This is a genomic window from Sphingobium sp. KCTC 72723, assembly GCF_014280435.1.
Taxonomy (GTDB): domain Bacteria; phylum Pseudomonadota; class Alphaproteobacteria; order Sphingomonadales; family Sphingomonadaceae; genus Sphingobium.
Window position 1 is genome coordinate 3801813 of sequence record NZ_CP060388.1, and the last position, 56956, is coordinate 3858768.

General features: G+C 63.5%; 51 protein-coding genes, 1 tRNA gene, 3 pseudogenes and 1 CRISPR repeat array (2 of these 56 only partly in view). Of the genes and pseudogenes, 26 read left to right on the plus strand and 29 right to left on the minus strand.

The features are described 5' to 3' along the window. The 3 genes in view from smc to SPBM01_RS18355 are tightly spaced (at most 54 nt apart) and all read left to right on the plus strand, a layout consistent with a single transcriptional unit that may run on beyond the window. A protein-coding gene (smc, locus tag SPBM01_RS18345) for a chromosome segregation protein SMC (RefSeq protein ID WP_188062947.1) crosses the window boundary here: on the plus strand, positions 1–1560 show its 3' end. Its footprint begins 1878 nt before the window's first position; the window shows 1560 of its 3438 coding nt (coding positions 1879–3438); its start codon lies beyond the left edge, outside the window; the stop codon is at positions 1558–1560. A gap of 54 nt (positions 1561–1614) precedes the next feature. Continuing rightward, positions 1615–1938: a BrnT family toxin gene (locus SPBM01_RS18350; RefSeq protein WP_262504254.1), complete on the plus strand. Its 324-nt coding sequence runs from the start codon at positions 1615–1617 to the stop codon at positions 1936–1938. Beyond that, positions 1898–2185 (plus strand): BrnA antitoxin family protein, encoded by a 288-nt coding sequence (locus SPBM01_RS18355; RefSeq protein ID WP_410483009.1) that lies wholly within the window; start codon positions 1898–1900, stop codon positions 2183–2185. Before SPBM01_RS18350 ends, SPBM01_RS18355 begins: the two co-directional genes overlap by 41 nt. Here the strand turns inward: SPBM01_RS18355 and SPBM01_RS18360 are convergent. Beyond that, complete coding sequence (locus SPBM01_RS18360) at positions 2182–3657, minus strand: phospholipase D-like domain-containing protein (protein ID WP_188062948.1); 1476 nt, start codon at positions 3655–3657, stop codon at positions 2182–2184. The two genes, SPBM01_RS18355 and SPBM01_RS18360, sit on opposite strands and share 4 nt — an antisense overlap. After that, entirely contained in the window at positions 3654–4556 is a 903-nt protein-coding gene (ubiA, locus tag SPBM01_RS18365; RefSeq protein ID WP_188062949.1) for a 4-hydroxybenzoate octaprenyltransferase, read from the minus strand. Before ubiA ends, SPBM01_RS18360 begins: the two co-directional genes overlap by 4 nt. Before the next feature lie 95 nt (positions 4557–4651). Here ubiA and SPBM01_RS18370 point away from each other — a divergent pair, with 95 nt between their 5' ends. Together SPBM01_RS18370 and SPBM01_RS18375 are read left to right on the plus strand one after the other, a co-directional pair. Continuing rightward, positions 4652–5401: a 16S rRNA (uracil(1498)-N(3))-methyltransferase gene (locus tag SPBM01_RS18370; protein WP_188065817.1), complete on the plus strand. Its 750-nt coding sequence runs from the start codon at positions 4652–4654 to the stop codon at positions 5399–5401. 110 nt (positions 5402–5511) lie between these two features. Continuing rightward, on the plus strand, positions 5512–6885 hold the full coding sequence (locus tag SPBM01_RS18375; protein ID WP_188062950.1) for a glutamate--cysteine ligase: 1374 nt from the start codon (positions 5512–5514) through the stop codon (positions 6883–6885). An 18-nt stretch (positions 6886–6903) separates the two neighbouring features. On the opposite strand, the gene SPBM01_RS18380 is transcribed toward SPBM01_RS18375, so the two are convergent. Beyond that, the gene (locus SPBM01_RS18380; RefSeq protein ID WP_188062951.1) at positions 6904–8205 is read right to left on the minus strand and encodes a methyltransferase family protein; all 1302 of its coding nucleotides are present in this window, start codon (positions 8203–8205) and stop codon (positions 6904–6906) included. Positions 8206–8360: 155 nt separating this feature from the next. Here SPBM01_RS18380 and SPBM01_RS18385 point away from each other — a divergent pair, with 155 nt between their 5' ends. Continuing rightward, positions 8361–8666 carry a hypothetical protein gene (locus SPBM01_RS18385; protein ID WP_188062952.1) on the plus strand — a complete coding sequence of 102 codons (306 nt, stop codon included), beginning with the start codon at positions 8361–8363 and terminating at the stop codon, positions 8664–8666. Positions 8667–8803: 137 nt separating this feature from the next. Here the strand turns inward: SPBM01_RS18385 and SPBM01_RS18390 are convergent, their stop codons facing one another. After that, a complete protein-coding gene (locus SPBM01_RS18390) occupies positions 8804–9427 on the minus strand; it encodes a DUF1345 domain-containing protein (protein WP_188062953.1) in 624 nt (207 codons plus the stop codon). Between the two features lie 43 nt (positions 9428–9470). Further along, positions 9471–10046, minus strand: coding sequence for a peptidase S14 (locus tag SPBM01_RS18395; protein WP_188062954.1), 576 nt, complete (start codon positions 10044–10046; stop codon positions 9471–9473). Between the two features lie 154 nt (positions 10047–10200). On the opposite strand from SPBM01_RS18395, the gene ruvA reads away from it, so the two are divergent. From ruvA to bla, 5 genes are all read left to right on the plus strand, one after another. Continuing rightward, positions 10201–10809: a Holliday junction branch migration protein RuvA gene (gene ruvA / locus SPBM01_RS18400; protein WP_188062955.1), complete on the plus strand. Its 609-nt coding sequence runs from the start codon at positions 10201–10203 to the stop codon at positions 10807–10809. Beyond that, on the plus strand, positions 10806–11330 hold the full coding sequence (locus SPBM01_RS18405) for a hypothetical protein (RefSeq protein WP_188062956.1): 525 nt from the start codon (positions 10806–10808) through the stop codon (positions 11328–11330). Before ruvA ends, SPBM01_RS18405 begins: the two co-directional genes overlap by 4 nt. Continuing rightward, the gene (gene ruvB / locus SPBM01_RS18410; protein ID WP_188062957.1) at positions 11323–12342 is read left to right on the plus strand and encodes a Holliday junction branch migration DNA helicase RuvB; all 1020 of its coding nucleotides are present in this window, start codon (positions 11323–11325) and stop codon (positions 12340–12342) included. Before SPBM01_RS18405 ends, ruvB begins: the two co-directional genes overlap by 8 nt. A gap of 134 nt (positions 12343–12476) precedes the next feature. Continuing rightward, positions 12477–14219: an AMP-dependent synthetase/ligase gene (locus SPBM01_RS18415; protein ID WP_188065818.1), complete on the plus strand. Its 1743-nt coding sequence runs from the start codon at positions 12477–12479 to the stop codon at positions 14217–14219. A gap of 5 nt (positions 14220–14224) precedes the next feature. Next, positions 14225–15136: a subclass B3 metallo-beta-lactamase gene (bla, locus tag SPBM01_RS18420; protein ID WP_262504255.1), complete on the plus strand. Its 912-nt coding sequence runs from the start codon at positions 14225–14227 to the stop codon at positions 15134–15136. 326 nt (positions 15137–15462) lie between these two features. On the opposite strand, the gene SPBM01_RS18425 is transcribed toward bla, so the two are convergent. Next, a complete protein-coding gene (locus SPBM01_RS18425; protein WP_188062959.1) occupies positions 15463–16857 on the minus strand; it encodes an ISNCY family transposase in 1395 nt (464 codons plus the stop codon). Here SPBM01_RS18425 and SPBM01_RS18430 point away from each other — a divergent pair. Further along, positions 16841–17089, plus strand: a complete 249-nt coding sequence (locus tag SPBM01_RS18430; protein WP_188062960.1) for a hypothetical protein — start codon at positions 16841–16843, stop codon at positions 17087–17089. The two genes, SPBM01_RS18425 and SPBM01_RS18430, sit on opposite strands and share 17 nt — an antisense overlap. Positions 17090–17233: 144 nt before the next feature. Here SPBM01_RS18430 and SPBM01_RS18435 read toward each other — a convergent pair whose 3' ends face one another. Genes SPBM01_RS18435 through SPBM01_RS18445 form a run of 3 tightly spaced genes read right to left on the minus strand, consistent with a single transcriptional unit; the run spans position 17234 to position 18862 of the window. Then, complete coding sequence (locus tag SPBM01_RS18435) at positions 17234–17635, minus strand: hypothetical protein (RefSeq protein ID WP_188062961.1); 402 nt, start codon at positions 17633–17635, stop codon at positions 17234–17236. A gap of 52 nt (positions 17636–17687) precedes the next feature. Beyond that, entirely contained in the window at positions 17688–18422 is a 735-nt protein-coding gene (gloB, locus tag SPBM01_RS18440; protein WP_188062962.1) for a hydroxyacylglutathione hydrolase, read from the minus strand. A gap of 5 nt (positions 18423–18427) precedes the next feature. Continuing rightward, positions 18428–18862, minus strand: a complete 435-nt coding sequence (locus SPBM01_RS18445) for a VOC family protein (protein ID WP_188062963.1) — start codon at positions 18860–18862, stop codon at positions 18428–18430. 103 nt (positions 18863–18965) lie between these two features. Here SPBM01_RS18445 and SPBM01_RS18450 point away from each other — a divergent pair. After that, positions 18966–19672: pseudogene (locus SPBM01_RS18450) on the plus strand (SIMPL domain-containing protein). A gap of 115 nt (positions 19673–19787) precedes the next feature. Here the strand turns inward: SPBM01_RS18450 and SPBM01_RS18455 are convergent. The 3 genes from SPBM01_RS18455 to SPBM01_RS18465 all read right to left on the minus strand — a co-directional run bounded on the left by SPBM01_RS18455 (position 19788) and on the right by SPBM01_RS18465 (position 21753). Then, positions 19788–20033, minus strand: a complete 246-nt coding sequence (locus SPBM01_RS18455; RefSeq protein WP_188062964.1) for a hypothetical protein — start codon at positions 20031–20033, stop codon at positions 19788–19790. An 89-nt stretch (positions 20034–20122) separates the two neighbouring features. Beyond that, positions 20123–20998 (minus strand): tetratricopeptide repeat protein, encoded by an 876-nt coding sequence (locus tag SPBM01_RS18460; protein WP_188062965.1) that lies wholly within the window; start codon positions 20996–20998, stop codon positions 20123–20125. Then, entirely contained in the window at positions 20998–21753 is a 756-nt protein-coding gene (locus tag SPBM01_RS18465; protein ID WP_188062966.1) for an alpha/beta fold hydrolase, read from the minus strand. Before SPBM01_RS18465 ends, SPBM01_RS18460 begins: the two co-directional genes overlap by 1 nt. A 129-nt stretch (positions 21754–21882) precedes the next feature. Between SPBM01_RS18465 and SPBM01_RS18470 the strand changes: the two genes are divergently transcribed. From SPBM01_RS18470 to SPBM01_RS18490, 5 genes and pseudogenes are all read left to right on the plus strand, one after another. Next, a tRNA-Leu gene (locus tag SPBM01_RS18470) sits at positions 21883–21969 on the plus strand. 177 nt (positions 21970–22146) lie between these two features. Continuing rightward, a complete protein-coding gene (locus tag SPBM01_RS18475; protein ID WP_188062967.1) occupies positions 22147–23376 on the plus strand; it encodes a tyrosine-type recombinase/integrase in 1230 nt (409 codons plus the stop codon). Positions 23377–23596: 220 nt separating this feature from the next. Then, a pseudogene (locus SPBM01_RS22255) lies at positions 23597–23704 on the plus strand (3'-5' exonuclease); the annotation flags it as partial. 268 nt (positions 23705–23972) lie between these two features. Continuing rightward, positions 23973–25061, plus strand: a pseudogene (locus tag SPBM01_RS18485) (winged helix-turn-helix domain-containing protein). 128 nt (positions 25062–25189) lie between these two features. After that, positions 25190–25456 carry a DksA/TraR family C4-type zinc finger protein gene (locus SPBM01_RS18490; protein ID WP_188062968.1) on the plus strand — a complete coding sequence of 89 codons (267 nt, stop codon included), beginning with the start codon at positions 25190–25192 and terminating at the stop codon, positions 25454–25456. A 425-nt stretch (positions 25457–25881) separates the two neighbouring features. Here SPBM01_RS18490 and istB (SPBM01_RS18495) read toward each other — a convergent pair whose 3' ends face one another. From istB (SPBM01_RS18495) to cas9, 8 genes are all read right to left on the minus strand, one after another. Continuing rightward, a complete protein-coding gene (gene istB, locus SPBM01_RS18495; protein ID WP_007686496.1) occupies positions 25882–26691 on the minus strand; it encodes an IS21-like element helper ATPase IstB in 810 nt (269 codons plus the stop codon). Beyond that, complete coding sequence (gene istA, locus SPBM01_RS18500) at positions 26691–28154, minus strand: IS21 family transposase (protein ID WP_164522016.1); 1464 nt, start codon at positions 28152–28154, stop codon at positions 26691–26693. The genes istB (SPBM01_RS18495) and istA (SPBM01_RS18500) overlap by 1 nt, the downstream gene beginning before the upstream one ends. 571 nt (positions 28155–28725) lie before the next feature. Next, complete coding sequence (istB, locus tag SPBM01_RS18505) at positions 28726–29454, minus strand: IS21-like element helper ATPase IstB (RefSeq protein WP_188061983.1); 729 nt, start codon at positions 29452–29454, stop codon at positions 28726–28728. Continuing rightward, positions 29441–30955, minus strand: coding sequence for an IS21 family transposase (gene istA / locus SPBM01_RS18510; RefSeq protein WP_188061984.1), 1515 nt, complete (start codon positions 30953–30955; stop codon positions 29441–29443). The genes istB (SPBM01_RS18505) and istA (SPBM01_RS18510) overlap by 14 nt, the downstream gene beginning before the upstream one ends. Positions 30956–31027: 72 nt before the next feature. After that, positions 31028–31123: a DUF4172 domain-containing protein gene (locus SPBM01_RS22260; RefSeq protein WP_188062969.1), complete on the minus strand. Its 96-nt coding sequence runs from the start codon at positions 31121–31123 to the stop codon at positions 31028–31030. A 117-nt stretch (positions 31124–31240) separates the two neighbouring features. Further along, positions 31241–31723: a hypothetical protein gene (locus SPBM01_RS18520; protein ID WP_188062970.1), complete on the minus strand. Its 483-nt coding sequence runs from the start codon at positions 31721–31723 to the stop codon at positions 31241–31243. Positions 31724–32013: 290 nt separating this feature from the next. Beyond that, a complete protein-coding gene (locus SPBM01_RS18525; RefSeq protein WP_188062971.1) occupies positions 32014–32277 on the minus strand; it encodes a hypothetical protein in 264 nt (87 codons plus the stop codon). A 24-nt stretch (positions 32278–32301) separates the two neighbouring features. Then, positions 32302–35592 (minus strand): type II CRISPR RNA-guided endonuclease Cas9, encoded by a 3291-nt coding sequence (gene cas9, locus SPBM01_RS18530; protein ID WP_188062972.1) that lies wholly within the window; start codon positions 35590–35592, stop codon positions 32302–32304. A gap of 283 nt (positions 35593–35875) precedes the next feature. Here cas9 and SPBM01_RS18535 point away from each other — a divergent pair, with 283 nt between their 5' ends. Further along, a complete protein-coding gene (locus tag SPBM01_RS18535) occupies positions 35876–36703 on the plus strand; it encodes a hypothetical protein (protein WP_188062973.1) in 828 nt (275 codons plus the stop codon). Between the two features lie 475 nt (positions 36704–37178). After that, a CRISPR array of direct repeats spans positions 37179–37675; the repeat unit is 36 nt; unit sequence GTTGCCGCTGGACCGTGATCTCTGAACGGCTATGAT. Positions 37676–37747: 72 nt separating this feature from the next. Here SPBM01_RS18535 and cas2 read toward each other — a convergent pair. The 5 genes from cas2 to purD form a co-directional block, all read right to left on the minus strand. Continuing rightward, positions 37748–38086: a CRISPR-associated endonuclease Cas2 gene (cas2, locus tag SPBM01_RS18545; RefSeq protein ID WP_188062974.1), complete on the minus strand. Its 339-nt coding sequence runs from the start codon at positions 38084–38086 to the stop codon at positions 37748–37750. Next, positions 38083–39006: a type II CRISPR-associated endonuclease Cas1 gene (gene cas1, locus SPBM01_RS18550; protein WP_188062975.1), complete on the minus strand. Its 924-nt coding sequence runs from the start codon at positions 39004–39006 to the stop codon at positions 38083–38085. Before cas1 ends, cas2 begins: the two co-directional genes overlap by 4 nt. 22 nt (positions 39007–39028) lie before the next feature. Then, positions 39029–39541, minus strand: a complete 513-nt coding sequence (locus SPBM01_RS21800) for a hypothetical protein (RefSeq protein ID WP_223177737.1) — start codon at positions 39539–39541, stop codon at positions 39029–39031. 362 nt (positions 39542–39903) lie between these two features. After that, positions 39904–40467: a hypothetical protein gene (locus SPBM01_RS18560; RefSeq protein WP_188062977.1), complete on the minus strand. Its 564-nt coding sequence runs from the start codon at positions 40465–40467 to the stop codon at positions 39904–39906. 82 nt (positions 40468–40549) lie between these two features. Continuing rightward, positions 40550–41827 carry a phosphoribosylamine--glycine ligase gene (gene purD, locus SPBM01_RS18565; protein WP_188062978.1) on the minus strand — a complete coding sequence of 426 codons (1278 nt, stop codon included), beginning with the start codon at positions 41825–41827 and terminating at the stop codon, positions 40550–40552. 7 nt (positions 41828–41834) lie between these two features. On the opposite strand from purD, the gene xseA reads away from it, so the two are divergent. The 3 genes from xseA to SPBM01_RS18580 are packed head-to-tail and all read left to right on the plus strand — an operon-like array spanning position 41835 to position 44394. Further along, complete coding sequence (xseA, locus tag SPBM01_RS18570; RefSeq protein ID WP_188065820.1) at positions 41835–43331, plus strand: exodeoxyribonuclease VII large subunit; 1497 nt, start codon at positions 41835–41837, stop codon at positions 43329–43331. A 20-nt stretch (positions 43332–43351) separates the two neighbouring features. After that, the gene (locus tag SPBM01_RS18575) at positions 43352–43555 is read left to right on the plus strand and encodes a DUF2093 domain-containing protein (RefSeq protein ID WP_188062979.1); all 204 of its coding nucleotides are present in this window, start codon (positions 43352–43354) and stop codon (positions 43553–43555) included. Then, complete coding sequence (locus tag SPBM01_RS18580; RefSeq protein WP_188062980.1) at positions 43552–44394, plus strand: M23 family metallopeptidase; 843 nt, start codon at positions 43552–43554, stop codon at positions 44392–44394. Before SPBM01_RS18575 ends, SPBM01_RS18580 begins: the two co-directional genes overlap by 4 nt. Position 44395: 1 nt before the next feature. Here the strand turns inward: SPBM01_RS18580 and SPBM01_RS18585 are convergent, their stop codons facing one another. Beyond that, a complete protein-coding gene (locus SPBM01_RS18585; protein ID WP_410483010.1) occupies positions 44396–44956 on the minus strand; it encodes a hypothetical protein in 561 nt (186 codons plus the stop codon). 396 nt (positions 44957–45352) lie between these two features. Between SPBM01_RS18585 and SPBM01_RS18590 the strand changes: the two genes are divergently transcribed. After that, positions 45353–48367: a TonB-dependent receptor domain-containing protein gene (locus SPBM01_RS18590; protein ID WP_188065822.1), complete on the plus strand. Its 3015-nt coding sequence runs from the start codon at positions 45353–45355 to the stop codon at positions 48365–48367. A 117-nt stretch (positions 48368–48484) separates the two neighbouring features. Here SPBM01_RS18590 and SPBM01_RS18595 read toward each other — a convergent pair whose 3' ends face one another. Beyond that, positions 48485–49537 carry a hypothetical protein gene (locus SPBM01_RS18595; protein WP_262504256.1) on the minus strand — a complete coding sequence of 351 codons (1053 nt, stop codon included), beginning with the start codon at positions 49535–49537 and terminating at the stop codon, positions 48485–48487. A gap of 92 nt (positions 49538–49629) precedes the next feature. Here SPBM01_RS18595 and SPBM01_RS18600 point away from each other — a divergent pair, with 92 nt between their 5' ends. Together SPBM01_RS18600 and SPBM01_RS18605 are read left to right on the plus strand one after the other, a co-directional pair. Then, positions 49630–50910: an aspartyl/asparaginyl beta-hydroxylase domain-containing protein gene (locus tag SPBM01_RS18600; RefSeq protein ID WP_262504257.1), complete on the plus strand. Its 1281-nt coding sequence runs from the start codon at positions 49630–49632 to the stop codon at positions 50908–50910. Positions 50911–50994: 84 nt separating this feature from the next. Beyond that, entirely contained in the window at positions 50995–51231 is a 237-nt protein-coding gene (locus SPBM01_RS18605; protein ID WP_188065824.1) for a hypothetical protein, read from the plus strand. An 82-nt stretch (positions 51232–51313) separates the two neighbouring features. Here SPBM01_RS18605 and clpB read toward each other — a convergent pair whose 3' ends face one another. Both clpB and SPBM01_RS18615 read right to left on the minus strand, forming a co-directional pair. Continuing rightward, a complete protein-coding gene (gene clpB, locus SPBM01_RS18610; protein WP_188062982.1) occupies positions 51314–53893 on the minus strand; it encodes an ATP-dependent chaperone ClpB in 2580 nt (859 codons plus the stop codon). 87 nt (positions 53894–53980) lie between these two features. After that, positions 53981–55603 carry a M28 family metallopeptidase gene (locus SPBM01_RS18615; protein WP_188062983.1) on the minus strand — a complete coding sequence of 541 codons (1623 nt, stop codon included), beginning with the start codon at positions 55601–55603 and terminating at the stop codon, positions 53981–53983. Between the two features lie 149 nt (positions 55604–55752). Here SPBM01_RS18615 and SPBM01_RS18620 point away from each other — a divergent pair, with 149 nt between their 5' ends. Then, positions 55753–56956, plus strand: partial view of a M16 family metallopeptidase gene (locus SPBM01_RS18620; RefSeq protein WP_188062984.1) — the 5' portion only. Its footprint extends 1664 nt past the window's final position; only the first 1204 of its 2868 coding nucleotides appear in the window; its start codon is at positions 55753–55755; the stop codon falls past the right edge of the window.

Here is a 56956-nt window from a genome sequence, read left to right on the forward strand (position 1 = left end):
CGCCTCAACCGGCTGGACGCCATCGCCGCCGCCCGCCCCGCCATCGCCGAACAAGTGGACACCGCCAGCAGCGCGCAGAATCAGGCCAGCGCCCGTGAAACCGATGCCACCACCGCGCTGGCATCGGGCCGCACCGCCCTGACCCAGGCCGACCAGCGCCTCCGCGCCGCCCAACGCGCCGCCGACGAAGCCACCACCGCGCTCGAACGGCTGGCCGGTCGGCGCGAGGGGCTGGAAGAACGACTGACCGACCTGCGCCGGGACCGGGACGTGGCCCAGGCCGATCATGACCGCGCCCGGTCCACCCGCGCCACCATGCCCGATGGCGCGGACACGCGCGCGCTCGTCGCCTCCCTGTCCCAGACCAGCGAGAAGGCGCGCTTCGCCGTCAGCCAGTTGCAGGCCGATCAGGCATTGGCCGACCGCGCTTTGTCCAGCGATCGCGACCGGCAGGCCGCCGCCGAAGCCGAAATCAAGGGCTGGCGCGCCCGCGCCGGGGAAGCGGCCAAGCGCATCGCCGCCATGGTCGCCCGCGCCGACGCCATCGCCACCGAACGCAGCGCCATCGCCACCCAGCCGGACACGTTGGCCCACGCCATCGCCAGCCTGAACGATCAGGGCGCGGCACTGGCGCAGGCGGCCGATGCCGCGCGCGCCGCCGAACAGGCCGCCGACACTGCCCTGCGCACTGCCGAATCCCGCGCCGCACAGGTCGGCGAAACGCTTGCCGCCGCCCGCGAATCCCGCGCCACAGCCGCAGCCCGCGCCGAATCCGCCGACGAACGGCGCATCGAAACCAACCGCCTGTCGGGCGAACGCTTCGCATGTCCGCCCCCGCTCCTGCCCGAAAGACTGGGTTTTGCCAGCGTCGACATCCGGCTCGCCCAGACCGAACAGGCCGACCATGACCGTTTCGTCACGGATCGCGAGCGGATCGGCCCGGTCAACCTCGTCGCGGCGCAGGAACTGGCGGAACTGGAAGCCACGCAGGCGACCATGCGTGCCGAAAGCGAGGAACTGACCCAAGCCATCCACCGCCTGCGCGGCTCGATCGGCAGCCTGAACCGCGAAGGCCGCCAGCGCCTGCTCGCCGCGTTCGAAGCCGTCGACGGCCATTTCCGCCGCCTGTTCACGACCCTGTTCAATGGCGGACAGGCGCATCTGGAACTGATCGACAGTGACGATCCGCTGGAGGCTGGCCTTGAAATCATGGCCCAGCCACCCGGCAAGAAACTCGCCGCGCTCACTCTGTTGTCGGGCGGGGAACAGGCGCTGACCGCGGTGGCGCTGATCTTCGGCCTGTTCCTCACCAACCCCGCGCCCATATGCGTGCTGGACGAAGTCGACGCCCCGCTGGACGACGCCAATGTCGAACGCTTCTGCGACCTGCTCGACGCCATGGTCGCACAAACCGACACCCGCTACCTCATCGTCACCCACAATGCCGTCAGCATGGCGCGGATGCACCGCCTGTTCGGCGTCACCATGGTCGAACGCGGCGTCAGCCGCCTCGTCTCGGTCAACCTGCAAAGCGCCGAAGCCCTGCTGGCCGCAGAGTGATTATCGTAGTTACGAAAATGCTTGACGAATTTCTGTAGTTATGAAAAATAGGCGATGGCGTTTCCAATCCCGCCGGTAAAAAATGGAACTCATGAGGGATTGGAAATGGAATTAAGTTTCGATCCGGCAAAGCGCCTGAAAACCTTGCAGGAGCGGGGTTTGGATTTCGCCGATGCCGGCCAGGTTTTTGCCGGGCGCACCCTCACCGCGCTCGATGATCGGATGGGTTATGGTGAGGACCGCTACATCACCTACGGCTATCTGAACGAGCGGGCGGTGATATTGGTGTGGACCCCTCGCGATGAGGGACGTCGCATCATTTCGATGAGATGTGCCAATGACCGTGAAAGACATTCTTACGAAGCAGCCCTGGATTGACCCGGATGACGCGCCGGAACTGGACGAACATTTTTTCCGCCATGCCGAATTTCGCATCGGCGATCAGGTCATTCGTCCTGCCACCGGCACGCTCACCCGTCCCGGCCGCCCCAAATCCACTGATCCCAAGCAGCAGGTGACGCTCCGCCTGGACGCTGCCGTACTGGATGCGTTCCGTGCGGGCGGTCCCGGCTGGCAAAGCCGGATCAACGCCGAATTGCGCAAGGCATTGGGCCTTCAGCCCTAACTCCGCCCGAACCAGCCCTTCATCCGGCGGAACAGCCCGCGCTCGCTCACGGCCTCGAACATTTCCTCCGGGCCTTCGGGGTCCAGCACCTCATTGTCGGCCAGCCACGCCTGCACATCGTTCAGGTCCGGCGTCACATAAGCGCGCAGCGTGCGCCCCGGCTTCTGGCGCATTTCCTCGATCCCCGCGACCAGCCCGCGCTGGGCGATCACGCTGGCGACTCGCTCGACCGGCATGTCCAGATGCTCAGCGATCAATTCGTCGCGGATCGCCAAAATCGTCGCCTGTCGTCCGGCATTGGCGGGCAGCACCGTGTCGATCGTCACGTCGCACTCAGTGTCCAGCCGCATCGATCGGTTGTTCATGTTCGACGAACCCACCCGGATCAGCCGGTCGTCCACGATCAATATCTTGGCATGGACGTAAATCGGCGCCCCGCGCTGAGTGAAGGGGTGGTAAATATGGAACCGGCCATGCGTGTCGATGGCCTTCAGCGCCTCATACAGGCGCGCGCGCGCCGTATCCATCGCCTGCTGCTCCAGCCATCCGTCCGCCTGTTCGGGATTGACGATGACGATGTCCGGCCCGTCCGGTTCGGCCAGCCGTTTTGCGATCGCCTCGGCAATCCGGCGCGACGCGAAATATTGGCTCTCGGCATAGATGCAGCGCCTGGCCGCCGCGATCTGGTGGCAATATAGCCGCTCGATCTCGATCGTTTCGTCCTGATCGTCCATCTTGGGCGCGGACCGGGCGATGGCAACGTCCACATCCTCGAAAAAAACCGGCAACTTATCAGGCCAGCAATCAAATTCGCCCACCACCGGCTCCAAAGGATCGCCCCCCGCGCCGGTCCAGCGATTGCGCGCATGTTCGCCCAGCGCCGCCGCGATCGGTCCCATCAGCGCCGTGGTCGCGTCATGCCACGGGCCATAGGGCGTGCCGTCCGGGTGCCTGCGCCCCGGATCTTCGTCGCGGTGATGGCGCGTGTCCCATCGGTCGCCAGTCATGTCGATGCCCCCGCAAAAGGCGAAGCAATCGTCGATCACCACGATCTTCTGGTGATGCGAAGCGGCGGGGGGATGATGGCTGTCCAGCTTCACCGTGACGCGCGGATGCGCCATCCATTTCAGGGTGGTGTAAAGGTTGGTCGGCCGCACCATCGACTTCATGGCGCCCACGTCCCAGCGCAGCAGGAAAATCTCCAGCTCCGGCCGGTTGTCGACCAGCCAGCTGATGAAATCGCCAATCACCACCGGCGCGCCGTCATTGGCCTCATCCTCACGGATCAGGCTGATCGCTGCGTCGAAATCCCACCCGATCAGCATGATCCGCCGCTTGGCCTTCAACATCGCGGCGCGAGCGTGGCGGAAATAGGCGTCGGCGTCGATGATCGTGCTGGCCCGCGTCGCGCGCGCAATCCGCCAGCAATCCTCGCCCGGCGTCGGCCCGCTCTCATCATATGCCACGTTCATGCGCTCCCAATGACGAGACAGCCAAGGAACATCAGCAGCCCGGAAAAACGGTTGGATCGAAATTTGGCGAGCGGATCAAGCCCATCCTCGCGCAGCGTAGCCACCTGCCACGACAGATGCGCGGCAATCGGCAACAGCGCGGCGAGCGCCAGCAATTGCGGCCTTATCTGCCATATCGCGCCCGCCCACAGGCACAACGCCAGCAGATAGCAGACGCTCACGCCCAAACGAACGTGACGCCCCATCGAAAGCGCGCTGGAACCAATGCCGATCAGCGCGTCGTCCTCCCGGTCCTGCAACGCATAGATGGTGTCATAGCCCACAACCCAGAAAATGGTTCCGGCATAGAGCAAAATCCCCGGCACAGTCAGCGCGCCGGCAACCTCGCTCCACCCCACCAGCGCCGCCCAGGAAAAGACGAGGCCCAGCCAGACCTGCGGCCATCCGGTAATCCGCTTCATGAAGGGATAGGCCGCCACCAGCGCCAGCGACCCCAGCGCCACGACCTGCGCATAGCGCCCCAGTTGCAGCAGCACGACCAGCCCGATCAGGCACAGCGCCAGCAGCCACAGCCACGCCACCTTCACCGACATCGTCCCGCTGGCCAGCGGGCGCGCCGCCGTGCGCGCGACTTTCGCGTCCAGATCGCGGTCGACAATGTCGTTGAACACGCATCCCGCGCCGCGCATGACGATGCTGCCCAGCAACAGCCAGCCGATCAGCGGCCAGCGGGCAAAGCCCCCGCCCGCCAGCGCGACGGCCCATGCCCCCGGCCAAAACAGCAACCACCAGCCGATCGGCCGGTCGAACCGCGCCATCTGCACCAGCGCGCGCGGCGTTTCCGGCAGCCGCGCCAGAATTCCATGCGCCTCGCTGTCAGGGACGATCGTCTGGCTCACACTAAACTCCGTTCGCCCCGCGCTTGTCGAAGGACCATAGTTGTTCTTTAGAGACAATTAGGGCTTGGACAAGCAGCCCGCATGGAGTGACGATGATGACCGCAACCCCCGCCTGGCCGCCGCAAAGCGCCCCGCGCCTGCATGTCGAAACCCAGTTGGGGGATGGCGTATCGGTGCCGATCGACGGCAACCCGGCCCATTATCTGATCAGCGTCATGCGCGTGAAGCCCGACGACATCGTCCTGCTGTTCGACGGCCGGTCTGGCGAATGGGCCGCCCGCGCCCGCGACATCCGCAAACGGGATCTGGTGCTGGAATGTGTCGGCCAGACGAAACCGCCCGAATCGGTCCCCGATTTCTGGCTCTGCTGCGCCCCGATCAAAAAGGGCCGCATCGACCTGATCGCTGAAAAAGCGTGCGAACTGGGCGTGGCAAAGCTCCAGCCCGTCCTCACCCGCCGCGCGGTGGTGGACAAACTCAATCTCGACCGGCTCCACGCCCATCTGGTCGAGGCCGCCGAACAATGCGGCCGCACTGCCCTGCCGGACCTGGCGGCGATGGTGAAACTCGACGCGCTGCTGCGCGACTGGCCGCAGGACCGCCATTTGTTCTTCGCCGACGAAACCGGCGGCGCACCGCTGGTTCAGGCCTTTGCCGACCATCCCGGTCCCGCCGCCTTCCTGATCGGGCCGGAGGGCGGCTTTGATCCAACCGAACGCGAAACGATCCGCGCCCATCCGCGCGCCGTGCCGGTATCGCTCGGCCCGCGCATCCTGCGCGCGGAAACTGCCGCCATCGCCGCTACGGCGGCATGGATGACGCTGAATGGCGACTGGCAACGGTGACTGGCACTAAGTTTCATTTCGCCATTGGATTGAACCGTTTATAGACAAGCCCTATCTGCGGATCGCCCGCTACTGTTTGACGGGCAGAGGGGAAGCATTAAGGGCGGGGCATGAGCACCAGAACCGACTCAGGGGATCATGATCCCGTCATCGAAAGCCGCGACCAGTTGATCGCGGCCTTTGCCAAGGGCGAAAAGCCCAAGGACCGCTGGCGCATCGGCACCGAGCATGAGAAATTCGTCTACAACCGCAAGGATCACCACGCCCCCTCCTATGAGGAAAAGGGTGGCATCCACACGCTGTTGATCGGCCTGACCCGCTATGGCTGGAACCCGGTGTTCGAGGGGGAAAATATCATCGCCCTGTCCGGCGCCGATGGTACGATCAGCCTGGAACCGGCGGGGCAGCTTGAACTGTCGGGCGCGCCGCTCGACAATATTCATCAGACCTGCGCCGAAACCGGCCGCCATCTGGAACAGGTGAAATATGTCGGCGACATGCTGGGCCTTGGCTTTCTGGGCCTTGGCATGTGGCCTGACAAGACGCGCGCTGAACTGCCGATCATGCCCAAGGGCCGCTATGACATCATGCTGCGGCACATGCCGCGCGTGGGGTCGATGGGGCTGGACATGATGCTGCGCACCTGCACCATCCAGACCAATCTGGACTATGGCAGCGAAGCCGACATGGTGCAGAAATTCCGCACCTCGCTGGCCCTGCAACCGCTCGGCACGGCATTGTTCGCCAATTCCCCCTTCACCGAAGGCAAGCCCAACGGCTTCCTCTCCTACCGCAGCCATATCTGGTCGGACACCGATCCGGGCCGCACCGGCATGTTGCCCTTCGTGTTCGAAGACGGCTTTGGCTATGAACGCTATGCCGACTATGCGCTCGATGTGCCGATGTATTTCGTCTATCGCAACGGCGGCTATATCGACGCTTCGGGGCTCAGTTTCCGCGATTTCCTCGAAGGCAAACTTTCGGTCCTGCCGGGCGAAAAGCCGACGGAGAAGGATTGGGAGGATCATCTCTCCACCGCCTTCCCCGAAGTGCGGCTCAAAAGCTTCCTTGAAATGCGCGGGTCGGACGGCGGGCCATGGGGCCGCATCTGCGCGCTGCCTGCGCTCTGGGTTGGCCTGCTCTATGACCAGAATGCGCTGGATGCCGCATGGGATCTGGTCAAGGACTGGAGCATGGAGGATCGCCAGATCCTGCGCGATTCCGTGCCGAAACTCGGCCTCGACGCACCGATCGGCAAGGGCCGCACCCTGCGCGACATTGCGCGCCCGGTCCTCGACATCGCGCGGTCAGGGCTGGCCGCGCGCGGTCGCCTCAACGCGGCGGGCGACAATGAAACCGGCTATCTTTCGGAACTGGAAGAAGTCGTCTCCTCCGGCAAGACCCACGCCGAACGCCTGCTCGAACGCTATCATGGGGAATGGGGCGGCGACGTCAGCAAAGCCTATGCGGAAGAAAGCTTCTGATCGGCGGATGCGGGCGGCCTACTCGGCCGCCTGCATCACCGCCGCCGTCTCGCGCTTCTTCCCCGTCACCCACGCAAACAGGCGCGGCACCGGGCCATTGCGCTCCATCCAGTCGCTATAGGCGCGATAGTCCGGGTCGGCGGACAGATGCTGCTCCTCGGTCCGCGCGCGCCAGTAATAGACGGCGTTGGTGATCCCCAGCATCGCGCAATTGCGCACGATATCGGTCATCGACCCGCTCACGCTCAGGAACGGCAGCGCCGAAAACCACCAGAACAGATTCTTGGCCAGATAGGCCGGGTGCCGGGTCCACCGATACGGCCCATGCGTCAATATCCCCCGATGCGTCAGGTTGGAAAAGCGCAACCCGAACGCCACCGTCGCCCAGGCATAGATGCCGGTCAGCAGCACCAGCCACCCGCCCAGCGCCCATTGCAGCGCGCCCGAACCCTGCGTCCAGTAATCCCATTCCGCCCCGCCCGCATGATAATCGAGCGGCCCGCCACCCCCCATCAGCACGAAGGGCGGATAGCACATCAATGCCGCGACCCAGCCCGCCAGATAGGGGTTGGCGGCGCGGATATGCGAATCCAGCGGCTTGAAGGTCAGCATATAACCCACCGTCGCCAGGCACACGTCGATCATGAACATGACCGCGATCAGGAACCCCGCCAGTGCCACCGGATTGGCAAAAGCATCCTCGATCCGCCACTCCACCACGCTGGCGAAATTGCCCGGCACGATGGAGACCATGAACGCGAGGAAAAAGCCCTTCACCGCCCAGGCGCGGGCATGATGGGCCACCTGTCGCATATCGGGCGCACCCGCCGCGCCGCCGATCACCCATTGGCCAAAATGATAGCTGGCGTCCTTCGGCGCCACCAGCCGCCGGTCGATCCAGACGATATAAGGGACTGACAGCACCAGCAGCCAGGGCGCGGCATAAGTGAACAGGTCCATCGAAAATCGATAATTCCCGCTCCAGTACCAGCGCGCCACGCAATAGAAGATCGCGATGCCCAGCCATGTCGCCCACAGCCCGGCAATCTTGACGATGCTGATGTCCAGCACGTCGCGTAACGGCCGCGCCGGGCCACGCCAATCGATCCCGGTCGATGCGTTGCGATGCACCTTGTCCACCATCAGCGACCAAAGCACCATCGGCACCCCGCACGCGACCACGGCGGCCAGCCCCGCATTCGGCCCGTTCATGCCATAATGGCGCGCCACCAGCGTCCACAGGCACAGGCCGACAAGGCCAGCGATGCCCACGCCATGGCTGACGGCGGATTTGGGGCAGGGGTCAGCAGAATCGCGCATGATCGCGGCTTTAGCGCAAAAGGGTAAGCAAGGCGTGAAAGCGTCACGCGACCAACCGCCCGTCGCAAATCCTCTTAACCTGCCGCAAGGCGGTGAACCCGTTTCATCTCAGGGCGTTATGCCCCGATAGATCGAAAGAATAATGGAGGCAGGAGATGACGATCGCGGTGCAGTTTCCCGATGGCAGCGTCCGCAACGTCCCTGCCCAGTTGCGCGAAATCGGCGATCCCCTCCACCCGCACGCGCTGCCGACGTTCGAGCGGGTGCCGCTCAATTGCGATTCCCGCTGGACCTTCCACCGCCGGGGCGACCGCTGGTTCGCCCGGCCCCGCAGCGGCAGCCTGACCGCGCTGCGTCCGGCAAAGCCGGAATGGTGGCGCTCCGTCCCGCAAATGGACGATGAAACGCCCGGTGACGGACCCACTCAGCAACAAAGCCAGCGCTTCGGCAGCGCAGCCTGAGCGTCTGTTTTGGAGAGCCGCACCGGCCCACACCCCCACCCGACCGCCCATCAAGTATATCCTGAATGGGCGGTCGGGTGGGGGTGTGCCGGTGGGGTAACCGAAATGCGCTCTCCCGCGCATGTCGACAGAGACGCTCATCCGCCCAGCACGTTGATGGTGAACGCCAATATGCCAAGGTTGAACAGGAACGCCGCCAGACTCTGAAACAACACGGTGCGTCGCATCCCGCTGTCCGTCACCGACACGTCGGACGTCTGGAACGTCATCCCCAGCGTGAAGGCGAAATAGAGGAAATCCCAATAGCCCGGCTCGCGCGTGTCGGGGAAATCCAGCCCGCCGCTATCGCCTCCACCCTGCTTCGCGCGATAGAAGATATGCGCATAATGCATCGCATAGACCAGGTTGGAAAACAGCCAGGCCATTAGCAATGTCACCAGCAGCAGCGCCACCGTCGCGCCCTTGTGCGCGTTGTGCTGGCCCACCGCCACGCCGACCGCGACCAGCACTACCAGGCTGACGATCGCGGTAATCAGCAGCATCAGTTCGCGATTGGCATCGTTCGCCGCTGCCTTGGCGCGCATGTCCTGCGGCCGCGAATCCAGCAACGGCGCAGTCGACAGCAGGAAAGCGATGGCGGCAAAATCGAACCCCGCCATCACTGCCTCATGCCATGGCAGCCACAGCGCCAGCGGCACCATGCCCGCCAGCAGCGCCAGAAACATGCCATAGCGCCACGGAAAGATGCGGGTTTTCGTCATGCTCGCCATAAAGCGCGCCGCCACCCGTCCGCGCAAGCCGGGATTACAGCACCGCCGCGACCAGCCCGCGCGCCTGCGCTTCATTGGCCTCCAGATACCAGTTTTCCGGCGCTTTCTGGAGCAGTTCCTCCATCGTCACGTCCGAACCCAGGATCAAATTCTGGAACCCTTCATTCTGGATCGCGATCGACGACTGGATCTCGTTCAACGTCGCCTTCAACGTCGCGATGCAGGTCGACAATGGCCCGGCCAGCTGGATATTCTTGGTGATCAGCCGCTCATGGATCATCAGCCGCGTGCCGCGCGTCAGATAGCGGTTTTCCGCCGCAAAGAAGCTCATGAAGGTCGCCCCTGCCGAATAGACCGCCGTGCGGCCCAGAAACACCATGCGCCGCTGCGGATAGAGGTCCGAATGGAACCGAATATCCTCCCCCATCAGCCGCGCAATTTCCGGGTCGCCGCCCAGCGTGGAAATTTCCACGACCACCAGTCCCTGCTGCGGCGCATTGGCCAGACAATTCTTGAAATGCAGATACATGCCATGGTCGACCACGCCCGACAGCATGATCGTGGGATATTCGAAATCCTTGGGGCCAAGCATCGGCGCAGTCATCAACATCGAAACGTCCTTGAAATGGGAAACAATCGGCCTGCACTACGCATGGCGCGGCAAAAGGGTGCCGGGCAGGGTCATTCTTTTGACTGGCGCGCGCCGCGACAGGCTGTAAAGAACAGATCATGACCAAAGGGCGTGGCCCCAGGGGGCAGGACGGATGATCGCGAAACTTAAAGGGCGATTGGACAGCACGGGGCTGGACCATGCCATCATCGACGTGGGCGGCGTGGGCTATCTGGTCGGCGCATCGTCCCGCACGCTCGCCGCGCTGGGGACGGTGGGCGAAGCCGTGACGATCCACACCGAAATGCTGGTCGCGGCAGACTCCATCCGCCTCGTCGGCTTTGCCCGCGCCGAAGAACGCGACTGGTATCGCCTGCTCACTCATGTGCAGGGCGTGGGATCGCGCGTCGCACTGGCCATCCTCTCCGCCCTCGAACCGCTCGAACTCCACCGTGCCGTCGCCATGGGGGACAAGGCGATGATCGCCCGCGCCAATGGTGTCGGCCCCAAACTCGCCCAGCGCATCGTCAATGAACTCAAGGACAAGATCGGCACTGCGCCTGCGGGCAGCCCGCTCGACACCGGCGGCATCGCCATCCTCCCCACCGGCAGCTTCGCCGCCGACGCCCTCTCCGCCCTGCAAAATCTCGGCTTCAAACCCCACGAAGCCAGCGTCGCGGTAAGCGCCGCGCAAGCGGATCTCGGCGACGACGCCACCCTGGACGCGCTGGTGCGCCTCGCCCTGCGAAAGGCAGCGAAGTGAGCGAGAATTTGGATTTAGACCCTGCCTTCGTTCAGCGATTGGCCGAAACGGAAATCGCCAATGTGTTGGAGAGCAAGAAGGCATTGCTTGAAGAGCATTCTGCTTCTTTCCGTTGGCTTGTGGCTTCCTTTCTCGCCATAAATGGCGGTGGCGTGCTTGCTTTGGCAGGCCAACAGAATATTCCCCGTGGGTATGCCGTTACCTCTGGTTTGCTATTCTGCATGGGCATACTATCTGCGTTGCTTTGTGCTTGGCTGAGTCAACGAGCAAACAGAGCAATGATGCGGTCGACTAGTGAAACTTTAGGCTTCTGGCTGTCGGTTGCACACACCGGAGAACTCGATCAAGAACACATCAACGCGATCGAGCGAAAGATGCACGGGACAATGAAAGCTGCGCGTCCTACGCAATTTTCGGGTTGGTTATCAGTTCTTGCATTCGCATTTGGTATGCTTGTAGCAGGAAATGGCTACTGGATCGCCCATTCGCCTGAAATGGTGAAGGTGTGCGTCCATGACTGACGACCGCCTCGTCACCCCCGCCCGCCGCATCGAGGATGTGGACGCCGCGCTGCGCCCCAAATCGCTCGACGAATTCATCGGGCAGGAAGCCGCGCGCGGCAATCTGCGCGTCTTTATCGAGGCCGCCAAGCAACGCGGCGAAGCGCTTGACCATGTCCTCTTCTTCGGTCCGCCGGGCCTTGGCAAGACCACGCTGGCGCAGATCGTGGCCAAGGAAATGGGCGTCGGCTTCCGCGCCACATCCGGCCCGGTCATCGCCAAATCGGGCGATCTTGCTGCCTTGCTCACCAATCTGGATGAAGGCGACGTCCTGTTCGTGGACGAAATCCATCGCCTCAACCCGGCTGTCGAAGAAGTCCTCTATCCCGCGATGGAGGACCGCGCGCTCGACCTGATGATCGGCGAAGGCCCGTCGGCCCGCTCGGTCCGCATCGACCTGCCGCCCTTCACGCTGGTTGGCGCGACCACGCGGCAGGGCTTGCTCACGACCCCGCTACGCGACCGTTTCGGCATCCCGGTGCGGCTGCAATTCTACACCGTGGACGAACTGGAACTGGTCGTGCGCCGCGCCGCGCGCCTGCTCGACCTGGCCATCACCCCCGACGGCGCGATGGAAATTGCCCGCCGGTCGCGCGGCACCCCGCGCATCGCCGGGCGGCTGCTGCGCCGGGTGCGCGATTTCGCCAATGTCGCGGGCGTCGCGGCGGTCGATGCCAAGGTCGCCGATGCTTCGCTCCGGCGGCTGGAGGTCGACGAACTGGGCCTCGACCTGATGGATCGCCGCTATCTGATGATGATCGCCGATATTTATCGCGGCGGCCCGGTCGGCGTCGAAACGCTCGCTGCGGGCCTTTCCGAAGCGCGCGACACGATCGAGGAAGTGATCGAACCTTACCTCATCCAGCTCGGCCTCATCGCCCGCACCGCGCGCGGCCGCTGCCTCAATGGTCCCGGCTGGAAGCATCTGGGCCTCAATCCGCCGCAGGACGGGCAGGACGGCCTGTTCGACTGAAGTTCCAGAAAAGCATGGCCGCTACGGCATGGCGCGGCTATAGCTGGCCCATGAGCCAGGCGCACGACAGATGCGCCAGAACACGCAGGAGTCGAGCCTTGAGGGCCATCGAGACATTTCCCAACCTCGTCACCATGTTCTTCACCCGCGCGGGTGAAAAGGGCGACGCGCCCTTCCTCTGGCGCAAGAGCGACGGCGCATGGCATTCGCTTAGCTGGGCGCAGGTCGCGCAACAGGTCGCCTCCCTCTCCAAGGCGCTAAAGGCGCAGGGGCTGAAACCGGGCGATCCGGTCATGCTGGTCAGCGAAAACCGCCCGGAATTCTGCATCGCCGACCTTGCCATCATGGCGGCGGGCTGCATCACCGTGCCGACCTACACGACCAACACCACGCGCGATCATCAGCATATCCTGACCGACAGCGGCGCGCGCGCCGTCATCGTCTCGACCGCGAAACTGGCGACTGCGCTGATGCCTGCGGTCGTCCGCTCGCAGGCCGCCTTCGTCATCGGCATGGAGCCGTTGCGCGGCACGCAGGGGCAGATCGCCTGCCATCTGTGGGACAACATCATCGCCGCCCATCCCGCCGATCCCGCCGCCTGCGCCGCCGCGCAGACCGCGACCCGCAACGATCAGGCCTGCATCATCTACACCAGCGGCACCGGCGGCGCCCCGCGCGGCGTGATGCAGCATCATGGCGCGATCCTGATCAACGCGCAGGGCGCAGGCACCATCGTGGCGGAGGATTTCGGCTGGGATGACGAAGTGTTCCTCTCCTTCCTCCCCCTCTCCCACGCCTATGAACATAGCGGCGGGCAATTCCTGCCGATGCTGCTCGGCGGGCAGATCTATTATTCGGAAGGGCTGGAAAAACTCGCCAGCAATATCGAGGAGACGCGCCCCACCATCATGGTGGTCGTCCCCCGCCTGTTCGAAGTGCTGCGCGCCCGCATCATGAAGTCGATCGAAAAGCAGGGCAAATTCCCGACCTGGCTGATGGGGCAGGCGCTGCGCATCGCCGCGAAGGAACAGCAGGGCAGGGGATCGGTCCTCGATCGCCCCTTGAAGGTGCTCCTCGCCCGCACCCTCATCCCCAAAATCCGCGCCCGCTTCGGTGGCCGGTTGAAGGCGCTGGTGTCAGGCGGCGCGCCGCTCAACCCCGATGTCGGCCTGTTCTTCGACGCGATGGGCCTGACCCTGTTGCAAGGCTATGGCCAGACGGAGGCCGGACCCGTGGTCAGTTGCAACCGCCCCCGCGCGGGCATCGCCATGGACACGGTCGGCCCGCCGCTCGACGGGGTGGAGGTCAAAATCGCCGAAGATGGCGAAATCCTCGTGCGCGGCGAACTGGTCATGCACGGCTATTGGCGCAATCCGGCCGAAACCGAAAAGGTGCTGAAAGGCGGCTGGCTCCACACCGGCGACATCGGCGAATTCGATGCAAAGGGCCGCATCCGCATCACCGACCGCAAGAAAGACCTGATCGTCAATGACAAGGGCGACAATGTCTCGCCGCAAAAGGTCGAAGGGATGCTGACGCTCCAGAATGAGATCGGCCAGGCCATGGTCCATGGCGACCGCCGCCCCTATCTGGTCGGCCTGATCGTCCCCGATGCCGAATGGACCCGCGAATGGGCGCAGGACAAGGGCATCGCGGTGGCCGACGCGCCCGCTGATCCCGCCTATATGGGGGCGCTGCGTGCGGCGGTCGACCGGGTCAATGCCGACCTGTCAGTGATCGAACGGGTCCGCCGCTTCATCCTGGCCGACGAACCCTTCGCCATCGACAATGAGGAAATGACCCCGTCGATGAAGATCCGACGCCATGTCATCCGCAAACGCTATGCCGACCGGATGGACGCGCTCTACAAGGGATGAGGGGATTGATTCTGCGACATATCATACTGGCCCTGACGGCGCTCGCCGCTGCCACCACGTCGCCCGCTGCCGCGCGGACAAGCGGCCCGGCCAGCATCGCGGATCATCAGCGCCAGTGCGCGGGCAAGGATGGCTGGAGCGATCCCGCCCCGCCGGTCCGCATCTTCGCCAATGTCTATGACGTGGGCAGTTGCGGCATCGCCGTTTTGCTGGTCGCCGGTCCCAAAGGGCATGTCCTGATCGACGGGGCGACGGCGCAGGCCGTGCCGTCGATCCTGCGCAATATCGAACGACTGGGCCTGGCGCTGTCCGACGTCAAATATCTGCTCTCCACGCATGAGCATATCGACCATGCCGGTGGCCTGCACGCCCTTCAGCAGCGCGCTGGCGCGACCCTGATCGCATCGGCCGCCGCCCGCCCCCTGCTGGAAAGCGGCGTCCCGGCCAGCGACGATCCACAGCGCGGCGGCATCCCCGGTTTCACCGGCGCGCGCGTCGGCCGCGTCGTCAAGGATGGCGAAATCGTCACGCTGGGTTCGCTGCGCCTGACCGCCCATCTGACGCCCGGCCATTCGCCCGGCGGCACCAGCTGGTCATGGACATCCTGCGCGGGCCGCTCCTGCCACGCCATCGTCTATGCCGACAGCCTCAGCGCCGTATCGGCGGACGGCTACCGCTTTACCGATCATCCCGCCTATGTCGCCCGCCTGCGCGCCAGCATCGCCAAGGTCGCAGGCCTACGCTGCGATCTGGTCATCAGCCCGCACCCGTCCGCCAGCAACCTCTACGAACGCCTTGCGGGCAAAGCCCCGCTGGTCGACGCCAAAGGCTGCGCCACCTACGCCGCCGCCGCGCGCAAACGGCTGGACGACCGGCTGGCCAGCGAAGCCGCTACGCCCCAAAAACCTGCCGGTTAGAGCTTGATGACATCAGCCTGACCCGCTCCGTCATTGCGAGCGCAGCGAAGCAATCCATGTGGCGCTACTATGGATTGCTTCGCTGCGCTCGCAATGACGATTCAGTATGAAGTCATCCCGCTCTGGAATCTCGCCGATCCTCCCCTTGCAGGGCAGGGTTTGTTCCTGCTAATTAGAAAAGTCCCTATTTCCGCCAGATAGAAATGTCACTGCCTGATGCAGCAGGGGCTGCGCGGAACCCTTCCAGCTTGTGCAGCGTAGCCCCTGCTGGTGCGCTGATCTGGCGATGGCAGAGCCCCGGACCCGCTGCTCTGCAGTGGGCTCCGTCACACGGGCTCGAGCAAACGCTGCGCAGCTTCGATCGGGCTGAGCCGGGGAAGGGGGGGACGGCCCCGCTTGCGCTTGACCGGTGCGCCTTCCTGCGGCTGCGGGGGCGGGAACATGTGTGCGCCCTGGGATCTTCGGCACGGCTCGTTGTTGTTGCGCTTCCTCGGCGGCAACATCTCTTGCATCGCCTTGGCCATCGCCAGCGCCGCATCGAGATGCTTGTTCTCAACTATCGCCGCCTGATTTACCTGCCGGATCTTGTCGAACACCCGGTAGGGCAGGACGTGTTCCTCGTGACGTATCTCGAGCCGGCCGTCAGGATACTCGCAGACATCGACCCGCTTGCCCGCCAGCGGTCGGCTGACCTGCGTAGGTTCGAGGATGATCAGCGCCTTGTTGTAATGCAGCGTCAGCGCCTGCGTCACCGTACGCTGCTCGCGCCAGACCATCTCGGCCTTGAGATCGTCATGCGGGGCAAGGGGGCGATGCACATCGCGCGGATCGAACGGCGCCTTGGCGAACCGCTGGTTGTGGCGCGCCATATAGCCCGGCAGGAAGGCGTTGGCCTCGGCAATCGTCGATATGCCATCGAGCCGCATCGCCTTGACCAGGCGGTCTTGCAACGTCCCGTTGGCGCGCTCGACCCGGCCCTTGGCCTGCGGCGAGTTGGCGCAAATGATCTCAATGTTGAGCGCTTCCAGCGCCCGGCCGAAGTGCGTCATGCCATCGCCCTTGGCCGAGGCTGTGTTGTTCCGAAACACGCCGTGCTTGTCCGAGTAGATCGCCACCGGCTTGCCGTGTGCCTCGATATAAGCGGTCATTGCATCCATGTAGGCGAACGTGTTCTCGCTCTCGACCATCCTGAGGTGCATCAGCTCGCTGGTCGCATCGTCGATGAAAACCAGCAGCGTGCACTGCGGTCCGCGATTCTCGAACCACCAGTGCTTCGAGCCATCGACCTGGATCAGCTCGCCGCGACAATCGCGGCGGTAGCGGGGCTGATAGGGTCGCGGGCGACGAGCATCGCGATCCTTCCACAGACCAGCTTCAATCATCAGTTTGCGCAGCGTCTCGTGCGAAATGGTGATCTGGTGCCGCTCGGCCAGATACTCGGTCGCCAGGGTCGGTCCGAAATCGGCGTAGTGCTCACGCACCAAGGCAATGACCCGCTGACGAAAGGCGTCGCTGTGACGCCGGTTGCTGGGGCGACCACGCCGCCGGGAAACAAGACCTTCGGGGCCCTCGGCCCGCAAACGAAGGAGCAATCGGCCGACCTGACGACGCGTCAATCCCAGAAGCGTCGCCGCATCTTCGACCCGCAGTTCGCGGCGCGTCACCCGAAGCAGCGTATCATACCGCGAAAGCTCGCCACGGTTCATGGCCACCACCGTCATAAGCGCATCCTCCACAGCAGAGGATGACCATGCCACCACGGACCGCGACCACCCATTGCAATGGGACATCTCTATTTTGCGGGATGGGACATTTCTACTTTGCGCTTACAGGGTTATCGCATATGAAAAAATCTTATGTTTAATCGTCATGCTGAACTCGTTTCAGCATCCATTTCTCGTCACGAACAGCGGCTTTTCGGGCACGATGGATTCTGAAATAAATTCAGGATGACGTTGTAGGGATGAAGAAAAGTCATATGCGATAGCCCTGCCTTGCAGGGGAGGTGGCATCGCGTAGCGATGACGGAGGGGTGTTACCCTCTCGACAGGGGGACACCCCTCCGTCTGGCTTGCAGCGTCAAGACGCTATCGCCCCTCACTTCCCCGGCGCACGATAAGGCACGAAGTCCCCCAGCGCGCAGGCGCCTGTCGTTACCCCCGTCATCAAATTGGCGCTGGTGGTAAAATCGCCCCGGCACAGCTGCGACCCGTAACTGCGCACGATCATCGTGTCGCCATAGGTCAGCCCGTTGCAACTGCCGATCAGGTCGTTGCGATAGACCAGCTTGCGGCTGACCCGGTAGAGCAGCACGCCATTGCTCACCACCGTCAGGCTGGTCTGCGATTCCCGGTTGATGCAGCTTACTTTCTTGCCCGCCACCTTGCCCGCCAGCGCCTTGTCCAGCGTGGCGACCTGCTTGTCGGTCAGGGGTTTGGGTTCATAGCTGCCGGTGCAACCCGCCAGCAGCAACGGCGTCAGACAGATCCAGGCACGCATCACGGCTCTCCAATCACTCTGCCCCTAAAACGGCAGCATAGGCTATTTTCCGTCAAGCCGCATCCTTGGCCGCACGCCGCTGCGCCAATTGCGCCACGTCGCGCGCCCGCATGAAGATATTGGTGTCCCGCTCCAGCGCGATCGTCGTCGGCACCGTCGCCTCGCCCCGCGCCCGCGCCGCTTCCACCGCCACCACTCGCGCGGCCAGCGCATCATTGTCCGGCTCCACCGTCACCGCGAACCGGCCGTTGGAAAGCGTATATTCATGCGCGCAATAGACGCTCGTTTCGCCCGGCAAAGCGCCCAGCCGCGCCATATTGTCGAACATCTGCGCCGCCGTCCCCTCGAACAAACGCCCGCATCCCATCGCAAACAGCGTGTCGCCGACGAACAGGATAGCATCGTCCGCCAGATGATAGGCGATATGCCCGGCGGTATGCGCAGGCACCTCCATCACCGTCGCAACATGGGAGCCGATCCGCACCGCATCGCCTTCGCCCACCATCCGGTCGAGCGTGCCGATCTTCGCCGCCTCCGCCGCCGGGCCAGTGATGACGCACCCGCCCCATGCCTCTGCCGCCGCCTTGATCGCCGCATTGCCCCCGACATGGTCGCCATGCCAGTGCGTGTTCCAGATCTGGCCGATCGTCCATCCCCGCGCCTGCGCCACTGCCAGCACCGGATCGGCCACCGCGGGGTCGATCACCACCGTCTCGCCACTGACGTCATCATGCATCAACCAGACATAATTGTCGGACAGCACGGGAATGCGGACCACTTCGATCATGGCGCTTACCAGACGCCTGTGTTGGGCATCGACGCCCAGGGTTCGGCCGGGTCCAGCCGCCCGTCCTGCAACAGTTCGATCGAAATGCCGTCGGGCGTCCGCACGAACGCCATATGCCCGTCGCGCGGCGGCCGGTTGATCGTAACCCCTGCGTCCACCAACCGCTGGCAAGTGGCATAGATATTTTCGACCTGGTAGGCGATATGGCCGAAATTACGCCCGCCATCATAGCTTTCCGCCGCGCTGCCATCGCTCTGCGGCCAGTTATAGGTCAGCTCGACCTGCGCATCCTCGTCACCCGGTGCAGCAAGATAAACGAGCGTGAAGCGCCCCTGCTCGCTGGAAAACCGCTTGACCTCTTTCAGCCCCAGCAGGTCGAAAAAGGCGATCGTCGCATCGACATCAGTGACACGGATCATGGAGTGCAGGAATTTGGGCAAGTCTCTCTCCGTTCGTCGCCATAAAGCAACGGTTCATCTCAGGAGTGGCAGGGCAGTCCTATAGATAAGCACGCGCATCAACCGAAGGAAGAGGGCAAAGCCAATGGCGATGGAAATGCGGGACAGGATCATGCTGGGCAGCGCGGCGCTGCTGGCGCTGGGCATGGTCAGCGGCGTCTATCTGCTGGGCGACGGCCTCAAGCGCGCCAAAGCCGCCGACCGCTCTGTCACCGTGCGCGGCCTCGCCGAAAAGGATGTGACCGCAGACCTTGCCACCTGGTCGATCAGCTATGCCGCCACCGGCAACGACCTGCCGACCGTGCGCGCTGACATCGACGGCAACACCCGCGAATTGAAAGCCTATTTCGCCAGTTTGGGTTTCAAACCCGAAGCACTGACCCCGGTGGGCGCGGGCGTGAACCAGTGGATCAACAATGGCGTCAATACCATCACCATCACCCAGCGGATGCTGCTGCGCACCACTGACATCGCGCGCGCCCAGCGCGCCGTGGCGCAGCAATTCGACCTCGTCCGGCGCGGCGTGACGTTACAGGAAGGGTCGGGGATGCGGTACAGCTTCACTGGCCTCAACGCCTTCAAACCGCCGATGGTCGCCGCCGCCACCCGCGACGCCCGCTCTGCCGCCGAACAATTTGCCAAGGACAGCGGTTCAGCCGTGGGCGGCATCAAAAGCGCGACCCAGGGCTATTTTTGATCGAGCCGCGTGATGGCGAAGGCGGCGAAGGCGCAGGCGACACGCCTTACAAAAAAGTGCGCGTCGTCACTACGGTGGATTTCTACCTTAATTAACAATGGCTTAAATATTTAGCCTGCTAAGTATTTTCACCACTTATCGCCGCATATGTCCATCTTGCTGTCTACTTTAGCGCAGCGATGATGGACAGGCTGGTCCCTGGCGAAACCGTCAGCAGCGACCACGCCGGCGTTCACGCCTGGAACAACGATCGTCATTGTCGCCAATGACTGCGCCGGCCGCGCCACCGATGACCGCGCCTTCGGCTGTGCCAAGTCCCGTCACGCTGCCCACCACCGCGCCGCCCGCGCCACCGATCAGCCCGCCGCGCGTCGCGCCGCGTGAACAGGCCGTCGTCGCCGTCGCTGCCACGACCAGCAGGCCGACCGCCGCATATTTTTTCCACTGCATATTCATGCCACTGCGTCCTTTTTCTCTATCCCGCTACAGTCAGGCGAACGGGCAGATGGCGTGGCGAGTTCCGTTACAAAGTCTTGCTGGCGGCGCTAACCCGCTGTCTTGCTGGCGGGCAGGCGCGACAGATTGTCCGCCGCCGCCTTGCCAGCGGGCGCGTCCGGGGCCAGCCGCACCGCCCGCGTCCAGGCGGACCGGGCAATATCCTCATGCCCCGTCAGCACCGCGATATTGCCTTCCTCCAGCGCTACCGAAGCATCGTCGGGCGACAATTGCACCGACCGCGCGATATGCGCCTGCGCCAGCGGCAACTCGCCCGACCGCCGCGCCAGCGTCGCCGACAACAGCCAGCCCAGCGGATCCCTGGGCGCCTGCTCCAGCGCCACGTCGATCGAATCCCGCGCACCCGCCCCATCGCCCAGCGCCACCAGCGCCCGCGCCCGGTCCAGATGCACTTCGCCCTTCTCCAGTCCGTCGGGCAAGCCGCGCGCCAGCGCCGCGTCGAACTCGTCCCGCGCCTTGGCCGCATCCCCGCTGGCCAGCGCAGCATTGCCCGCCTGCGCCCACAGCCTTGCGCTCTGCGCCATCTCGCCGCTGCGCTCGGCCTCTTCGGCCGCCTGCTGGAACGCGACGATGGCGGGCGTCCACCGCTCCGCCCGCGCATAGGCAAAGCCCATGCAATGGCGCGCGTAAAAACTCCCCCCCTCGATCCGCCATTTCTGCGCAAAGGCGACCCCGGCGTCCGGCGATTCGATTGCCTGATCCAGGCACGCCTGAAACGGCGCGGCATATTTGGCAGGGACGGGGATCCGCCCATCCTCCCGCGCGGGTGCCGCTGCCTTCGCCGGAACCGCCGCCGCCGCAGCAGCGCGCTCCTCCTGCTTCTGCTTGGCGCTGCGGTTCATCACCGCCTCTATTTCCGGGTCATAGGCCTGGGCCAGCAGCAGCATGGGCAGGAAAAAGGGCATCAGATACTGTCCAGCAATAGGGCGACGGTGCGGATCAGCAGGGCGATGTCGCCGTCGCGGGAAAGGCGGTGGTCGCCGTCCTTAATCAGCACCATCTGCACATCGGATGAACGCAGCCGCGCCGCCGTCCGCACCGCAATCTCCCACGGCACATCATCATCGGCCTGCCCGTGCAACAGCCGCACGGGGCAATCGATCGCAATCTCCCCGTCCAGCAACCGCAACGCCTGCCCCGACTGCCAGAAACCCAGCGTCGTCACATAGGGCTGGTCGCCATAGGGTGTCGGCTCCTCGATCCGCCCCTCGGTCGCCAGCAGCGCCTTGTCTGCATCGGTAAAGCCCCACGCGGTAAAGTCGGGTGCCGCCGCAATGCCCACGATCCCCGCGACCCGCTCCGGCCGCGCCAGCGCTACCAGCAGCGCCAGCCATCCCCCCATGGACGATCCCACCAGCAACACCGGCCCCTCGACCAGCCGGTCGATCGCCAGCAGCACATCGTCGCGCCAACTGGCCAGCGTGCCGTCCGCAAACCGCCCCTCGCTCGCCCCGTTGCCCGCATAGTCCATCCGCACCACGGCCCGCCCCTGCGCCGCCGCCCATGCGTCGAGCGCGATCGCCTTGCTCCCCTCCATGTCCGACATATAGCCAGGCAGGAAGATCAGCGTCGGCCCGGTCCCGCTGCGCTGGCGAACGGCCAGCCGCAATCCATCAGGCCGGACAAGCCATTGCAGCGGCTGGGGATTGGAAAGGGTCATGACCGGAACATCCTCATGGCAAACAGCGCAGCAGCGCCCTTAGACCGCTTTTGCCCGAAACCGGAAAAAATATGCACCCATGCGTTGACAGCCCCCAGACCAGCGGCTAGTTGCGCGCTCCTACCCCGTGCCCAGATGGCGGAATTGGTAGACGCACCAGCTTCAGGTGCTGGCGATCGCAAGGTCGTGGAGGTTCGAGTCCTCTTCTGGGCACCAATACTGGCTCTGGCAGCGTCCAGATAAGTCCAGTAAGCGGCTGGTTTCACAGCATTTCTTGACCGAAGATCGCCAGACACCGTCCGGCGAAATCCGGCTAAGGGCAACAGCAGCGACCACAAGATGTTGCTCTTTTTGTTGCCCTCGGATCGACCCGGCCTTGCTGGGAAAACGACCATGCTGACCTACATCCAGATCAATGCCGCCAAGCCGAGAGAGAAGGCTTGGACCCTGAGCGATTCTCAGAGCCTCTATCTTGTCATCCAGCCGAACGGTTCGAAGCTATGGCGCTTCAACTACCGTTTTCTGGACAAGCAGAAGAAGCTTCATCTCGGGGGGTGGCCAACCATAAGCCTCGCGGAGGCGCGTGTCCGGCGCGACGAAGCCAAGAAGAAGATTGCCGAGGGGATCGATCCGGCGCTGGAGAAAAAGCGCGCGAGGATCGCCGCCAAATATGCCGCGGCCAATACTTTCGAGGCGGTGGCGGAGGAATGGCTCGTCAAATGCGAGCGCGACGGCCTCGCGCCCGTGACTATCGACAAGATTCGCTGGTTGCTTGCCAAGGCCTATCCATTGATCGGCACCATCCCGATCGCGCAGATCACGCCGCATGAGGCGCTCGCCGTCCTTCGCAAGGTCGAGGCGACCGGGGCCTATGAGAGCGCGCGGCGCATGCGTAGTGTGCTCAGCCGGGTGTTCCGTTACGGCGTTGCGACCGTGCGGTGTGACAAGGACGTCGCAGCAGACCTGCGCGGTGCGATCGCCGCGCCTAAGGTGAAGCATTTCGCTGCAATCACCAAGCCGTCGGAAGTCGGCCAGCTGTTGCGTGCCATCGACGGATATCGCGGGCACAAGGTCACGATCATGGCGATGCGCCTGTCCCCGCACGTGCTGCTCCGCCCGGGAGAACTGAGACAGGCAGAGTGGACCGACATCGATTTCGACGAGGCGATCTGGTTCATTCCGGCGGAGCGGATGAAAATGCGGCGGCCGCACCGCGTGCCGTTGTCGCGGCAGGTGATCGCGATGCTGAAAGAACTCCACGAGCACACGCACTGGTGGAAATATCTGTTCCCGTGCCTCGGCAAGCCGCGCAAGGCCATGTCAGAGAATGCCGTCAACCAGGGCCTTCGCAAGCTCGGCTATACGACCGACCAGATGACCGCGCACGGCTTCCGGGCAATGGCCGCCACGTTGCTCAACGAAATGGGGCAGTGGAATCCTGATGCGATCGAGCGCCAACTGGCGCACGTCGATACCAATCAGGTCCGGCGCGCTTATGCGCGTGGCGAATATTGGGATGAGCGCGTGGAAATGATGCAGCACTGGTCGGACTATCTGGATCGGCTGCGGGATGGTGGAACGGTGCTGCGCCCAGACTTCAAAGCCGCACGCGCAATAGGTTGATCGTCAGCCCATCGCATTGTCGACACTAAGACGTGGCGGAGCCTCGCTTCGCCACGTCGTGCCGCCGCCCCATCAGCAGGCCGAGTGGCCGTCATTCCTGCTTGGAACTGCGATCGCAGGCAGCTATGATCGCGTTATGTTCCTTTCGTCGTCCCGTCCTGTCCTTAGCGATCCGACAGCCCTTTGCGCGCCCGCAGTCGATCCAGACGCCCTCGATTTCGTGGCGGTCGACGTTGAGACCGCATGCGGACGCGTTAGCAGCATCTGCCAGATCGGAATCGTCGGCTTCCGCGGGGGCGAGATTGCGTTTGAATATGAGACGCTGATCAAGACGACCACGGTTCTCGCGGTCTGCGCTGAAGAGCCTTTCGGCTATGTCCGCTACGACGCGCAATTCCGCAAAGCGCAAGAGTTGCAGGACCAGGGCAGCGGCATCGAGATTCTGAGCGCCGCCGCGCTCGCGTCGCGCTGCTCCGGCTTCTGAACACGACCCGGCCACCGACCCCAGTGACCCTCAGCCTCTCGCAAAAGCAGGTCCGACGTATCGTGCTCGCATCGCAGGGTTCGGCCAGCGCGAGCTGCCGCAAGCCAGCGCTTTGCAGCTTCGACGCACCCATGACCGGCTCGGGCTGTTCCAGATCGACAGCTTCAATGTCCTCACCCGGGCGCATTATCTTCCCGCCTTTTCGCGGATTGGGAATTACGATCCCGCCTTGCTCGAACGCGATGCCTGGGGCCCCAAGCGTCAGCGTCGCATGTTCGAATATTGGGCGCACGAAGCATCGCTGCTGCCGCTCGATCTCCACCCGAATCCGCGCTGGCGGATGGCCAAGGCTGAACGCGGCGAAGCGGGCTATGTCGGCCTTCGACGCTTCGCGACCGAGCGCCGCGCCGAAGCCGACGCGATCCTGGATCGAATCAGGATCGATGGCCCGCTCACCGCCGCCGCCTTCGAGGACGGCAAGAGCAGGAGCGGCTGGTGGGACTGGAGCCATACCAAACATGCCCTCGAATGGCTGTTCTGGGCCGACTTCATCACCACCGCAACGCGGCGCGGCAGCTTTGCGCGGGTCTATGACCTGCCTGAGCGGGTCATCCCGCAGGCTATCCGAGACCTTCCGACGCCCGACGCCGCCACGGCGCAGCGTCATCTGATCGACCGCAGCGCCCGCGCAATGGGCGTGGCGACTGCCTCTGACCTGCGCGACTAATTTCTGCTCAAGCCCAACGAGGGCGACCACGCCATTGCCGCGCTCGCCGAACAGGGCAGCTTCGTGCCTGTCAAGGTCCAGGGCTGGAACCAGAAAGCCTGGATGCACCGCGACGCAAAGCTCCCACGCCCTCGCCAGGGCGCTGCGCTGCTCGCACCATTCGATCCGCTGATCTGGGAACGCAGCCGCGCCGAGCGGCTGTTCGGCTTCCATTATCGGATCGAGATCTATGTGCCGCAGGACAAGCGCACCCATGGCTATTATGTACTGCCGTTCCTGCTCGACGAGGCACTGGTCGGGCGCGTCGATCTCAAGGCCGACCGCCAGGCTGGCGTGCTGCGCGCACACCGCATCGCGCTCGAACCCAACGCTCCGCCCGAAACGGTGGAACGGCTGACGATCGAACTCGACCGGATGGCCATCTGGCTGGGGCTGGCGTCGGTCAGCGTCGGCGAGATGGTCCAGGCGAGTTGATAGTCCGGCCCTATTCCTTCACCTTTGCTGGCATTCCACTGTCCCGGCACCGCTCTCCCGCACTTGGAAGTTCGCGCGCCGGTCCCCATATCGGGGAAGCAATTCCACAGCGACAAACGAGATCACGCATGGCCAATGGCTGGGCGCCCGATGGCGCCGTTCAGGAGCAGATCGACGACAGCATCAAGGATGCTCTTGATGCGGCGCGCAGTCGCCTGCCGAGTGGCGAAAGCTTCGAGGACTGCGAAGTGTGCGGTGAAGAAATCCCCAAGAAGCGTCGCGAGGCGCTGCCGGGTGCGCGCACCTGCGTTGCTTGTCAGAGCGAACGCGACCGCGCGTATGTAGCCTTCGGCGCGATCAACCGCCGGGGCAGCAAGGATAGTCAACTGCGCTGATGCGTCACGCGGCCGGTCCCCCTGGTCCCGTCGCCGGTCGCGTCGGCCAGTTCCGCTCAAGAAGGCATTTTCGGGAATAGGCCATAGGTCGGTCCAGAGCGGACCAAAGCGCGTATGTCCAAAAATGCTGCTGCCCTGCATGACAGGTTCGCAGCGTAGCATTAGGTGTAGCGCGACGATTACGGTGTCCGGTCGGCGTCAATTTTGATGGCCGATAGGTGGCCGCGCCGGTTGGTGAATTCTGGCTACCATTTGCTGTTGCGAGGAGCAACCGTCGAGCGACAATTACGACGCTGGGTAATTGTCGCTGGCGCTGGCCGGAAGCGAGGGTTTGAAGCGCATGGGATGGTTGGCATGTAATTGCCGCTGGCGACAATTACCCGTTGCCTCAGCAAGGGTGCTCCCGAGCGCGAAGCCAGCGACAATTATGATGGCCGGTCCGGGGCGCCATTGGGCGGGTCGTAATCGCCGGCGTTGATGCGGGCGACGGCGGAACGCTTGCGGTAGCTTTCGCCGTTCATCTCGATGATGGTCGAGTGGTGCACGAGGCGGTCGATCGCGGCGACAGTCATGGCGGGATCAGGGAAGACGTTGTCCCATGCCGAAAATGGCTGGTTGGCGGTAATGGCGAGCGAGTGGCGTTCGTAGCGGTGGGCGATGAGCTCGAACAAGGCGCTGGTCTCGACCTGGTCCTTGCGGACGTAGGACAGATCGTCGAGCACGATGAGATCGAACTTGTCGAGCTTGTCGAGCATGGCGGGCAGGCTGAGGTCGCGGCGCGCGGACTGGAGCTTCTGGACCATGTCGGTGGTGGAGCAGAACAGGACGCGCCGCCCCGTGTCGATGAGGGCATGGCCAATGGCGGCAACTGCGTGCGTCTTGCCGGTCCCACTCTGGCCGAACAGCAGCAGGTTGCCGCCGTTCTCGATCCAGTCGTCACCGGCGGCGAGGGACAAGAGGTGCGGTTTGCGGATGCCGGGGGCGGCGTCGAAATCGAAGGTGGCGAAGGTCTTGCCTGCGGGCAAGCCGGACTGGTCGCGATGGCGCTGGATGCGCCGGGAGGAGCGATCAGCCATCTCGATCTCGAGAAGCGAGGCCAGCAGGTTGGCGGCCGGCCAGCCATCGCGATCGGCGGTGTCGGTGAGGCGCTTCCAGTTGCGGTTGATGCTCGGCAGGCGCAAGGCCTTCAGCAGGGTAGGCAGTACGGCGGCGGCCTGATCCTTGGTGCGGGTCATCAGTGCACCTCCCCGCTGGCGATCAGGCTGTTGTAGCTGTGCAGATCGGGTGGCGGGATAGCGACATCGCGCTGCGATCTTGCGGTTGGCAGGAACTCGTCCCTGAGGCTCTCGACATCGGGCAAGCGCCCGCTGTCGAGAGCCTCATCGATCCGCCGGGCCAGCACGTCGACACAGTCGCCCCTGGCGGCGATATCGAGCAGCGCGACGGCATCGCGGCAGGCCTGCCGTCCATCGAGTTGGGCATCGAAGGCTTGCCAGGCCCGCCGGTAGGCGTGATCGGGGAAGAGGGCTTCGCGGTAGACGAGGTTGCGCAGTGCACCGGGCTTGCGGCGCAGGTTACCGATCATGTGCCGGAAATCGATGCTATGCCCCCGGTGGGGATGACTGATCCGCACACGCGGCGTGGACATTACCCTGTCCGGGCCGAGGAAGAGCTCGATGCGATCGTCAAAGAGATGCGCGTTGAGGCGCCGTCCGACGAGGCGGGAAGGCACCGAATAGGTAACCCGATCGATGGCGACGGTGCCGTTGCGGGTGACATCGACGGTGACCATGGCGAAATCGGTGGTTCGCCTTGCGGGCAGCGCCTTGAGTACCCTGCGTTCTGCATCGATGCGCGCAGCATGCCGCCGGTTCTGTCTGGCGACCTGCGCCTCAACGAACTCGCGCCAGGCCTCGATGCTGACGAAATCGCGGCTGCCCCGCCGGCGTAAGGCCTGATCGAGCCGTCGCTTGAGATGGGCATGGGGACCTTCGATCGATCCGTTCTCGTGCGCCTCGCCGCGGTTGTTGCGGGTAGCAAGCATGCGGTAATGACGACACAGCTCGTCATAGCTTCGGGTGAAATCCCGCTGCGCATCGGCGTCGAGGTTTTTGTAGGCGGCTGACAGGGAATCGCTGCGGTGTTCGGCCGGCGCACCGCCCAGCTTCCACAACGCATCCTGCAGGTGCTCCGAAAGGGCGGCAAAGCTCTCCCCGCCCAGCACGACAGCCGCATGCTCCCAGCCACTCGCCGCCAAGCGGAAGTGGTAGAGGCGATAGGCCAGGGTCTCGCCGGCAACAGTGACCTTGAGACTGTCGCATACCGTGAAATCCGACAGGCCCTGCCGACCGGGCTCATGATGCTGCGGGAAGAAGATCTCCTTCTCGCCGCCGTGCAGTGCCCGCCAGCGGGCGATCCGGCGTTCCAGTGTTCGTCGTATCGCATCGGGAACAGCATCCTCGCCGAACTCGTCCTGGAGCGTCTCGAAGACCGTGACGGCAATGATACCGTCGATCTGGAGCAACTCCTCTATACGTGGCCAGAATGGCTCGAGCGGATCGGCGCGGGTGCGCCAGTGGCGCTCCTTCTTCTTCTGGGACGGAAGCTGCGGATCGTTCTCGATCCGGCGTGCGCTGCGTTCGCTGATACCGGCCTTGGCAGCCGCGACGGCCTGGGTGTGTTGGCGACGATGGGTCATGAAGAGAAATACCTGCTGATCGGAAATGTGGTGGCCCGGCATCGCAAACCCATCGCTCGTTGTTCGATGAGTGTTCCGATACCACCGCCCGCCACAGCCCCGATCTGCCCCCCGAAAGAAGGGGAAAAAGATCGCCACCGGTTGTCTGGTCCGCTCTCCGGTCGGGGCTGCGCCCCTCCCTACGATCAGACCAGACAACCGATCCTACCGGCCATCATAGTCGCCGCTCAACCGGCCATCGTAGTTGTCGCCGCGCAATTAGGCATGCCATCATAGATGAGCGATTTTGCACCCGGTCGATCAAAGCTTCAAAGTGATGGAAATGATCGACATGGCGGGCATGGAAATCCCCTCTTTATAACGGTCATTCTCCCCAATTGACGGAACTGGGGTGTCAATCGGCGTCCAAACGGGACCCACTATCGGCGTGCAAAAGGGAACCACCTTGCGGCGTTGCGCTGGGGTTGATGCCGGGCGCGGATTTCGCGCTGGCGCTGGCGTAGGGAGGGCGTAGCCCGACCGGAGGCAGCGCCAGCGCGAAGCAATTTTTATGGGGGCTTTTGAGGCTGGGTCAGTTGCGGTGTTTGAAGCGCCAGCTGTCGTTGCCGGTCTCGATGATATCGCAATGGTGGGTGGTGCGATCGAGCAACGCGGTGGTCATTTTGGGATCGCCGAACACCGTGGGCCATTCGCCGAATGCCAGGTTGGTGGTGATGATCACTGAGGTCTTTTCGTAGAGTTTGCTCATCAGGTGGAACAGCAACTGGCCGCCGGAGCGAGCAAACGGCAGATAACCCAGTTCATCAAGCACGACGAGTTCGATGCGGCTGAGTTGGGCAGCGAGTGCGCCGGCCTTGCCGATGCGCGCCTCATCCTCGAGCCGGGTGACCAGATCAACGGTGTTAAAGTAGCGGCCACGGGCGCCTGCGCGCACGACGCTGGCGGCAATGGCGATTGCCAAGTGAGTCTTGCCGGTTCCGGTGCCGCCAACCAGTACGATATTGCGCCTGCCGGGCAGGAATGATCCGGCGTGCAGCGCGCGGACCAGTTCCTCGTTGATAGGCGTACCGTCGAACACGAACGCATCAAGATCCTTGATCACCGGCAGTTTGGCCGCACTCATGCGGTAGCGGATCGAGGCGGCGTGACGGTGGGCGGCTTCGGCGCGCAGCAGATCGGTCAGGATCTCGGGCGTGGTGCGCTGGCGTTGCACGCCAGTGGTTACCGCCTCATCGAACGCGCTGGCCATTCCCTTGAGGCCCAGCGCGCGCATGGCGTCGATCATCTCATGCCGCTGCATTGTGGCCTCGCACCGTATCATAGATCGCGCAATCGGCGCGGGGCGGATGCTTGAGCTTGAGGTCGACCACCACGCTCATTGGCTGATCTGCTGGCGGTTCGCGGCGGCGCGCCAGAATATTGAGGATCACCTCGTCGCTGGCAGCGCCGGTATCGAACGCTTCGCCGATGGCGGCCTCGACAGCCTCCAGCCCATCGGTGGATATGGCAGCAAGCACGCGGACAAAACGGCGATCGGCTTCGTCCCCACTGCCCAGCTTGCGCCGCAACCGGGCCAGCGCTGGTGGCAGCGCCCAGTCAAGGAATGGTGCGCCGTTGCGCAGGGCGCCGGGTTTGTGCACCAGCACCGGCAGATAGTGCCATGGATCGTAAATCGTGCGGTCGCGCCCAAAGCAGCGCGGGTGTTCGGCGACGATCTCGTCCCCCAAGCGGACTATGATCCGGTCGGCATAGGCGCGCACCTGAACCGCACGGCGCACCGTCCGCGCCGCCACAGAATAGCGGTTGCGGTCAAAGCTGATCAGGCATGTGCCGGTGACCGCGTGGCTCGTCTCGTGAAAGCCGTCGAACGGCGACAGCATCGGTTGCAGTACGGGCCGTTCGGCCTCCAGCGCCTGCGCGACAGTCATGTCCTTTTGCTCGGGATGCGCGTGCATCGCGGCCCAGCGCAGACATTCTGCCTCAAGCCACCCGTTCAGTTCCTCGATGCTGGCGAACTTCAGCCGAGGCTGGAAAAAGCGGCCGCGGATCGTCTGGACCTGGTTCTCGACTTGCCCCTTCTCCCAGCCTGCCGCTGGCGAACAGGCGGTCGGCTCGACCATATAATGATCGGCCATGACCAAAAACCGGCGGTTGAACACGCGCTCCTTGCCAACAAAGACCGTCGTCACCGCGGTCTTCATGTTGTCGTAGATGCCGCGCAACGGCACCCCGCCGAAGAACGCAAAGCCGCGGGCATGGGCGTCGAACACCATCTCTTGCGTCTCACGCGGATAGGCTCGCACATACACGGCCCGCGACGCGCATAGCCGCATGTGCGCTACCTTCACGCGCATCGGCTTGCCTGCGATCTCTACATCCTCGTGGCTCCAGTCGAACTGGTATGCCTCGCCCGGCTTGAACAGCAGCGGAATGAACGCGGGCACGTCGCCGCCGGGATCCTTGCGTCGGCCATCCGCCCAGCGCCGGGCGTAGCGCCGCACTGCATCATACGAACCCTCGAACCCTTCTCGCAGCAGCAGATCGTAGATCCGCGTCATCCGCAGCCGGTCACGCCGATGCCGCGCTTCGTTCTCGCTCAGCAGCGTATCGAGCTGCTCCTGAAAGGGTCCGATCCGAGGCAGCGGCTGAACCGTGCGATGATAGTCAAACGCACCTTCCAGAGCATTGATCGCCTTGCGCACCACCTTGCGTGACAGCCGCAGATCCCGCGCGATCTCCCTGATCGCCTTGCCACCTGCGTGCTCGCGCCTGATCCGTACAACTGTCTCCACCACCAACATCCCGATCTCGCCACCTGAAAAACCAGGCTGCTGTCTAAACCATCGGAATGGTGGTTCCCTTTTGGACGCCGATCACCCCGCTAACCGGGTCCTTTTTGCACGCCGATCCACACGCTGCGCGTCGTAAGTGAAGTTGGGCCAGTCGGGTTGCTGCCAGTTCCAACGCATGATCGATAGGTCACCTTTCTATCGATCAAAATATCGCAAAATTTGATTTATAAAAGTTCTTTTTATCGCTCAGTTTTGAGCGCGTCAGTCGCGCTGCAGTTCGCTCGGGCAAGTGGGTCATGCATCCCGTTTCGCGTCGTTGGGCGATACACAAGCCGAGCAATCCATGCGTTCGGTTTCAAAGGGCATCACCAGGGTTTCAAGAGAATCCTTGAGGTTTCCCCTCTCCAGAATCCTGCCATCTCCATCTTGTCCGGCCCAAAATTTGTCAGAAAAATACATTATGAATCTGACAAATAAGCTTTGCAATCTGTCAGACCGCGATGCCGTCCTCGCAACCGTCGAAGCGCTCCAGCGCTCGTTGAACCAGCCGGCCGCATGATCATCACGCCAGCATTGCTCTGTCGATATCACCCACACCGCGCCTTGCTCTCCGGAACGCGCGAAGCGTAAAGAGCGCGTCGACGAAGCTCCTTTGGGAATGGTCGCCACGTTCACCTTGTCATGCGCAGCCATTAGGTTTTTCTGCTGCACGATTTTTAGGTTTTCAGGTTTGGCGGGTGCGATGATCCCCCTCAGTTGTCCGAAATATGTAGCCATATTTCGGACAATCCAATGCCCAGACAGATACGATCCGTTCGTCGCTTTATGTCCAGCGTCCGAATGATCTTGGATTTTATGCCATGAATATACCATGAGCCTATTTGGGTCATAAAATTGAGGCTATTGCTCGACGCATGGAAGCTCGTCGCGCGCGCATGGTCCAGAATTGGCTGGCGCTCGAGCCGGGCCTGAGCCGAGCGTCCATGCACATCCAGCCTTTTCCACGAATACAGATCGTGCTAATGATGCCATCGGCGAATTCGCAAGTCTATGATTTGATTGCGAAATCAATCGCTTAGGTCGCCCGGCCGAAAGCTCTTCTGGCACCATTTACCCCTTCGGTGGGGTATCCCAAAATCATCGACAAAATGACGGAAATCCGCCATTCTGTCCTTGATTTTGCCCTGTGGCGTCGAAGCGGGTTTCGGGCCATTCGGCCAATGATCGGCAAAACCCATTGCCGCTGGACCGCGCCGCAGGACGATCAGGAAACCGCGCAAGGCCGAAAGACGGCGACCGTCGTGGATTGCGATATCCACGATCCGGCCCACCTGCGTTTCCCGCCCTGGTTCGGTTCAGGTCCGTTTGCGGGTCTTGCGGCGCGCGGTGCGCGCGGGGAAGCCGGGGTCAAGGACGCGGCCGATTTCGTCGATCCGCACCTGACGCGCCTTGGCTTTTTTCAGCCCGCCACAGGTCGGTGCAAAATATTTGAACGGATCTTCATCTCTGGGCGTGGCATCGCGCCGTTTAAGGTCGCCGGACTCCTGCGGCTCAACCAGCGTGATTTGCCCGTTCTGGCCAAATTTCACGACGCGCATCAATTTACGCGCTTCCCCGTCGCGCTCGATCGCCAGCAGGTCATTCTGGTGCAGACTCAGTACCTTGCGTGCAACAGGATTGGCGGCGCGGACGGCCGATGCCCAGCCGGGCTGATGCGCGTCGAAAGTGGAAACAACCTCCGCCTGCCAACTGCCGTCCTTCATTTCCCACACATCATAACGATAGTTGGAATCGCCCTTATAACCCTTGTAGACGCGGCCTTCCTTGTCGCGGATCGGGATGACGGTCAGCGGCTCGACCATGCGCAGGCGGCGGATGCCGGGATAGGCGTGCCATTCCCGGTCGCCAAACTCGGCCACCGCCTTTTCCAACGCCTTGCCCTCCAGTCCGTCGAGATGCCGGTAGAGCGCAGCTTTCAGGTCCGCGTCGCGCACCTTGTCGATGTCGGCCAGCTTTTTGATGTTGGTGATCGGCACCCGGCGCACGACGATGCTGTTGCCCTTGGCGTCGCTTTCCCCGGTCAGGCCATAGGCGGTGTCATTGTGCAACCGCCCGGCAGTTGCGTCCTTGCCCTTGGGCAGCCCCGCCTTGGACGCGGTGCCATGGTCGGTACGGTGGCTGACGATGATGGCGTTGACCACGCGGCGCAGATCGTCGCGGAAACTCTCCCAAGGCGGCGGAATGATGATCCGCTCGCGTCCCTCTGCGCCTTCTTCGCCCGATGCTTTGGCGATCTGCATCAACAGCTTGCGATCAACCAGCGCGACCACGGCGGCGTCGATCGCATGATGGCGATGGTCGAGGCGGTTCTTGGGCTGGTCCGCCCCGCCACCGAAATTATGGTCGGGCAACAGGTCGTTGAGACCCCATTTGCGCCGCACCATTTCGGTCAGCCGCCCCGGCGACACCCACACATGACCGCTGCCTTCGCCCTTGTCGGGATAAAGGATGGACAGATATTCGCGGGCCAGACGGGAAAGATATTGGGTATCGACCAGATGGCGGGCGAGGAAACCCTCTTCACTCTTGAACGTCTCCATCGCGTCCGGCTCGAACCGCCAGCGCTTGTTGCGCGGCAATTGCGCGGCGCGGGCGGCGATGGCGTCCCATTGGCCGGTGTGACCCCAGGCTTCATAAGGGGACTGTTTTCGCTTCACCCGATTGGCTTCGCGGGTGCAGACAATCTTGTTGCCGTTGCTGTCGTCCAGCGTCGCGGTGAAGGGCAGGATATGGTCGATCTCGACCGCAGCGGAAAACAGCATGTCGATGGAAATCTGTTGCCCGCTATAGATGCAGCGCCGGTCGAGAACATTGGCCGGGTTCAGTTCTTCCCACAATTTCAGCAGCGCGCGGTTGGCCCCTGAATCGCGCTGGCCGATCGCCAGCAGCTTTTCGGATCGCTTTTCGGCGGCGATGCGAATGTCATTATTCTCCTTGTTGCGCCGCTTCTTGTCATCATCGGTCAGCTTCAGTTCGCGCGCCAGTTCGATCGCGATTTCAGCCGGCGGGCCATAGGCGCGGATCAGCGCATTGACGACGCGGCGCAACTGGTTGAGGCCGATATGCACGGTGGGGTTGGTCAGGCGACCGACCCGCATTTCCTCCGCATCGGATGGTTCTCCCGTCCCCGGCATGATGTGCCGTTCCAGCGCGACGCCATAATAGGGCAGCGCGTCATGGACCACGCCATCGCGAAAATCGCTATGATGGCCAAGCCCGGCCAACTCCACCGCCTCGCTATAGACGATGACTCGCCCGTCCTTCTCGCCATCGCGCAGCGCGTCGATCAGCCTGCGCGTCGCGCTGTCGCCAAAGCGGCCATAGCCTGCGGGCAAATGGGCGTTCGCCACTGCCTTTGCCTGTTCCGGCGTCAGATCATAGGTCGCGCCGACCCAGGCGCGGAAATCCGCATCCTCAGTCTCGCTCTCGACCGCTTCGAGCCGTTCGATGACAGCCCATTGTTCGTCGGGTGAGAGGTGGACCCAGCGGTTGCCGAACCGGGTTTTGCCGCCCATCAGCGCGGCGACTTCATCGCCTTTCAATTCGGTCCGATTCTCGCTCTCCTTGTTGAACCGCGCGTCCGGGTCCAGCTTCAGCGTCTTGCGCAGGCTCTCGAAACGGACCTTTGCCTTGTCCTTGAGTTTCAGCAGCAGCAGGTCGCGCTGCTCATGCGTCAGCCGCTGCGCCTTCTCGCCCGCGCGCACCAGCATCAGCGCATTGATTTCCTCCAGCAGGCGGCGGCGCTGGAACAGGGGGTGCGCCTTGGGCAGGCGGGCGTCGGTGGAAATGAGGGTGCATTTGCCGATCTGTGGCGCGCGCAACGGGCGCTGGTGAAAGACGATCTCGAACAGGCGTTGGTAGACGTCGGGCGTCAGCATATCGAAATGATGCGGTGCCTGCGCTTCCCAGATCGCCTCGAACTCCGCCTCCAACTGCGCCCGGCCGGGATAGAAATCATAGCCGTCGCCCTTGGCCCCTTCGCCGCTTTCGGGGCGCAGGCGGGTGCGGACGCTGGGGATGGCGTTGGGATCGGTGGCTTCCAGGCGGCGCATGTGGAGGAACTCGCCGAAGGTCCGCGCGCCCTTCTCTTTCATCTTCTCTTCGAGCCGACCGACCCCGACGGCAATCTTGCCCGCATCGTCGTCGGCCTTGCGGTCCGCCTTGCGATTGCTCTTGAACCCGCGCCGCTGATTGATGTGGAACAGCGCGCGACCCAGATGATGCAGTGGCAGCGCCTCATCCAGCGCACGAGCGCGCAATGCGTAGGGATCGAGTTGCTCCAGCGCCTTGCGTTCGGCCGCATCGGCCGGGGACAGTCCATCAGCGGTCAGATATTTCAGGAGGGCGCGCTGGCGCTGCTGAAACCGGTCCCGCCGCCGCCGCATCGCCCGCGCATCGCGTCGATCCACGGCGAGGGACGCGCCGGATTTGGGATCGCGACCGTCACTGAAGATGCGGGAACCGGCGGCAAGGATGGCGACGGGTTCGTAACGGTCGCCATCCTTATGCAACGCGATGGCCGCCCACCCCAGCGAATTGGCACCCAGGTCAGCGCCCAGGCGCCAGATTTTACGATCGTTGGCCATGCTGCCTACCCCACCCCTTTGACGAGCCAAATGGGGCAGAGAGAGAGCATAAGGTCAAGCGCAATCCAGTATCGAAATGAACCAGTCAGCCGACCCGCTTGACGACTATTTTTCCATTGCTATACTCGCCACTCAGAGATCGCGGTCTGGCGGCTAACAAGCAGCTATTTTGCACCAGATAAGGGCGACGCTCCGGCGTCGCCTTTTTTGTGCCTGTTGGCTCTGCCGCGCCAGCCCCACTGATGGCCATCGCGCGGGGCATAAGGCACGAAACAGGCGTCTGATGGCGAGCGAACTTTTTCTCATGGCGGCATCAGGGCCGCGCCGCCGGGGCTATGATCCCATGGCGCTGCACCTGTCTCAGGGTGTCGGCCTGTGCCATATCGAGGGATGGCAATATCATGGCTTCATAGTGGCGGATGATCCGGCGGATTACGGCATCGCGCCCCTGCTGGCACAGCGCATCGCGACATGGTCAGCCCATTATCGCCAATTTGAGGAAGGGCTATATGCCGACTGGACGCCCCAGCATTGCCGTGGCTTCGACATCCAACGGCATAATCGCGAAGGGCTGGCCATAGCGCACGCGATCGTCGCGACTATTTCCGGTAGCCGACAACTCTGCTTTCGGCCCGTCAAGCGCCGGGGAGCCTATCACCACTCCTACCTGGCCGAACAATCGAGCCATCTGTCGAATGCCCGCCTGCCACCCGATCAGGGCGGGCCGCCGCGCCCGGCTTATTATGATGATAGCCGCGATCCGGCAAAATGGGTGCGCGTGATGGGCGATTATAGCAGCACCGGCATCTGGCACTGGCAGGGCTATGAAATGGACCCGGACGATCTGCCCGTCCCTGCCGACATCAAGGCCCGCCTGGCCAGTTGGGCAGCCCGTTATCACGGCGCCCACGATAGTTGGCGCGATGGCGACGCGGATAATTTTGCAGCCTTGCAAGAAGACGACCGCTATCTGCGCGCCTATAGCGACGAAGGCTTGAGCCTTGCCCGCGCGATCAAGGCTTGCCTGCCCGACTGGACAGTCGTTTATTTTGACGAGGATTTGTCGGCCCGTCATGCCATCCGCGCCCGTTTCATGTTCGAAATTATGTGAAACAGGCCCAGGCCACCCCTCCGCCATCTTGAACGACATATGGCAATGATCGGCAGAATATCCTTCGATTGCCTTGCCGGATCCTGTCATAAACGCACTCGATGATGGGCGCATCGCCTAAACGCGCACCATCGGTTCAACTCTATCCACTCTTTTGCCGGCGGGAATGACCGGGTCAGCCGGTTGACGAGCCATGCGATCGCGCATCGGGCCGAGGACGGCGCATGGCCTGGGGCGAGGCTTCGCGCACTATAAACCAGCGGAAGGCGGATGTTGCATAGCCTGACGGGTGAGGGGCTGCTGGCGTTGGGCAGGGCGAAGCGGCCGGCCTGCGTTTCCCCGCGCGCAGGCTGGAGACGCTGCTTCCCCGGCTTTACTCGGACATGGGGTGGGCGGAGTTGAGTTGAGCAGACGACAGGATGAGTGGATTGAAATGAGCGCCAGATGAGCATGGCGCGATCAATGTCAAACATGAGCAATCGCTGGACCGTGATCTCTGAACGGCTATGATCAGCACGATCACCGTGCGGGGGACGCAGCAGTTGCCGCTGGACCGTGATCTCTGAACGGCTATGATGAGGCCCCGCCCAACTGTGCGCTTGCCCGCGTTGCCGCTGGACCGTGATCTCTGAACGGCTATGATAGCTTGGTGTACGCGCCCTCCACCAGCGAGTTGCCGCTGGACCGTGATCTCTGAACGGCTATGATCATCGCAAACATCTGCGCGACCGGCGTGGAGTTGCCGCTGGACCGTGATCTCTGAACGGCTATGATACGCGCGTCAGATAACGACTGCCGCCTGCTGTTGCCGCTGGACCGTGATCTCTGAACGGCTATGATTCAGCGCGCGACGATCATGGTTGATTATATGTTGCCGCTGGACCGTGATCTCTGAACGGCTATGATTCTGTCAGGCGACGGGTCGAACAAGCCCTTGTTGCCGCTGGACCGTGATCTCTGAACGGCTATGATGGATGGGTTGTTATCTCGTTGAACCACAACGACATATCGGCCCATCCATCATCACCAAAATGACGCGAATCGTTAGAACAGGGCGAGTTGATCGGGGTTTTTGCGTTGCCGTTTTCGGCGCTGGCCTGAATATCGCACGATATTTTCATATTGCCGGTCCGTGAAGCTGAGGATGTGGACGTCGCCCCGGTCGGGCAGATTGGCTTCGACCCGGCGCATATAGGTTTCGAACTGTTCCTTGCCGTTGCAGAAACGAGCATAGACGGAAAACTGGCTTTTTTCAAATCCCTCGTCGAGCAGGAATTCGCGGAATTTGGTGGCGGCACGGGCCTGTTCCTTGCTGGTGACGGGCAGGTCGAACATCACGAAAATCCACATCAGTTGATATCCGCTCAATTGGGTGGCGCTCATGCCAGCAGCGCGTCCAGCCCGGCCAGTTCGAGAGCAGAGGGCGGCGTGGGCATCACCAGATCGGCCGACTGACCGCTCTGAAAAGCACGGGCCAGCGACTGGGCTGCGCGGTTGGCAGCGCCTGCGACCGTCGTCGTGCCATCGGCACCGGGCAGGTCGAGCGCGATCAGCCCGGCAAAGGCGCGCTTGGCTTCGGGCGTGACGGTTTGCGCGCCACGCGCGACCAGGCGCAGCGTCAACGCATCGACCAGCGGGCGAAAGGGTTCGATCAGGTCGTCGGCCAGCGCCATGGCATTGGTCCGGTTGGCATGATGCACGCCGATCGACGGGTGCAGGCCGGACGCCACGACTGCGCGCGCGCAAAGCGATCGCAACACGGTATAGCCATAGTTGAGCAGGGCGTTGACGCCGTCGGCATCGCGATCGCGGCGGAAATCCTGGCCCATCAGCAACGGCCAGTAGCGCCGGGCCGCCTGTGCCTCGACATTGTCGGGATCACCCGACCCCACGCGCCGCGCTAGAAGGTCAAACGCGCTGGCGGACACGCCATTGGCTTCCAGCACGGCGGCCTGCCAGCGGATCTTGGCGATGACGATGCGGCGCCACAATTGCTTGGACAGCGGCTTGCCGGCCTCCCACTGCGCGCGCATCCGGGCGTTCTGGGCATGATGGCCGTCCAGCGGCAGGCAGATGGCGACCGGGGCGTGGTTGCTGCCGCACAACAGCATCACCGCGCCCCGCCGCGCCAGCGCGACGATGAGGTTGGTGGACCAGGTAACGCCATGGGCGTGGACGATCACGGCGCTGACATCGTCCAGCGGGACGCGGCCCACTTCTTCGCGATCTTGCGAGACGATGAGGAAGCCGCGCAGGGCGGAAAGATGACGGCCATCGGTAGCGATATCGACGATCCGGTCCATTTTTCCGCGCGCTTCGCTTGGCTCAGGTCCGCTTGAGTGGCTTGCACCGGGCGGTGCGGGCGGTGCGGGCGGTGTGGGCGGGGAAGCCGGGGGCGAGGACGCGGCCGCGTTCGTCGATGCGCACCTGCCGCGCCCTCCAGGCCTTGAGCATGTTGGCGGTCGGGTGAGGGTGTGGGCCGGTGCGGATGCGCCAAAGGCGCATTGCAAGACAGGCACTCAGTATCTTTCGCGCGGTCGGGCCGGCGATGCGAACGGCCGACTGCCATTGGGGATGATGGGCATCATATATTGACACAATTTCGCTTACCCACTTCTCGTCCGGCAATTCCCACATATCGTAACGATAGTTGGAATCGCCCCAACAGCCCCTGAAGACAGGTCCATTTCGGTCGCGTATCGGAATGAAGGTCAGTGGTTCGAGCAAGCGGACATGGCGGATATGGGGATAGGGCCGCGATACCAGATCGAAACATTGCGGGATTGCCCGTTCAGACGCCTCGCTGCCCAATCCTTCGCAATGGCGACCGAACCGCACATCCTCCGTATCGGATGCTTCTACTGGGCTTTCGCAATGGGGTAGCGCCTCGTCCAGGCACGGGCGCGCAAGGCGTAGGGATTATAACCATCGCTGAAGATGCGGGACACCGGCAGCCAAAATGCCGTTCAGCGCGCTGCTTTCGCGACATCTACACAATTCGACCGTAACCCAGCACAGCGAATAAGCGCTGAAATCTGCGCCCTATCGCCAGATTCTAGTCATCTGGGTCCAGTCCGGTTCAGGCCTGCATTGAGGACATCAAACGGTCCTTGAACCAGCCATGTCAGATAAGGGAGATGCTCCGGCGTCGCCATTTTTGTGTCCGGTCGAATATGCCCTATGCTGTTCGACCGCCGCGTTCAAAGCTTGCCATATTTCGCTTCGAAGCCCGCAATATCCCCGGCGGCCAGATATTTGGCCTGATCGATCCACTGGTCGCGGACGGGCCGCCCCTTGAAGGTGCCGAGTTTGGTGTCGATCGTGGCGAGATCCGTGTCGGTCCAGGCGGCGATCTGGGCGTAGCGGGTGATGCCCAGTTCGATCAGCAGCGTGCGCAATTTCGGCCCGACGCCCTTGAGGCGAAGCAGGTCATCGCCTGCGTCCGGTGCGGCTGTAGCGGCAGGGGAAATGGGAGTGGCCGTCGGTTCGGGCGCAGATGCAATGGCCACAGGCGCGATCGGCTCGACGACCAGCGCTTCTACGACCACTGGTTCCACGATCACGACTGGCTCTACGGCAACAGGTTCGACGACCACAGGCATTGCAGCGACGGGCGCAACCGGCTGTGCGGCCCCGACCGGCATTTCGCGGGTGTCGCTCTCCGCCGCTTTCCCGCCCCGGCCCGAAAGCAGGAAGATAAGGCCGATGACGACCAGCAAGCCTATGAGCAGCCACAGGCCATAGTCCATGAAGAATTCCTGCATCGCGCGTCGCCTCCGTGAATATGTCGCTGCTATTTAGGGGCGCACTGGCCTTTGTCGCAAGATGCCAGTGCTTTTCCGTCGTTCAGGCGCTTTCGCGCGCGACTTCGCGCCAGCCAATGTCGCGGCGGCAAAAGCCGGTGGGAAAGTCGATCGCATCGACCGCGGCATAGGCCGCTGCCTGCGCCGCACCAACGCTGTCGCCGGTTGCCGTCACGTTAAGGACGCGCCCGCCATTGGCGACCAGCGCGCCGTCCTGTTCCGCTGTGCCTGCATGAAATATGATTGCGCCACGCGCCTGCGCTGCGTCGATCCCGCCGATCGTGCCGCCTTTTTCGGGCGTGCCGGGATAGCCGTTGGCGGCCATGACGATGGTGAGCGCCGTGCGATCGGCCAGTTCGACCGGACCCTGATCCGCCAATGTCCCCTGCGCCACGCTGAGCAGCAGTTCCACCAGATCGCCGTCGAAACGCATCATCAGCACCTGACATTCCGGGTCGCCGAAGCGGGCATTATATTCGATCAGTTTCGGTCCCTGATCGGTCAGCATCAATCCGGCATAGAGGACGCCCGAATAGGGCATCCCTTCGGCCGCCATTGTCGCGACCGTGGGCTTGATGATCGTTTCGATCACCTGGGCTTCAAGCGCCGGAGTCAGTACCAGGGCGGGGCTGTAAGCGCCCATGCCGCCGGTATTGGGTCCGGTATCGCCATCGCCGACGCGCTTGTGGTCCTGCGCCGATCCGAAGGACAGGATCGCCGTACCGTCGGTCAGCGCGAAGAAACTGGCTTCTTCCCCGGTCATAAATTCTTCCAGCACCACTTCCTCGCCCGCCGCACCGAACGCGCCGGAAAACATGACATCAAGCGCATCGAGCGCTTCGTCGCGGGTTTCGGCAATGATCACGCCCTTGCCCGCGGCCAGCCCGTCGGCCTTGATGACGACCGGCAGCGTGAAGTCGTCCAGCGCGGCGATCGCCCCGTCCTTCGACGTCACGCGGACATAGGCGGCGGTCGGGATGTTGGCGCGCTGGCACAAATCCTTGGTGAAACCCTTGGACCCTTCGAGTTGCGCGGCTTTCTTGTTCGGGCCGAACACCGGCACGCCCATGGTGCGCAGATTGTCGGCCAGCCCATCGACCAGCGGCGCTTCCGGGCCGATGACGACCAGGCCGATCGAGTGGCGGGTGCAGAAATCCAGCACCATGCGATGATCGGTCGCGTCGAGGTCGACCAATGTCGCGTGCTGGGCTATGCCGGGGTTGCCAGATGCCGCGTAGAGCGTATCGAGCCGGGGCGATTGGGCCAGCTTCCACGCCAGCGCATGTTCGCGGCCACCGCCGCCAAGCAAAAGGATGTTCATGTCGCCCATGTCCCCGGATTTCGATGCCTATGACAGTTCGGGCCGCCTGTTAGCGGAGGAACGCGCGGGCGACAACGCACCGCCGCTGTCGGTCAGCGAATTGTCGGGCCTGTTGAAGCGCACGGTCGAGGATCGCTTCGGCCATGTCCGGCTGCGCGGCGAAATTTCCGGGTTCAAGCGCGCCGCGTCGGGGCATCTCTATCTGGCGCTGAAGGACGATAGTGCGGTTATCGACGGGGTGATGTGGAAGGGCGGAGCGCAACGGCTGGCCTTTGCGCCGCAGGACGGGGTGGAAGTGATCGCCACCGGCAAGCTGACCACTTACCCCGGCCGGTCCAAATATCAGATCGTGATCGAACGGATGGAGTTGGCGGGCGAAGGCGCGCTGATGGCGCTGCTGGAGAAATTGAAGGCGAAACTGGCGGGCGAGGGACTGTTCGCGGCGGAGCGGAAGAAGCCGTTGCCCTTCCTGCCGCGCACGATCGGCGTGGTGACGTCGCCGACCGGGGCAGTGATCCGTGACATTCTCCACCGTCTGGCCGACCGCTGCCCCACCAATGTGCTGGTGTGGCCGGTGCTGGTGCAGGGACAGGGCGCGGCGGAGCAGATTGCGCGGGCGGTGCGCGGCTTCAGCGAGATGGACGATAGCGGGCCGGTGCCACGCCCCGATTTGGTGATCGTGGCGCGGGGCGGCGGGTCGATCGAGGATCTGTGGAGTTTCAACGAGGAAATCGTGGTGCGGGCGGTGGCCGATTGCACCATTCCGATCATATCGGCGGTCGGGCATGAAACGGATACGACCCTGTGCGATCATGCCGCCGACCGGCGCGCGCCGACACCTACGGCTGCGGCGGAAATGGCGGTGCCGGTGCGGGCCGAACTGCTGGCGACGATCGCGGAAATGGGCCTGCGTGCCGGACGGGCGGTGCGACGCGGGGCAGGGCAGGCGCGGGAGCGGCTTGACATGCAGGCGCGGTTGATGCCGACGCCCGACATGCTGCTGGCCCCGCAGCGGCAGCGGGTGGACCAATTGTCCGACGCGCTGGCAAGCGGGCTGCGCCACCGGATTGCCGACGCGCGCGCGCATCTGGGGCAGGTGGGCGGGGCGCTGCGCCCTTCATTGCTGCGGCAGCAACTGGCGCGGGCAACCGAGCGGCTGGACAGGTTGCGGCCACGGCCCGATTATCTGGCGCGGGCGCTGTTTGATCGGGCGACGGCGTTCGACCGGGTATCGCGCCATTTCGCGTCGCTTGACCCCGACCTGCCGCTGGCGCGGGGCTATGCGCGGGTGATGGCGCAGGGACGGCTGGTCCAGTCGGTCGCGGCGGCGCAGGCGGCAGGCGCGGTGACGCTGCATTTCAAGGACGGGACTGTGGATGCGGCCGTCGGCCATGGTGGCGCGCCGCTTGAGAAGCCCGATCCTGCCGCTATATCAATGGCGCCCCGCCCGGCGCGCAAACCGCGCGGGGCGGACGAAACGCCGCAGCAGGATTTGTTTTCCTGAGCTGATGAAAGGTCCGGCCCATGCTCATGTCCAACAGCGATCGCGTCGCGCGGCTCCACTATCTGCCCTATAGTTTTCGCGTGTTGCAGGCGGGCGACCATGTCCTGTGCGCGGTAACGGGGCAGCGGATCGCGCTGGAGGATCTGCGCTATTGGAGCATTGCGCGACAGGAACCCTATGCCAGCGCGCAGGCATCGGTGCAGGCGGAATTGAAGGGCAAATGAGGGGTTGGGCGGCGGCGGGGCTGCTGGTTCTGTCGGCAGGGCTGGTGTCCGCCGCGCCACCGACTAACCCGAACGATCTCACGCTGTCGGGTGCGATGACGCAGGGCGGCGTAGCGACGGGCGTGGTGCCTTTCGGCACCGTGGCGTTGCAGCTGGGCGGTCAACCGGTGCCGGTCGATGCCGACCGCCATTTCCTGATCGCGTTCGATCGCGATGCGGGGCCGACCACCATTTTGGTGGCGCGATTGGCCGACGGGCGCAGGGTCGAGCGCGCATTGACGATCACCCCGCGCGCCTGGCGGATTGAACGGATCAACGCGCCGATGCGCCCGACCAAAAGTAGCGAGGCGTTTCTGGCGTTGCGCAAGCCCGAACTGGAGGCGATCGCGGCGGCGCGCGCAGTGCGGACCGATGCGCAGGGGTGGCGGCAGGCATTCATATGGCCGCGCGTCGGGCGGATTTCCGGCCTGTTCGGGTCGCAGCGCGTCTATCAGGGGCAACCGGGTGCCTATCATGGCGGGGTGGATGTGGCGGGCGCGACCGGTGTGCCGGTGGTGGCCCCGGCGCAGGGCGTCGTCATACTGGCGGCGACGGACAAACCCTTCACGCTGGAGGGGCATTTGCTGATGATCGACCATGGCCATGGCCTGTCCAGCGCATTCCTGCATCTCTCGCGGATCGACGTGAAGGTCGGGCAGGCTGTTGCGCAAGGGCAACGCATCGGTGCGGTGGGTGCGACGGGCCGGGCGACTGGCCCGCATCTGCATTGGGGGATGAAGTGGAACGACGCGCGAATCGACCCGATCCTGCTCGTCGGGCCGATGCCGCAGGGCGCTTGATTCAGCCTACCCGTTTCATCCGCACGGCTCGCCCGCCATCGACCTTGCCCATGAAACTGCCCATCGCGGCGCGTTTCAGTTCGATGTCCTGGCCCACTTTCGGATTGCCCGCGACGATCGCTTCGGTCGTGATCCATTGCGCGCCATCGTCCAGCCCGATCTGCCACTTGCCGTAGCCGAGGCTGCGGACGGACGCGATCTTTGCCGTGATCTGGCTGAAGCCATCCTCCTGCCGATCCTTTTGATCGTCACCGTCCGCTCCGCCCAGAAAGGGGAGTTTGGGGAAGGAGAAGCCAAACAGGGTCTTGCGTGTCTTGCTCAACTCGCCCTTGTCCAGCACCACCACTTCATCGCGCTGCGCGGCCGCCTCCATCGCGCCAACCTGTCGATCGAAGCAGGCGAGGCGCTGGGCATTGTCGGCAATCGCGCGGCATTGCAGCAGGTCGGTGAAAATCTCCGGCCGGGGCTGCTGCCGTTTGGGCGCGGCATGAACTGGCTGGAGGAAAAGACAGAGCGTAATGGTCGCGGAAACTGTCATAAAAGGTGCGCGCTTGATCGTCATGGGGCGTCTCTCCGGCTGTGTGGCGCGTTTGTCGCAGATAGCAGCACCCCACGGAAGCAACGTCAATAAGGGGCCGCAGCGGCTTTGGGCGCACCCGCTACGCCACAATCGGTCGACTGTTGCAGATAGGGCAGCATCATAAGTGCATCATATTGCAATTCAGTGAAATTATCTTGCTAAACAGGCGTAAAACAGCCCTCGGCAAACCTTGTTGCATTTATGATACAGGCCGCGTCAAAAAGCGGTGAGCCGCCCTTTCGCACGCTTTACAGCAGCCCGCGCCCCGCGCAGTTTCGCCCCATCCATATGGGGGGATCGCTGTCGGGCACCATGTCCCCCCGTAGGTACATTATAGTGGCAGGCCATCTGCCAGCCTCCAGAGCAAGGGACTGGACCGTGAAGACATTTTCCAAGAGGGCACTTTTGCGTGCCAGCGTCGCACCGGCGATTCTGGGCGCGTCGCTGATCGCGACCGCCGCATTCGCACAGGACGCGCCGCAGGCCGCCGACGCCGAAGTTGGTGACACCATCATCGTCACCGGCTCGCTGATCAAGAACCCCAATCTGGCGCGTTCGACCCCGGTTACGGCGACCACCGCCGACCAGATCGAACTGAAGCAGAACAACACCGCCGAAGAAATTCTGCGCGAAATTCCCGGTATCGTTCCCAGCGTGGGTTCGGCCGTCAACAACGGCAATGGCGGCGCTTCGTTCGTCAACCTGCGCGGCTTGGGTTCCAACCGCAACATCGTGCTGATCGACGGCAACCGCGTGGTTCCCGCCGAACTGAACGGCCGCTTCGATCTTAACAACATCCCGCTCGCGCTGATCGACCGTGTCGACGTGCTGACCGGCGGTGCGTCCACCACCTATGGCGCCGACGCCATTTCGGGTGTCGTCAACTTCGTTACCAAGTCCGACTTTGCCGGTCTGGAAGCGAACATCGCTAACCAGCTTACCGAAGAAGGTGACGGTCATTATGTCCGTGCCGACCTTACCATCGGTGCGAACTTCGATGACGGTCGCGGCAACGTGGTATTCTCGGTGGGCTATCAGCAGTCCGACCCGGTTTATCAGGGCGATCGCCCCTTCGCGGCCTTCTCGATCGATTCCTTCACCGGCGCAAATGGCGGTTCCGGCACATCGACCCCGTCGCGCTTCACCAACGTCAACACCACGGGTGCGGACTCGATCACCACGGGTTGCGGCCTGGCCGGTCAGATCGCCTGCAACACCGTGCAGGGCAACCGTCAGGTGACGGCTGCTGGCGGTGGCTTCCGTGGCACCTCGGCTTTCGACGCTTATAACTTCAACCCGTTCAACATCTTCCAGACGCCGTTTGAGCGTTTCAACATGTATGGCGCTGGCCGTTATGAAGTCAGCGACGCGGTAGAAGTCTATACGCGCGGGATCTTCTCGAAGAACACCGTCAGCACCATCATCGCACCGTCGGGCACCTTCGGTATCTCGGTCGTGGTTCCGCTCAGCAATCCTTATCTGTCGGCTGCACAGCGTAACGCCTTCTGCGCGTTCGACACCAATCCGGGCGTCGGCTACACCGCGCGCTTCACGCCTGAACAGTGTGCTGCTGCCGCCACCGCACAGCCGCTGAATGCTGACGGCACCGTGAACGCCAACTACCGCACCGTCACGACCGCGCTGTCGCGTCGTGCGACCGAACTGGGTCCGCGCATCTCGGACTTCACCACCACCTTCTTCGATTATCGCATCGGCGCGCGTGGCGGTATCACCGACTCGATCGACTGGGATCTGTCGGGTAGCTATGGCGAATCCGAAAACATCCAGACCCAGCAGGGCTACTGGCTGAACTCGCGCGTCCGTCAGGCGCTGCTGGCGACCAACACCGCCACCTGCCTGAACGACACCAATGGCTGCGTCCCGCTCAACGTGTTCGGTCCTGACGGCTCGATCACTGCCGCGCAAAACGCATTCCTGACCGCCAACAGCCAGGTCGCGACCAAGACGTCGCTGGCGCAGGTCAAAGGCACCGTCAGCGGTGACTTCGGCGTTGCGTCGCCCTTCGGTACGGACAGCGTCGCTTTCGCGGTCGGTGGCGAATATCGCAAATATGGTGCCAGCCAAGAATCCGATCTGCTGTCGCAGTCGGGCGATCTGGGCGGTGCCGGTGGTGCGGCTCCGAACATCGACGGCGGTTACGACGTCTATGAAGCCTATGGCGAAATCATCCTGCCGCTGGTGCAGGACAAGCCCTTCTTCCAGGATCTGACGGTCGAAGCGGGCATTCGCTATTCCGACTATGGGGTGCAGGGTGCGGCCGGTTACAACACCACCACCTGGAAGGTTGCAGGCAACTGGACCCCGGTTGATGGCATCAAGTTCCGTGGCAACTATTCGCGCGCCGTTCGTGCGCCGAACATCGCGGAACTGTTTGCACCGGTGAACACCACGCTGACCAACCTGGACAGCGATCCCTGCGCCGGCGCAGCGCCGACCCAGAACGCAAACCTGGGTGCGGTCTGTATCGCTCAGGGTGCGCCTGCTGCGCTGCTCGGTTCGATCATTAACGATCCGGCAGGTCAGGTGAACTCCACCGGCGGCGGTAACCTCGCTCTCGGCCCGGAAAAGTCGAACAGCTGGGGTCTGGGTGTGTCCCTGCAGCCTGCTGCTCTGCCCGGCTTCAGCCTGACGGTCGATTATTACAACATCAAGATTTCGGGTGCGATCACCAACCCGACGCCTGATGACGTAATTTCGGCCTGCTTCGACAACATCACCGCTGCCAGCGCCTCCAGCGCGGCTTGCACCGGTATCCGCCGTGACCCGGCGACCGGCGCACTGTTTGGTGAGCCTTCGGTTGTTGGCGGCCTGCCCCAGACGCTGTCGAACCTCGGCAAGCTGGCGACGGACGGCATCGACGTTCAGTTGAACTACAATAAGGATGTGAGCTTCGCCACCTGGGCGCTGACCGCGAACGGCAACTGGACGAACAGCTCGACGTTCCAGGCGACCCCGACTTCGATCAACCGCGAATGCGTTGGCCTCTATTCGGTCAACTGTGCGTCGATCCAGCCGGAGTTCAGCTGGTCGGTGCGGAACACGCTGCAGTTCAAGTCGTTCGACGTATCGCTGCTGTGGCGCTACATCGACGGCGTGAAGTATGAAGACGGTGACGCCTTCGTCGGCACGCTGAACGGCAAGCAGGTGGACTTCAACACCATTCCGGCCGAACATTATTTCGACCTGACCGGTCGTTTCCATGTGTCGGACGAAGTGACCATCACAATGACGGTGCAGAACCTGCTGGACAACCAGCCAAAGGTTGTCGGCAACTCCATCGGCAACACCAGCTACAACAGCGGCAACGTCTATCCGTCGACCTACGACGCGCTGGGCCGCCGTTACACCGTGGCTGCCAAGCTGCGCTTCTGATCCTTTCGATCAGGCAAGAAAAAGGAAGGGGCCGGTGGCGACACCGGCCCCTTTTTCATGGGACTATATAAACGGCGGGATGGGAAGGCGGCGATCATGCCCACCTGCTCGTTACTCTCAGGGCAGCAGCGGGCGGGGCAATGTTTCGTCTATGCCGACATTCTGCGCGATCTGGCGCGCCCATATGGCGACCTTGCCAATTTCCTCGGCATGAAGGTCCAGCCCTTGCCGAGCGTCGCGGGCGCGTTGCCCGGCGGTGAAGTCTGCGCCATTCTTGGCGTCGCGGGCGAATACCGGGCCGGTAACAATGTCCTCGATTGCTGCGCTGTCCAGCGCCAGCCCGAACAGTGTCGTCAGTGCGGCCAGACTCTCGCGTGGCCGGGCCATCAGCAATCTACTGTCCAGCGTGTTGACCCTCGCGCCCAACCGATCGCACAGCCCTTGAAACTGATGGTGCTGCGCCAGCCACCCGGCGGCCGCGACCTGAATATCGGTAAGCCCCAGATAGTCGTCAGGGACGATGCCCAGAGGTGCCAGCATCCCTTCGCGCAGCAGTTTGCCAAACAGATCGCGTACCCACAGCCGCCCCCACATCCCCTTGCGCGCGATCGAGGCTAGATAGGCGTCGAGCGGGGCGTGGAGAAGGAGCGCGCGTGCATCGGGGCGCAGGCCCATGATCGCAGGAATCAGCGGGTTGATGAGGTTGGAAGGCTTGACGATCACTGCTTCGCCGGGGGCAAAGGGGCGAGCGAGCAGGCGCAGCCCTTCATCCAGAACCCGCGCCACATCCGCTCCCTTCGCGCCGCGATGCCGCCAGCCGACAATGTCGTTGAGCAGCACGGGTTCCTTCAGCCCCATCGCAATGCCCGGCAAGTCGAATATAGCGGCCAGCAAGGTGGAGCAGCAATAAGCGGAATGGAAAAGGAAATGGACCGATGCGGGCGGCGACGCGAGCGCCACGCCCTCGCTGCGGCGCACGACCAGCGGGGTCGCCGATTGCGGCAGATATTCGTCGATCAGGAAAGGAATGGTCGCGTGATGGGCGCGGGGGGCGTTGACCATGTGAAAGGCGTCATGCCCCGGATCGTAGCGATGCGCCAGCCAGTCGGCGCTGGCCATGACGGTGGCGATAGGCGGGAAAGGCACGGGCATGACGGCAAGCTTTCGCATGGTCGCCAGCGCCGCACAAGCTGCCCCAATAGCTTCGCTTGCCAGTCGGCGCGCATCTGTTAGCGATGGAGAATAGAAAGCTGGGGGGCTTTATGGATCAGACGGACGCGCGGTTGTTGCAACAGGCAGGGGAGGCGCGGCGGCAGGGCCGGGTGGCAGACGCGCAAGCGGCTTTGGCGCAAGTGATTGCGCGCCATCCGGGAGAACCACAGGCGTTGAACATGCTGGGGTTGATTGCGCTGGACGGGCGCGATTTTGCAACGGCAGCGGGACATTTTGAGGCAGCGGCGCAGGCCGATCCGGGGGAAGCGGCACTGTGGATGAACGTGGCGTCGGCGCAGCGCGGGTTGGCCGATGCGGCGGGCGAGCGGGCGGCGCTGGACCGGGCGCTGGCAATCGACCAGCGCAACCTGATGGCGCAGGTTCGTATGGCGCAGTTGCAGCAACGATTGGGTGAGGAACGCGAAGCGGCCGATAGCTGGGGCAAGGTGCTGGCGCTGGCGGCGGGGCTGACCGATATACCTGCGCCGCTGGCGCAAACGCTGGCGGACGCGCGACAGTTTGTCAGCGATCATAAGGCGCATTTCGCTGCGTTTGTCGAGGCAGGCGTGGCCGCACCGCTGGCCAGCGCCGATCCGGTGTCGCAGCGCCGGTTCCAGGCCTGTCTGGACCGGGAGTTCGGGCGGCGCACGATCCACCAGAATCACTGTTCCGGGCTGCATTATCCCTTCCTTCCCGCCGACGAATATTTCGATCGCCAGCATTTCCCGTGGATGGACGCGCTGGAGGCGCAGACCGATGCGATCCGGGCGGAGTTTCTGGCGATGGTGGCCCGCGATGGCGGAAGCATACGCCCCTATGTTCGGCAGGATGCGGGAACGCCGCAAAACAAGTGGACGGCGCTGGATGGATCGTTGGACTGGGGCGCTGCGTTCCTGTGGGAATATGGCGTGCGCAACGAAGCGGTGTGCGCGGCTTGCCCGCAGACGGTCGCTGCGCTGGAGGCGTTGCCCCGCGCGGACATTCCGGGGCGAGCGCCGTCGGCCTTCTTTTCGCTGCTCAAGCCCCGGAGCCATATTCCCGCGCATACGGGCGTCACCAACACCCGCGCCATCGTGCATTTGCCGCTGATAGTGCCGCCCGGTTGCATTTTTCGTGTAGGCGACGAAACGCGGGCATGGGAAGAAGGCGCGGCCTTCGCCTTTGACGATACGATAGACCATGAGGCGTGGAACGAGTCCGATCATCTGCGCGTCGTGTTGATATTCGACATATGGAACCCGCATTTGTCGCTTGCGGAGCAGATGTTATTGAAGCAATTCTATGCCACGGCCGATGCGAGCAAGACGAACGACGTTTTTCCGCGCATCTGATCGACGGCATGGCGTTAACCCGGTGATGCGGGGCGCTGTCGTCGCCTTTCTGGGAGATTATCAGTGCAGTTATTCAAGGCAGTCATGGCGTCCGGCCTGATCATGATAGCGCTTCCTGCGCTGGCGCAGGATGGGTCGAAGCTGGACCGGAACGATCCCAATGCGGTGCGGTGCAAGCGGTTCCAGGTGACGGGATCGCTGGTGAAGAAGGAGCGGGTCTGCAAGACCAACGCCGAATGGCGCACGCTGACCGAACAGCAGAACCGGGATGCCGACGATCTGATCACGCGCAGCCGGGCGGGAATGAACCCGAACGGGTGATGCGGTGAGGTGGAGAATCGTCACCCCGGATCAAGTCCGGGGTGACGACAAGGGGGAAGCATTGCCCCCCCCAGCCAGCTGTTTAGCTGACCCCCAGCGCCAGTGCGCCGTCGCCATCCTCGACCCGGACGGTCGATCCGTCCGGCACGTTGCCGCGCAGGATCATGTCGGCCAGCGGGTCTTGCAGATAGCGCTGGACCGCGCGCTTCAATGGCCGCGCGCCATAGACCGGATCATAGCCGACCCGTCCCAGCCACGCCCGCGCGCCGTCGGTCAGGTCGAGTGCGATCTTGCGATCTTTCAGCAGTTTCTGCACGCGGGCGACCTGAATATCCACGATCGGCGCCATATGGGCGGCACCCAGCCGATGGAACAGGATCACTTCGTCCAGCCGGTTGAGAAATTCGGGGCGGAAATGGCCGCGCACGATGTCCATCACCTGATCCTCGACCTTTTCGACCGGATCGTCATCGGCCAGGCCCGCAATATATTGGCTGCCCAGATTGGATGTCAGCACGATGATCGTGTTGGTGAAATCGACCGTGCGGCCCTGCCCGTCGGTCAGGCGGCCATCGTCCAGCACCTGAAGCAGGATGTTGAACACGTCGCCATGCGCCTTTTCCACCTCGTCGAACAGAACGACCTGATAGGGGCGGCGGCGGACGGCTTCGGTCAGGACGCCGCCTTCTTCATAGCCGACATAGCCGGGCGGCGCGCCGATCAGCCGGGCGACGGAGTGTTTCTCCATGAATTCGCTCATGTCGATGCGGACCATGGCGTTTTCATCGTCGAACAGGAAACCGGCCAGTGCCTTGGTCAATTCGGTCTTGCCGACGCCCGTGGGGCCAAGGAAGAGGAAGCTGCCCAAGGGCCGGTTGGGATCCTGTAGTCCCGCGCGGGCGCGGCGGACGGCGGTGGACACGGCGCGCACGGCATCGGCCTGGCCAATGACGCGCTTGCCCAAAGTTTCCTCCATCGCCAGCAGCTTTTCGCGCTCGCCGGTCAGCATCCGTTCGACCGGGATTCCGGTCCAGCGGGCGACGACACCGGCTATGTCCTCCGCCGTCACTTCCTCGCGCAGCATGGTGCCTTCGGACGCGGTGGCCGCTTGCGCCAATCGCTTTTCCAGCGCGGGGATAGCGCCGTAGGACAGCTCGCTCATCCGGGCGAGGTCGCCTGCCCGCTGCGCCTGTTCCAGTTCGAGGCGTGCGGCGTCGAGCTGTTCCTTGACCTTGGCTTCGCCTGCAATCTTGTCCTTTTCCGCCTGCCAGCGAGTCGTCAGCGTCGTGGATTGCTCCTCCAGATTGGCAAGGTCCGATTCCAGCGTAGCGAGCCGGTCCTTTGACGGCTGGTCGCTTTCCTTTTTCAGCGCTTCCCGCTCGATCTTGAGCTGGATGATGCGGCGGTCGAGATTCTCGATTTCTTCGGGCTTGGACTCCACCTCCATGCGCAGGCGGCTGGCCGCTTCGTCCATCAGGTCGATCGCCTTGTCGGGCAGGAAGCGGTCAGTGATATAGCGGTTGGAAAGCGTCGCGGCGGACACGATCGCGCCGTCGGTGATCCGCACGCCATGGTGCAGTTCGTACTTCTCCTTCAGCCCGCGCAGGATCGAGATGGTGTCTTCCACCGTCGGTTCGCCCACGAATACGGGCTGGAACCGGCGCTGGAGCGCGGGGTCTTTTTCGACATATTTGCGATATTCGTCGAGCGTGGTTGCGCCGATGCAATGGAGTTCGCCGCGTGCCAGCGCAGGCTTGAGCAGATTGCCCGCGTCCATTGCGCCTTCGCTTTTGCCTGCGCCGATCAGCGTGTGCATTTCATCGATGAACAGGACGACTTGCCCCTCGGCCGCTTTCACTTCGTCCAGCACGCCTTTCAGGCGTTCCTCGAACTCGCCGCGATATTTCGCGCCTGCGATCAGCGATCCCATGTCGAGCGCCATCAGCGTGCGCCCTTTGAGCGTGTCTGGCACGTCGCCATTGGCGATGCGCAGCGCCAATCCCTCCGCGATGGCTGTCTTGCCGACGCCGGGGTCGCCGATCAGGACCGGGTTATTCTTGGTCCGGCGCGCGAGAATCTGGATGGTGCGGCGGATTTCCTCGTCCCGGCCGATGACCGGGTCCAGCTTGCCGTCGCGCGCCGCCTGCGTCAGGTCGCGGGCGAATTTCTTGAGCGCGTCATAGCGATCCTCCGCGCCTGCGGTGTCGGCGCTGCGGCCCTGGCGCAGATGATTGATGGCAGCGTTGAGCGCTTCGGGCTTCACCCCTGCGGCGCTCAGTGCCTTGCCCGCCGCCGTGGTGGTGGCCAGCGTCAGGGCAAGGAGCAGCCGTTCGACGGTGACGAAGCTGTCGCCTGCCTTGGCCGCGACCTGTTCGGCGGAATCAAGCAGGCGCACGGCGTCATTGTCGAGGCCGGGGGTCTGTTGCGCGCCGGAGCCGGAGACGGACGGCACTTTGGCCAGTGCCGCGTCGGTTTCGCGCAGCGCGGTGGGCGCGTCGCCGCCAGCGGCCTTGATGAGGCCGGACGCCATGCCCTGCTCATCCTCCAGCAGCGCTTTCAACAGATGTTCCGGGCTGATCCGCTGATGGCTCATGCGGATCGCGACGGTTTGCGCCGATTGCAGGAAGCCTTTGGCGCGGTCAGTGAATTTTTCGAGGTTCATAAGATGCCCTTCGTATAACTGCCCCTCATGTGGTGTTGCCCAAAGGCCACACAAGGGGCGATACGCAATTTCCGCAATGGATTGGGGTCAGCGTGGCGCGGGTGCTTTGGGCTGGTCCCCGGCGAAGGCGTCACCGAAGAAATCGTGGGCATACCAGCGTGGCGCTTCCGCCGCGTCGGCGATTTCACGCGCGATGGCGTAATTGACGCGGGCGAATTTGGCCGCGGCGTTCCAGTCGAAGGGCAGATCGACCTGATCGGATGGTTGGTGATAGTTGGTCTTGAGGAAATGTTCGAACGCGGCTTTCCCCGGCCCCGCAAAGCCGGTCATCAGGAATACCGACGGCACACCTTCCTGCACGAAACGATAATGGTCCGATCGGGTGAACAATCCTTCGGCAGGGAGCGGATCGGGCGAGAGAGTGACGCCTGCGGCCCTGGCGGCGCGGTCCACGATCGGGCCAAGGGTCGAATGTTCCGCGCCGAACGCGACGACATCGGCAAAATCATAGGTCAGGATCGGCATGTCGAGATTGACGACGCCGACCAGCTTGCCGCCAGCGGGCAGCACCGGGTTCTTCGCCAGATATTGCGAGCCGAGCAGCCCGTCCTCCTCCGCCGTGACCGCTGCGAACACGATGGAGCGTTTGGGGCGTGCGCCGCCTTGCGCAAATGCCCTGGCGACGGCCAGCATGGTGGCGGTGCCGGACGCATTGTCCATCGCGCCATTATAGATTTTGTCCGCGCCCTTCGCGCTGTCCTTGACCCCATTATGGTCGAGATGGGCCATCAGCAGCACATATTCATGGGCGAGCGCCGGGTCTGACCCCGGCAACACCGCCAGCACATTGGCCGATGGCGCGGTGCGGACGGTGCTGGCGCGTTCCAGCGTGACGAGCGGCTTGAGCGCGAAGCCTTTGGGGCGGCCGCCCTTCTTCGCGGCTTCTTTCATGATCGCCGCCAGCGTGCGGCCCGATCCGGCCAGCAGGGCGTCGGCGGCCGGGCCGTTGACCGAGGCGCTGCCGCGAATGGCGGGGGTGCGGACATAGGGCTGACCCTGCGCGTCGAGCCAGCTGACGACGGGATCATTGCTGCGGTCGCGCAGTTTTTCCCAGGGCATCCGGGCCAGCAGGCTGGGGCTGGGGATGGTGATGAGGCCGATCGCGCCTGCCTTTTGCGCGGCCAGCCCTTTTTCGGCGGCAAGATGCGCGCCGACTTCGCTGGGCATCCCGACCGGCGAGCCGGACAGGACGACGGCATATTTTCCGCGCAGGTCGAGGCCGGCATAATCGTCGATCTTTTCCCGGTCCGATTGCAGGCCATAGCCGACGAATATTGCTTGGGCGGCGATGCTTTGTTTCGTTTCGCGACCAAAGCCGGAAATGGCGACTTCGCCGCCATTGGCGAAGCGCTGCCCGCCGATGGTGAGGGCGGCAGGCGTGGCTTTGTCGAGGTCAGCCAGCGCCAGCGTGACCGGTTGATACCAGCTGTCCTTCACGGCCTGTTGCAGGCCGAGCGCGGTGAAGCGGGCCGCGACGAAGCGGGCGGCAATGTCATAGCCGCGCGTCCCGGCGTCGCGCCCCTCCAGCAGGTCGTCGGACAGGAATGTGATGTCGGACCGGATCGCATCGGGCGAAAAGGTCGCTTCCTGCGCCAGCGCGGGGGCGGAGAGGGCAAGCAGGGAAGCGAGGACGGGCAGGCGGCGGAACATGGTAACCCTTTGCAGTGCATGATCGCACGGAACCTATCGCGGTCCTTCGCGCTGTCCAGCCTGATGCGTATTGCGCTGCTAAAACGCCCCGCTATTCTACTGCCATCCATGGGCCGTCCGGTCCGCCCGCTTTTGCCAGAGGCCAGTTCATGATCCAGTCCCATTTGTCGCGCCGCCTGCCCCTGCTGATCGGCCTGTCCGCGCTGGCGATGACGCCGGTGACGCAGGCGGTGGCGCAGAGCGCGCCTGCCGCCGCCAAGCCTGCGCCGCTGTCCAGCCTGGTGTCGGCGGTCGACATTCCCTACGAACAGTTCACGCTGAAAAATGGCCTGCGCGTCATTGTCCATACCGACCGCAAGGCGCCGGTGGTGGCGGTGTCGATCTGGTATCATGTCGGGTCGCGGCATGAGCCGGTGGGCAAGACCGGCTTTGCCCATCTGTTCGAACATCTGATGTTCTATGGTTCGGAAAATGCCGATGGGCCGTTTTTCGGGCGGCTGGAAGATATTGGCGCGACCGACTGGAACGGGACGACATGGTTCGACCGCACCAATTATTTCGAAACAGTGCCGACCGGCGCGCTCGACCGGGCGCTGTTTCTGGAATCCGACCGGATGGGCCATTTGCTGGGGGCAGTGACGCAGACGAAACTGGATGCCCAGCGCGGCGTGGTGCAGAATGAAAAGCGGATGGGGGAGAATGAACCCTATGGGCTGGTCGAATATGCGCAGCTCGACGCGATGCTGCCCGCTGGCCACCCCTATCGCCATTCCACCATCGGGTCGATGGCGGACCTGAACGCCGCCAGCCTTGCCGACGTGCAAAGCTGGTTCAAGACCCATTATGGCCCGAATAATGCCGTGCTGGTGCTGGCAGGCGATATCGACGTGCCGACCGCGAAGAAGAAGGTGGAACGCTGGTTCGGCAATATCGCCGCTGGCCCGGCACCGCAGGATATGGATGCGACTGTCCCGACGCTCGACAAGGATGTCGAGAAGGTGATGAAGGATAATGTCGCGGCGACCCGCCTCTATCGCAACTGGATCGTGCCGGGCGTCAATGGCCCGGATCTGGCGGCGCTCGATCTGGCGCTGTCGGTATTTGGCGGGCTGGGTTCCTCGCGCCTCTATTCGACGCTGGTGCGCGATGAGAAGGTGGCGGTGGGCGTGAAGGCCAGCGTCCAGCCGTTCGAGAAATTGAGCATGGCGGAGATTACCGTCGACGTGAAGCCGGGGCAGGATGCCGTGGCGGTGGGCAAGCGGCTCGACGCGCTGCTGGCCGATTATCTGGCCAAGGGGCCGAGCGCCGACGAGGTGCAGCGCGCCGCGACGCAGCAGGTGGCAGGCACGATTT

Coding starts and splice junctions, on each gene's coding strand:
- cas9 (WP_188062972.1), bottom strand. CDS start 35,592: ATGGCCAACGATCGTAAAATCTGGCGCCTGGGCGCTGACCTGGGTGCC.
- SPBM01_RS18490 (WP_188062968.1), top strand. CDS start 25,190: ATGGCCAATGGCTGGGCGCCCGATGGCGCCGTTCAGGAGCAGATCGAC.
- purD (WP_188062978.1), bottom strand. CDS start 41,827: ATGAACATCCTTTTGCTTGGCGGCGGTGGCCGCGAACATGCGCTGGCG.
- ruvA (WP_188062955.1), top strand. CDS start 10,201: ATGATCGCGAAACTTAAAGGGCGATTGGACAGCACGGGGCTGGACCAT.
- xseA (WP_188065820.1), top strand. CDS start 41,835: ATGTCCCCGGATTTCGATGCCTATGACAGTTCGGGCCGCCTGTTAGCG.
- SPBM01_RS22260 (WP_188062969.1), bottom strand. CDS start 31,123: ATGCGTTGGAACTGGCAGCAACCCGACTGGCCCAACTTCACTTACGAC.
- SPBM01_RS18355 (WP_410483009.1), top strand. CDS start 1,898: ATGACCGTGAAAGACATTCTTACGAAGCAGCCCTGGATTGACCCGGAT.
- SPBM01_RS18615 (WP_188062983.1), bottom strand. CDS start 55,603: ATGTTCCGCCGCCTGCCCGTCCTCGCTTCCCTGCTTGCCCTCTCCGCC.
- istB (WP_188061983.1), bottom strand. CDS start 29,454: ATGCAGCGGCATGAGATGATCGACGCCATGCGCGCGCTGGGCCTCAAG.
- SPBM01_RS18415 (WP_188065818.1), top strand. CDS start 12,477: ATGTTCTTCACCCGCGCGGGTGAAAAGGGCGACGCGCCCTTCCTCTGG.
- SPBM01_RS18475 (WP_188062967.1), top strand. CDS start 22,147: ATGCTGACCTACATCCAGATCAATGCCGCCAAGCCGAGAGAGAAGGCT.
- SPBM01_RS18600 (WP_262504257.1), top strand. CDS start 49,630: ATGGATCAGACGGACGCGCGGTTGTTGCAACAGGCAGGGGAGGCGCGG.
- SPBM01_RS18350 (WP_262504254.1), top strand. CDS start 1,615: ATGGCGTTTCCAATCCCGCCGGTAAAAAATGGAACTCATGAGGGATTG.
- SPBM01_RS18595 (WP_262504256.1), bottom strand. CDS start 49,537: ATGCGAAAGCTTGCCGTCATGCCCGTGCCTTTCCCGCCTATCGCCACC.
- SPBM01_RS18560 (WP_188062977.1), bottom strand. CDS start 40,467: ATGCAGGAATTCTTCATGGACTATGGCCTGTGGCTGCTCATAGGCTTG.
- SPBM01_RS18370 (WP_188065817.1), top strand. CDS start 4,652: ATGACCGCAACCCCCGCCTGGCCGCCGCAAAGCGCCCCGCGCCTGCAT.
- SPBM01_RS18580 (WP_188062980.1), top strand. CDS start 43,552: ATGAGGGGTTGGGCGGCGGCGGGGCTGCTGGTTCTGTCGGCAGGGCTG.
- SPBM01_RS18425 (WP_188062959.1), bottom strand. CDS start 16,857: ATGACGGTGGTGGCCATGAACCGTGGCGAGCTTTCGCGGTATGATACG.
- SPBM01_RS18435 (WP_188062961.1), bottom strand. CDS start 17,635: ATGCGTGCCTGGATCTGTCTGACGCCGTTGCTGCTGGCGGGTTGCACC.
- SPBM01_RS18430 (WP_188062960.1), top strand. CDS start 16,841: ATGGCCACCACCGTCATAAGCGCATCCTCCACAGCAGAGGATGACCAT.
- istB (WP_007686496.1), bottom strand. CDS start 26,691: ATGACCCGCACCAAGGATCAGGCCGCCGCCGTACTGCCTACCCTGCTG.
- SPBM01_RS18375 (WP_188062950.1), top strand. CDS start 5,512: ATGAGCACCAGAACCGACTCAGGGGATCATGATCCCGTCATCGAAAGC.
- SPBM01_RS18395 (WP_188062954.1), bottom strand. CDS start 10,046: ATGTTGATGACTGCGCCGATGCTTGGCCCCAAGGATTTCGAATATCCC.
- istA (WP_164522016.1), bottom strand. CDS start 28,154: ATGACCCATCGTCGCCAACACACCCAGGCCGTCGCGGCTGCCAAGGCC.
- SPBM01_RS18380 (WP_188062951.1), bottom strand. CDS start 8,205: ATGCGCGATTCTGCTGACCCCTGCCCCAAATCCGCCGTCAGCCATGGC.
- SPBM01_RS18465 (WP_188062966.1), bottom strand. CDS start 21,753: ATGACCCTTTCCAATCCCCAGCCGCTGCAATGGCTTGTCCGGCCTGAT.
- SPBM01_RS18455 (WP_188062964.1), bottom strand. CDS start 20,033: ATGAATATGCAGTGGAAAAAATATGCGGCGGTCGGCCTGCTGGTCGTG.
- SPBM01_RS18360 (WP_188062948.1), bottom strand. CDS start 3,657: ATGAACGTGGCATATGATGAGAGCGGGCCGACGCCGGGCGAGGATTGC.
- ruvB (WP_188062957.1), top strand. CDS start 11,323: ATGACTGACGACCGCCTCGTCACCCCCGCCCGCCGCATCGAGGATGTG.
- cas2 (WP_188062974.1), bottom strand. CDS start 38,086: ATGAGCGCCACCCAATTGAGCGGATATCAACTGATGTGGATTTTCGTG.
- clpB (WP_188062982.1), bottom strand. CDS start 53,893: ATGAACCTCGAAAAATTCACTGACCGCGCCAAAGGCTTCCTGCAATCG.
- SPBM01_RS18605 (WP_188065824.1), top strand. CDS start 50,995: ATGGCGTCCGGCCTGATCATGATAGCGCTTCCTGCGCTGGCGCAGGAT.
- SPBM01_RS18535 (WP_188062973.1), top strand. CDS start 35,876: ATGGCGAGCGAACTTTTTCTCATGGCGGCATCAGGGCCGCGCCGCCGG.
- SPBM01_RS18460 (WP_188062965.1), bottom strand. CDS start 20,998: ATGCCCTTTTTCCTGCCCATGCTGCTGCTGGCCCAGGCCTATGACCCG.
- SPBM01_RS18585 (WP_410483010.1), bottom strand. CDS start 44,956: ATGACGATCAAGCGCGCACCTTTTATGACAGTTTCCGCGACCATTACG.
- gloB (WP_188062962.1), bottom strand. CDS start 18,422: ATGATCGAAGTGGTCCGCATTCCCGTGCTGTCCGACAATTATGTCTGG.
- SPBM01_RS18385 (WP_188062952.1), top strand. CDS start 8,361: ATGACGATCGCGGTGCAGTTTCCCGATGGCAGCGTCCGCAACGTCCCT.
- SPBM01_RS18390 (WP_188062953.1), bottom strand. CDS start 9,427: ATGACGAAAACCCGCATCTTTCCGTGGCGCTATGGCATGTTTCTGGCG.
- istA (WP_188061984.1), bottom strand. CDS start 30,955: ATGTTGGTGGTGGAGACAGTTGTACGGATCAGGCGCGAGCACGCAGGT.
- cas1 (WP_188062975.1), bottom strand. CDS start 39,006: ATGGACCGGATCGTCGATATCGCTACCGATGGCCGTCATCTTTCCGCC.
- SPBM01_RS18575 (WP_188062979.1), top strand. CDS start 43,352: ATGCTCATGTCCAACAGCGATCGCGTCGCGCGGCTCCACTATCTGCCC.
- SPBM01_RS18520 (WP_188062970.1), bottom strand. CDS start 31,723: ATGGCTACATATTTCGGACAACTGAGGGGGATCATCGCACCCGCCAAA.